Source organism: Aquirufa sp. TARAVU-A1A (assembly GCF_054558675.1).
In genome coordinates this window covers 488,613-546,283 of the sequence record NZ_JBPXKP010000001.1, presented here as the reverse complement: position 1 = coordinate 546,283, position 57,671 = coordinate 488,613, and the positions used below count along the sequence as shown (strand labels likewise).

58 protein-coding genes and 1 pseudogene (2 of these 59 cut by a window edge) are annotated in these 57,671 nt (G+C 42.6%); 28 read left to right on the top strand and 31 right to left on the bottom strand.

The window, feature by feature from the left end; genetic code table 11:
• Positions 1-1,071: the 3' portion of a TIGR03364 family FAD-dependent oxidoreductase gene (locus V7S75_RS02625; protein WP_459511134.1), read on the top strand. 87 nt of this gene lie to the left of the window's left edge; the window shows 1,071 of its 1,158 coding nt (coding positions 88-1,158); its start codon lies off the left edge, out of view; its stop codon occupies positions 1,069-1,071.
• A gap of 1 nt (position 1,072) precedes the next feature.
• Positions 1,073-2,128 (top strand): alkaline phosphatase, encoded by a 1,056-nt coding sequence (locus V7S75_RS02620; RefSeq protein ID WP_459511133.1) that lies wholly within the window; start codon positions 1,073-1,075, stop codon positions 2,126-2,128.
• Here V7S75_RS02620 and V7S75_RS02615 read toward each other — a convergent pair.
• Positions 2,119-2,559 (bottom strand): GNAT family N-acetyltransferase, encoded by a 441-nt coding sequence (locus V7S75_RS02615; protein ID WP_459511132.1) that lies wholly within the window; start codon positions 2,557-2,559, stop codon positions 2,119-2,121. The genes V7S75_RS02620 and V7S75_RS02615 overlap by 10 nt on opposite strands.
• A gap of 97 nt (positions 2,560-2,656) precedes the next feature.
• Here V7S75_RS02615 and V7S75_RS02610 point away from each other — a divergent pair, with 97 nt between their 5' ends.
• Together V7S75_RS02610 and V7S75_RS02605 are read left to right on the top strand one after the other, a co-directional pair.
• The gene (locus V7S75_RS02610) at positions 2,657-3,202 is read left to right on the top strand and encodes an HD domain-containing protein (RefSeq protein WP_459511131.1); all 546 of its coding nucleotides are present in this window, start codon (positions 2,657-2,659) and stop codon (positions 3,200-3,202) included.
• On the top strand, positions 3,199-4,470 hold the full coding sequence (locus tag V7S75_RS02605; RefSeq protein WP_459511130.1) for a DUF5690 family protein: 1,272 nt from the start codon (positions 3,199-3,201) through the stop codon (positions 4,468-4,470). The genes V7S75_RS02610 and V7S75_RS02605 overlap by 4 nt, the downstream gene beginning before the upstream one ends.
• Before the next feature lie 65 nt (positions 4,471-4,535).
• Here V7S75_RS02605 and V7S75_RS02600 read toward each other — a convergent pair whose 3' ends face one another.
• The 5 genes from V7S75_RS02600 to V7S75_RS02580 all read right to left on the bottom strand — a co-directional run bounded on the left by V7S75_RS02600 (position 4,536) and on the right by V7S75_RS02580 (position 11,295).
• On the bottom strand, positions 4,536-5,600 hold the full coding sequence (locus V7S75_RS02600; protein WP_459511129.1) for a phosphoglyceromutase: 1,065 nt from the start codon (positions 5,598-5,600) through the stop codon (positions 4,536-4,538).
• Positions 5,601-5,675: 75 nt separating this feature from the next.
• Positions 5,676-6,074: a hypothetical protein gene (locus V7S75_RS02595; RefSeq protein WP_459511128.1), complete on the bottom strand. Its 399-nt coding sequence runs from the start codon at positions 6,072-6,074 to the stop codon at positions 5,676-5,678.
• Positions 6,074-6,619, bottom strand: a complete 546-nt coding sequence (locus V7S75_RS02590; protein ID WP_459511127.1) for a hypothetical protein — start codon at positions 6,617-6,619, stop codon at positions 6,074-6,076. Before V7S75_RS02590 ends, V7S75_RS02595 begins: the two co-directional genes overlap by 1 nt.
• Positions 6,620-6,676: 57 nt before the next feature.
• Positions 6,677-8,452 carry an Ig-like domain repeat protein gene (locus tag V7S75_RS02585; protein WP_459511126.1) on the bottom strand — a complete coding sequence of 592 codons (1,776 nt, stop codon included), beginning with the start codon at positions 8,450-8,452 and terminating at the stop codon, positions 6,677-6,679.
• A gap of 35 nt (positions 8,453-8,487) precedes the next feature.
• Entirely contained in the window at positions 8,488-11,295 is a 2,808-nt protein-coding gene (locus V7S75_RS02580; protein ID WP_459511125.1) for a TonB-dependent receptor, read from the bottom strand.
• Between the two features lie 338 nt (positions 11,296-11,633).
• On the opposite strand from V7S75_RS02580, the gene V7S75_RS02575 reads away from it, so the two are divergent.
• Positions 11,634-11,987: a hypothetical protein gene (locus V7S75_RS02575; protein WP_377977427.1), complete on the top strand. Its 354-nt coding sequence runs from the start codon at positions 11,634-11,636 to the stop codon at positions 11,985-11,987.
• Between the two features lie 133 nt (positions 11,988-12,120).
• Positions 12,121-14,397, top strand: a complete 2,277-nt coding sequence (locus V7S75_RS02570; RefSeq protein ID WP_459511124.1) for an ATP-dependent helicase — start codon at positions 12,121-12,123, stop codon at positions 14,395-14,397.
• Here the strand turns inward: V7S75_RS02570 and V7S75_RS02565 are convergent.
• From V7S75_RS02565 to mutY, 5 genes are all read right to left on the bottom strand, one after another.
• Positions 14,387-15,328 carry a hypothetical protein gene (locus V7S75_RS02565; protein ID WP_459511123.1) on the bottom strand — a complete coding sequence of 314 codons (942 nt, stop codon included), beginning with the start codon at positions 15,326-15,328 and terminating at the stop codon, positions 14,387-14,389. The two genes, V7S75_RS02570 and V7S75_RS02565, sit on opposite strands and share 11 nt — an antisense overlap.
• A complete protein-coding gene (locus tag V7S75_RS02560; protein ID WP_459511122.1) occupies positions 15,325-16,200 on the bottom strand; it encodes a hypothetical protein in 876 nt (291 codons plus the stop codon). The genes V7S75_RS02565 and V7S75_RS02560 overlap by 4 nt, the downstream gene beginning before the upstream one ends.
• 61 nt (positions 16,201-16,261) lie before the next feature.
• Positions 16,262-17,614, bottom strand: coding sequence for a gliding motility-associated protein GldE (gene gldE, locus V7S75_RS02555; protein ID WP_459511121.1), 1,353 nt, complete (start codon positions 17,612-17,614; stop codon positions 16,262-16,264).
• A 79-nt stretch (positions 17,615-17,693) separates the two neighbouring features.
• Positions 17,694-18,149 (bottom strand): single-stranded DNA-binding protein, encoded by a 456-nt coding sequence (locus V7S75_RS02550; RefSeq protein WP_459511120.1) that lies wholly within the window; start codon positions 18,147-18,149, stop codon positions 17,694-17,696.
• Positions 18,150-18,198: 49 nt separating this feature from the next.
• Positions 18,199-19,272, bottom strand: coding sequence for an A/G-specific adenine glycosylase (mutY, locus tag V7S75_RS02545; RefSeq protein WP_459511119.1), 1,074 nt, complete (start codon positions 19,270-19,272; stop codon positions 18,199-18,201).
• A gap of 151 nt (positions 19,273-19,423) precedes the next feature.
• Between mutY and V7S75_RS02540 the strand changes: the two genes are divergently transcribed.
• The 7 genes from V7S75_RS02540 (at position 19,424) to V7S75_RS02510 (ending at position 26,056) form a co-directional block, all read left to right on the top strand.
• Positions 19,424-19,720 carry an HU family DNA-binding protein gene (locus V7S75_RS02540; RefSeq protein WP_315574277.1) on the top strand — a complete coding sequence of 99 codons (297 nt, stop codon included), beginning with the start codon at positions 19,424-19,426 and terminating at the stop codon, positions 19,718-19,720.
• Between the two features lie 31 nt (positions 19,721-19,751).
• The gene (locus tag V7S75_RS02535) at positions 19,752-20,594 is read left to right on the top strand and encodes a tetratricopeptide repeat protein (protein WP_459511118.1); all 843 of its coding nucleotides are present in this window, start codon (positions 19,752-19,754) and stop codon (positions 20,592-20,594) included.
• Positions 20,595-20,925: 331 nt separating this feature from the next.
• The gene (locus V7S75_RS02530) at positions 20,926-22,482 is read left to right on the top strand and encodes an Rne/Rng family ribonuclease (protein WP_459511117.1); all 1,557 of its coding nucleotides are present in this window, start codon (positions 20,926-20,928) and stop codon (positions 22,480-22,482) included.
• Positions 22,483-22,498: 16 nt separating this feature from the next.
• Positions 22,499-23,686, top strand: a complete 1,188-nt coding sequence (locus V7S75_RS02525; protein WP_459511116.1) for a tetratricopeptide repeat protein — start codon at positions 22,499-22,501, stop codon at positions 23,684-23,686.
• A 41-nt stretch (positions 23,687-23,727) separates the two neighbouring features.
• Positions 23,728-24,354 carry a 16S rRNA (guanine(527)-N(7))-methyltransferase RsmG gene (rsmG, locus tag V7S75_RS02520; RefSeq protein ID WP_459511115.1) on the top strand — a complete coding sequence of 209 codons (627 nt, stop codon included), beginning with the start codon at positions 23,728-23,730 and terminating at the stop codon, positions 24,352-24,354.
• Between the two features lie 11 nt (positions 24,355-24,365).
• Entirely contained in the window at positions 24,366-25,352 is a 987-nt protein-coding gene (locus tag V7S75_RS02515) for a glycosyltransferase family 2 protein (RefSeq protein WP_459511114.1), read from the top strand.
• Between the two features lie 2 nt (positions 25,353-25,354).
• Positions 25,355-26,056: a DUF5672 family protein gene (locus V7S75_RS02510; RefSeq protein WP_459511113.1), complete on the top strand. Its 702-nt coding sequence runs from the start codon at positions 25,355-25,357 to the stop codon at positions 26,054-26,056.
• 1 nt (position 26,057) lies between these two features.
• Here V7S75_RS02510 and V7S75_RS02505 read toward each other — a convergent pair whose 3' ends face one another.
• Positions 26,058-26,405, bottom strand: a complete 348-nt coding sequence (locus V7S75_RS02505) for a LytR/AlgR family response regulator transcription factor (protein WP_459511112.1) — start codon at positions 26,403-26,405, stop codon at positions 26,058-26,060.
• A 273-nt stretch (positions 26,406-26,678) separates the two neighbouring features.
• Between V7S75_RS02505 and V7S75_RS02500 the strand changes: the two genes are divergently transcribed.
• Positions 26,679-27,650 carry an aldo/keto reductase gene (locus tag V7S75_RS02500; protein ID WP_459511111.1) on the top strand — a complete coding sequence of 324 codons (972 nt, stop codon included), beginning with the start codon at positions 26,679-26,681 and terminating at the stop codon, positions 27,648-27,650.
• On the opposite strand, the gene V7S75_RS02495 is transcribed toward V7S75_RS02500, so the two are convergent.
• Positions 27,631-28,341, bottom strand: a complete 711-nt coding sequence (locus tag V7S75_RS02495) for a thioredoxin domain-containing protein (RefSeq protein WP_459511110.1) — start codon at positions 28,339-28,341, stop codon at positions 27,631-27,633. The genes V7S75_RS02500 and V7S75_RS02495 overlap by 20 nt on opposite strands.
• 132 nt (positions 28,342-28,473) lie before the next feature.
• Here V7S75_RS02495 and eno point away from each other — a divergent pair, with 132 nt between their 5' ends.
• On the top strand, positions 28,474-29,751 hold the full coding sequence (eno, locus tag V7S75_RS02490; protein ID WP_377977410.1) for a phosphopyruvate hydratase: 1,278 nt from the start codon (positions 28,474-28,476) through the stop codon (positions 29,749-29,751).
• Positions 29,752-29,757: 6 nt separating this feature from the next.
• Positions 29,758-30,075, top strand: coding sequence for an FtsB family cell division protein (locus V7S75_RS02485; RefSeq protein ID WP_459511109.1), 318 nt, complete (start codon positions 29,758-29,760; stop codon positions 30,073-30,075).
• Positions 30,076-30,105: 30 nt separating this feature from the next.
• Here the strand turns inward: V7S75_RS02485 and V7S75_RS02480 are convergent, their stop codons facing one another.
• The 3 genes from V7S75_RS02480 to V7S75_RS02470 all read right to left on the bottom strand — a co-directional run bounded on the left by V7S75_RS02480 (position 30,106) and on the right by V7S75_RS02470 (position 33,113).
• Complete coding sequence (locus V7S75_RS02480; protein ID WP_459511108.1) at positions 30,106-30,765, bottom strand: acetyltransferase; 660 nt, start codon at positions 30,763-30,765, stop codon at positions 30,106-30,108.
• Between the two features lie 101 nt (positions 30,766-30,866).
• Positions 30,867-32,387 carry a 2,3-bisphosphoglycerate-independent phosphoglycerate mutase gene (gene gpmI / locus V7S75_RS02475; protein WP_459511107.1) on the bottom strand — a complete coding sequence of 507 codons (1,521 nt, stop codon included), beginning with the start codon at positions 32,385-32,387 and terminating at the stop codon, positions 30,867-30,869.
• Between the two features lie 39 nt (positions 32,388-32,426).
• Entirely contained in the window at positions 32,427-33,113 is a 687-nt protein-coding gene (locus V7S75_RS02470; RefSeq protein WP_459511106.1) for a Rossmann-fold NAD(P)-binding domain-containing protein, read from the bottom strand.
• A 33-nt stretch (positions 33,114-33,146) separates the two neighbouring features.
• Here V7S75_RS02470 and V7S75_RS02465 point away from each other — a divergent pair, with 33 nt between their 5' ends.
• The 3 genes from V7S75_RS02465 to V7S75_RS02455 all read left to right on the top strand — a co-directional run bounded on the left by V7S75_RS02465 (position 33,147) and on the right by V7S75_RS02455 (position 34,187).
• Complete coding sequence (locus V7S75_RS02465; RefSeq protein ID WP_459511105.1) at positions 33,147-33,539, top strand: Dabb family protein; 393 nt, start codon at positions 33,147-33,149, stop codon at positions 33,537-33,539.
• A 52-nt stretch (positions 33,540-33,591) separates the two neighbouring features.
• Positions 33,592-33,840 carry a hypothetical protein gene (locus V7S75_RS02460; RefSeq protein ID WP_459511104.1) on the top strand — a complete coding sequence of 83 codons (249 nt, stop codon included), beginning with the start codon at positions 33,592-33,594 and terminating at the stop codon, positions 33,838-33,840.
• Between the two features lie 62 nt (positions 33,841-33,902).
• Positions 33,903-34,187, top strand: a complete 285-nt coding sequence (locus V7S75_RS02455; RefSeq protein ID WP_459511103.1) for a hypothetical protein — start codon at positions 33,903-33,905, stop codon at positions 34,185-34,187.
• Here V7S75_RS02455 and V7S75_RS02450 read toward each other — a convergent pair.
• Complete coding sequence (locus tag V7S75_RS02450; protein WP_459511102.1) at positions 34,184-34,849, bottom strand: TVP38/TMEM64 family protein; 666 nt, start codon at positions 34,847-34,849, stop codon at positions 34,184-34,186. The two genes, V7S75_RS02455 and V7S75_RS02450, sit on opposite strands and share 4 nt — an antisense overlap.
• Positions 34,850-34,934: 85 nt before the next feature.
• Here V7S75_RS02450 and hisH point away from each other — a divergent pair, with 85 nt between their 5' ends.
• The 5 genes from hisH to V7S75_RS02425 are packed head-to-tail and all read left to right on the top strand — an operon-like array spanning position 34,935 to position 37,959.
• Positions 34,935-35,522 carry an imidazole glycerol phosphate synthase subunit HisH gene (gene hisH / locus V7S75_RS02445; RefSeq protein WP_459511101.1) on the top strand — a complete coding sequence of 196 codons (588 nt, stop codon included), beginning with the start codon at positions 34,935-34,937 and terminating at the stop codon, positions 35,520-35,522.
• Positions 35,523-35,525: 3 nt separating this feature from the next.
• Positions 35,526-36,260, top strand: coding sequence for a 1-(5-phosphoribosyl)-5-[(5-phosphoribosylamino)methylideneamino]imidazole-4-carboxamide isomerase (gene hisA, locus V7S75_RS02440; protein ID WP_459511100.1), 735 nt, complete (start codon positions 35,526-35,528; stop codon positions 36,258-36,260).
• The gene (hisF, locus tag V7S75_RS02435; RefSeq protein ID WP_459511099.1) at positions 36,254-37,012 is read left to right on the top strand and encodes an imidazole glycerol phosphate synthase subunit HisF; all 759 of its coding nucleotides are present in this window, start codon (positions 36,254-36,256) and stop codon (positions 37,010-37,012) included. Before hisA ends, hisF begins: the two co-directional genes overlap by 7 nt.
• A gap of 10 nt (positions 37,013-37,022) precedes the next feature.
• Positions 37,023-37,619 (top strand): bifunctional phosphoribosyl-AMP cyclohydrolase/phosphoribosyl-ATP diphosphatase HisIE, encoded by a 597-nt coding sequence (gene hisIE, locus V7S75_RS02430; protein ID WP_459511098.1) that lies wholly within the window; start codon positions 37,023-37,025, stop codon positions 37,617-37,619.
• Between the two features lies 1 nt (position 37,620).
• Positions 37,621-37,959 carry a phage holin family protein gene (locus V7S75_RS02425; protein ID WP_459511097.1) on the top strand — a complete coding sequence of 113 codons (339 nt, stop codon included), beginning with the start codon at positions 37,621-37,623 and terminating at the stop codon, positions 37,957-37,959.
• Between the two features lie 79 nt (positions 37,960-38,038).
• Here the strand turns inward: V7S75_RS02425 and V7S75_RS02420 are convergent, their stop codons facing one another.
• From V7S75_RS02420 to V7S75_RS02405, 4 genes are read right to left on the bottom strand one after another with little or no spacing between them, the layout of a single operon-like run.
• Positions 38,039-38,419 (bottom strand): SpoIIAA family protein, encoded by a 381-nt coding sequence (locus V7S75_RS02420; RefSeq protein ID WP_459511096.1) that lies wholly within the window; start codon positions 38,417-38,419, stop codon positions 38,039-38,041.
• A 3-nt stretch (positions 38,420-38,422) separates the two neighbouring features.
• A complete protein-coding gene (locus V7S75_RS02415; protein WP_459511095.1) occupies positions 38,423-39,592 on the bottom strand; it encodes an MFS transporter in 1,170 nt (389 codons plus the stop codon).
• Positions 39,582-40,688 (bottom strand): alpha/beta hydrolase, encoded by a 1,107-nt coding sequence (locus V7S75_RS02410; protein WP_459511094.1) that lies wholly within the window; start codon positions 40,686-40,688, stop codon positions 39,582-39,584. The genes V7S75_RS02415 and V7S75_RS02410 overlap by 11 nt, the downstream gene beginning before the upstream one ends.
• Complete coding sequence (locus V7S75_RS02405; RefSeq protein WP_459511093.1) at positions 40,688-41,200, bottom strand: DUF3237 domain-containing protein; 513 nt, start codon at positions 41,198-41,200, stop codon at positions 40,688-40,690. The genes V7S75_RS02410 and V7S75_RS02405 overlap by 1 nt, the downstream gene beginning before the upstream one ends.
• Before the next feature lie 189 nt (positions 41,201-41,389).
• Here V7S75_RS02405 and V7S75_RS02400 point away from each other — a divergent pair, with 189 nt between their 5' ends.
• Positions 41,390-42,880 carry a DUF1593 domain-containing protein gene (locus V7S75_RS02400; protein ID WP_459511092.1) on the top strand — a complete coding sequence of 497 codons (1,491 nt, stop codon included), beginning with the start codon at positions 41,390-41,392 and terminating at the stop codon, positions 42,878-42,880.
• Here the strand turns inward: V7S75_RS02400 and V7S75_RS02395 are convergent.
• A complete protein-coding gene (locus V7S75_RS02395) occupies positions 42,877-43,359 on the bottom strand; it encodes an asparaginase domain-containing protein (protein ID WP_459511091.1) in 483 nt (160 codons plus the stop codon). The two genes, V7S75_RS02400 and V7S75_RS02395, sit on opposite strands and share 4 nt — an antisense overlap.
• 35 nt (positions 43,360-43,394) lie before the next feature.
• On the opposite strand from V7S75_RS02395, the gene V7S75_RS02390 reads away from it, so the two are divergent.
• Complete coding sequence (locus V7S75_RS02390) at positions 43,395-43,955, top strand: GNAT family N-acetyltransferase (protein WP_459511090.1); 561 nt, start codon at positions 43,395-43,397, stop codon at positions 43,953-43,955.
• A gap of 122 nt (positions 43,956-44,077) precedes the next feature.
• On the opposite strand, the gene V7S75_RS02385 is transcribed toward V7S75_RS02390, so the two are convergent.
• Positions 44,078-46,642 carry a TonB-dependent receptor gene (locus V7S75_RS02385; RefSeq protein ID WP_459511089.1) on the bottom strand — a complete coding sequence of 855 codons (2,565 nt, stop codon included), beginning with the start codon at positions 46,640-46,642 and terminating at the stop codon, positions 44,078-44,080.
• Positions 46,643-46,858: 216 nt separating this feature from the next.
• Here V7S75_RS02385 and V7S75_RS02380 point away from each other — a divergent pair, with 216 nt between their 5' ends.
• Positions 46,859-47,347 (top strand): hypothetical protein, encoded by a 489-nt coding sequence (locus tag V7S75_RS02380; RefSeq protein ID WP_459511088.1) that lies wholly within the window; start codon positions 46,859-46,861, stop codon positions 47,345-47,347.
• 34 nt (positions 47,348-47,381) lie between these two features.
• Here V7S75_RS02380 and V7S75_RS02375 read toward each other — a convergent pair whose 3' ends face one another.
• The 7 genes and pseudogenes from V7S75_RS02375 to hemN all read right to left on the bottom strand — a co-directional run bounded on the left by V7S75_RS02375 (position 47,382) and on the right by hemN (position 56,190).
• Positions 47,382-48,320 carry a 3-keto-disaccharide hydrolase gene (locus V7S75_RS02375; protein WP_459511087.1) on the bottom strand — a complete coding sequence of 313 codons (939 nt, stop codon included), beginning with the start codon at positions 48,318-48,320 and terminating at the stop codon, positions 47,382-47,384.
• 4 nt (positions 48,321-48,324) lie between these two features.
• Entirely contained in the window at positions 48,325-49,593 is a 1,269-nt protein-coding gene (locus V7S75_RS02370) for an MFS transporter (RefSeq protein WP_459511086.1), read from the bottom strand.
• Entirely contained in the window at positions 49,593-50,351 is a 759-nt protein-coding gene (locus V7S75_RS02365; protein ID WP_459511085.1) for an SDR family NAD(P)-dependent oxidoreductase, read from the bottom strand. The genes V7S75_RS02370 and V7S75_RS02365 overlap by 1 nt, the downstream gene beginning before the upstream one ends.
• Position 50,352: 1 nt before the next feature.
• Positions 50,353-52,428, bottom strand: coding sequence for an alpha-glucuronidase family glycosyl hydrolase (locus V7S75_RS02360; protein WP_459511149.1), 2,076 nt, complete (start codon positions 52,426-52,428; stop codon positions 50,353-50,355).
• A gap of 12 nt (positions 52,429-52,440) precedes the next feature.
• Positions 52,441-53,619, bottom strand: a pseudogene (gene uxuA / locus V7S75_RS02355) (mannonate dehydratase); the annotation flags it as partial.
• 57 nt (positions 53,620-53,676) lie between these two features.
• Positions 53,677-54,756: a Fic family protein gene (locus tag V7S75_RS02350; RefSeq protein WP_459511084.1), complete on the bottom strand. Its 1,080-nt coding sequence runs from the start codon at positions 54,754-54,756 to the stop codon at positions 53,677-53,679.
• A gap of 78 nt (positions 54,757-54,834) precedes the next feature.
• Positions 54,835-56,190, bottom strand: coding sequence for an oxygen-independent coproporphyrinogen III oxidase (gene hemN / locus V7S75_RS02345; protein ID WP_459511083.1), 1,356 nt, complete (start codon positions 56,188-56,190; stop codon positions 54,835-54,837).
• Between the two features lie 213 nt (positions 56,191-56,403).
• On the opposite strand from hemN, the gene V7S75_RS02340 reads away from it, so the two are divergent.
• Positions 56,404-57,366, top strand: a complete 963-nt coding sequence (locus tag V7S75_RS02340) for a zinc-binding alcohol dehydrogenase family protein (protein ID WP_459511082.1) — start codon at positions 56,404-56,406, stop codon at positions 57,364-57,366.
• A 27-nt stretch (positions 57,367-57,393) separates the two neighbouring features.
• Here V7S75_RS02340 and V7S75_RS02335 read toward each other — a convergent pair whose 3' ends face one another.
• On the bottom strand, positions 57,394-57,671 hold the end of the coding sequence (locus V7S75_RS02335; protein ID WP_459511081.1) for a carboxylesterase/lipase family protein. Its footprint extends 1,351 nt past the window's final position; 278 of the gene's 1,629 nt are visible here — the last part of the coding sequence; its start codon lies off the right edge, out of view; its stop codon occupies positions 57,394-57,396.

The following is a 57,671-nucleotide window of genomic DNA, read 5'->3' as shown; positions in this document are numbered from 1 at the left end:
AAAAGTGTTCTATTATTAGAGAAAGATGCTCAACCCTATGAGGCAAGCTTTCGAAACTTTGGACAAGCGGTTCCTTCTGGCCAACGGCTAGATACTTGGTTTGAACATGGAAGAAGGTCCCTGAAAATATACAAGGAACTACAAGAAGAACTCGATATTTCTTTGGTTCCAAACGGTTCTTGGTATGTTGCTTCGGATGATGAAGAACTAGGATTACTCGAGGAAATGAGTGAGCTCTTAAACGAACGTGATTATAAAAATCGCTTGTACTCCGCCTCAGAAACAAGCGAGATCAACCCGCACTTTAAAAAAGACTATGTCAAAGGGGGCCTATTCCTACCAGAGGAAGCATCACTAAACCCTTTGGTCATGGTTCACCGCGTTCGCGAATATTTAATTAAAAGCATGGGGCTGCATTACCAAAATTTATGCCCAGTTATCGGTGTAGAAAAAAAACGAGGTATCGCCATGTTGACTACTGCCAATAAAAAAACGTATTGGGCAGATGATGTTATTTTAGCGAATGGTCGGGATACGCAGTTCCTCTTTCCTGAACATTATCCGAGCGATGAATTAAAAGTGTGCAAATTGCAAATGATGCGATTGGCTCCACAGAAGAAAATTCTAAAATCTAATATATTAACTGGGCTTACGATTCGTCGGTATGAGAGTTTTCATTCATGCCCATCGTATCAAAAACTCAGCACGAAACCTGAACATGCTCCATTCAAAAAATATGGCATTCACATGCTTTTCAAGCAAGCAGATGATGGCTCCATTATTTTAGGGGATTCACACGAATATGCGCCAGTGCATAAAAGTGCTAATTTTGGATTTGAAATTTCCCGTGAAATCAATGAGCTAATGTTAGCCGAAGCTAAACGCATCACCTACTTAGAAAAATGGGATGTTGATCAATCCTGGGCGGGTTATTACTTACAAGGCACGGAGTCGGAAGTTTTTACCAAAACCATTGACGATGTGATTCACATCATTAACGGGATCGGCGGAAAAGGCATGACGACTAGCCCGGGTTTTACACAGAACTACATCAAAAATTTATACCTCTAAGATGAAAAAAATCATTCTATTCTGCTTGTGCAATATCAGTCTATTTGCTCAGAACAAACCTAAAAACATCTTGTTTTTAGTAGGTGATGGCATGGGCGTGAGTCAAATTTATGCTGGTTTAACTGCCAATAAAGGCCATTTGAATTTAGAACAATTCAAGGTGATTGGATTTCATCGCAACCAAGCGTCCGACAGTTATGTGACAGATTCCGCCGCAGGAGCGACTGCTTTTGCGATAGGAAAGCAAACGTATAATGGGGCGATCGGGTTGGATTCGTTGAAGCAACCAAGTGTTAGTCTTTTGGAGCTTGCTGAACAAAAAGGTTTATCCACGGGGCTAGTCAGCACGTGTGATATTACAGATGCCACGCCTGCTTCGTTTATCGCTCACCAATTCAAGCGTGCGATGCACGAAGAAATTGCGACGGATTTCTTGAAAACGGATGTTGATGTGGTAATCGGAGGGGGTCGCAAATACTTTGAGGCACGCCAAGACAAGCAAAATTTATTGGACACCTTGCGTAAAAAGAATTACGCAGTTTTGGGCGATATTGCTTCGATGGAATCCATACACCGCGGCAAATTAATTAACCTGTATGCGGCAGAAAATCCAGTAAAAATGTCGGAAGGTCGTGGAGATGCCTTGTTAAAATCCACCCAAAAAGCGATCGAACTTTTGTCCCAAAACAACAAAGGGTTTTTCGCTTTGATAGAAGGTTCTCAAATCGATTGGGGTGGACATGCGAACGATGCACCTTATGCTATTGCTGAAATGATTGACTTCGACAAAAGCATCGGATATGTATTGGAATTTGCCCGTAAAAATAAGGAGACTTTGGTGATTGTCACGGCCGACCACGAAACGGGAGGAATGGCACTAATGGGTGGCGATATGAAGACTGGCGAAGTTAAAGCTTCCTTTACAACCAAAGGACATACAGGGCAAATGATTCCCGTTTTCGCTTTTGGCCCAGGCGCGGAAAACTTCTCAGGGATTTATCACAACTACGATTTATTTACCAAAATGCGGGACGCTTTGCTTTTAGGTCAAAAATAGATTGTAAACTTTTCATGTGAATTTCGAAAGCCCACAGCCTGATAAAAGGCGTGGGCTTCTTTTCTTCGCTTATTCGATGTTACCTCAAGCGAGACAGCTCCCCATTTTTGTACTTGTTGGACAACATCTTGAATCAACTTCTTTCCATAAGCTTTGCCTTGCTGTGAACTTGTGACGATCATTTCTTGAATTTCACAGACTAAACCCTGGTGATGCAATAGGTATTGCCCCTTGCAAGAAACAAACCCGATGATTCCATCCGTCGAACTTTCTAATACCCGCAACAGGGTCATCGGATCGGCTAGGTAACTCGCTAGAATTTGATTAAAAATCGAGGGATCCGCTTGGTTATTTTCCAACTCATTTAACAGCATGATTAGTGCTTCGGAATCCGTCGCTTTCGCATCCCGGATTGATACATCATTTGGCATATTACGAAATCATTATCGCGGCGTAAAATGTGCTTAAAATAAGCATTAAGGCATTTTATTCCAACATTGAAGGTGCTAATTTAAATAAAAATTTACCATGAACACATTGATTGAAAAAATAGAAAATCTCTTTCTGAAAGCCGGAGATTCTGAATACGGAGGAGAAGCGGTTACTCAAGGTGAACATGCGCTTCAAGCTGCCTTTTTAGCCAAATCCGAAGGCTATGACGCACACCTCATTGTTGCTTGTTTATTGCATGATGTAGGGCACATGCTTCATGCTTTACCAGATGATGCACCCGAGCAGGGCATCGATGATTTACATGAGGAATTAGGCTTTCGATTCCTGGAAAAACATTTTATTGAAGCGGTTGCTGAACCCGTGCGACTGCACGTAGACGCTAAACGTTATTTGTGTGCAAAAGAACCCGAATATTTAGGCCAATTAAGCGAACCTTCTCTGATCAGTTTAGCCTTGCAGGGTGGCCCCATGTCGGCAATAGAATGCCTAGCATTTGAATCCAATCCGTTTTATCGGGAAGCGGTCCAACTCCGACGAATTGATGACTTAGCAAAAATTCCTAATCTGGAAGTTGATCCCATCAGTACATACGGGGAAATGTTGAAAATAAGTGCCAAATGATCGCCCACATTTCAACCGAGCATAAATCGTTTTCCTTCGCTCATTGGACAAAGCATCCGCTGTGGTCGATGGTGGCAGCATTTGGTTGTTATTTCTGTGTCTATGGATTTCGTAAGCCTTTTACTGCAGGCCAATATGTAGATCAATATTGGCTAGGAATCCATTGGAAATCTATCTTAATTTCTTCACAAATTGCGGGATATATGCTCTCCAAATGGTGTGGAATCTTCTTTGTATCCTCCATCACTTGGGAAAAACGAGCACGGGCCATTCTCGTTAGTATTTTGATTGCGGAATTGGCCTTACTCGGTTTTGGAATTATACCAAAGCCCTGGAATTTGGTTTTCCTTGTCATGAATGGACTTCCATTAGGAATGATTTTCGGCTATATTCAAGGCTTTTTGGAGGGCAAGAAGAATACGGAACTTTATATTGCTGCGCTCGGATCCAGTTTCATTTTGGCAGATGGAGTGTCCAAGTCTGTGGGTATAAACCTTTTAATTTGGGGCGTTTCTGAGACATGGATGCCCTTTTTTGCTGGATTATTATATGCCTTGCCATTATTGTTTTTTGTATGGATGTTGACACGCATTCCCAAACCAAGCGAACAAGAAGTAGCGGATCGAGCAGAAAGGACACCAATGAATCAAGCCGATCGAATTCATTTGGTGAAACAACTATGGCCAGGAATCCTCACGATCAGCATCCTGTATTTATTCGCATCATTATTACGAGGTATGCGATCTGATTTTGCCCCCGAAATTTGGAAATTTCTGGGCTTTAAAAGCTTGCCTGAAACGTATTCTCAGACGGAAATTTGGGTAACGGTAGGAATTCTTGCCATCAATGGAAGTTTGGTGCTGATACGAAGCAATTACAAGGCCTTTTTTACGAGCATATTGGCGATTGCAACAGGATTTCTGCTTTTAATCATAGCAGGATTTTGGGGGATCGACTCCATGGGGCCCTTTTGGCTGATCGTATTAACTGGATTTGGGATTTACCTTCCATACTTAACCATTACGACATCCGTTTTTGAGCGGATGATTGCGATTACGCGACATAAGGCCAACATCGGTTTTTTAATGTATATCGTAGACTCCGTGGGTTATTTAGGATACAACGTATTACTCCTGTCCATTGGATTTATTTTCCCAAACCTTGATATACCAGAATTATTTTTTGCTTGGGTAAAGCTACTAGGAATCGCAGGAATGGCACTATGCTTGATTTCAAGTGCCTATTTTATCAGAAAACTGAAGCAATAAAGACTTTAAATGGTCGTTAGACTGACGCTGGCAGGGTCATGACCCTGCCAGCGTCTACCCCTAACTTATTTCTTTATAGATTGAAAATTCAATCCCATAAGTGCTGAGACCTTATGGATCAATTCGCGCTGATAAACTTGCTCTGCAGACTTAACTTCCCCTAAAGCTGGTACCTCCGCCCCAATCATTGCATACCAAATCTCATGGCAATCTTTTACCTTTTCACCGTGCGATGTCCATTGTGCTTTAATCTTATCCCCACGTCCATGATCGGTCGTAATTATAATCGTCGTTTTGCCTTTATACAAGGGATCCGACTCCACAAAATTCCAAATTTCAGCTACCCAGGCATCGAATTGATGCGCAGCATTCAGATAGTGACCATAATGACCTTCGTGCGCAAATTCATCCGTCTCTCCGTAGGAAATAAACATCGCTTTGGGTTTCTTATTTTTCAAATAATCCATCGCTTGAAAATGCATAAATCCATCCAATACCTCCGCATCCCCAAAAGCATGAAAAGAATCTTTTGTCATGCGCGAAAGCAAGTCACTATTTTGCGTTTTCAAATAACTTTGATACGAATCAAACGCATTCACCACAGGGAAACCTGCACGCTTTTCATTTAAAATACGATCAAATGCATCCCATGCACCGAAAGCCGCTACAGAACCTTTATAAGGAGAAAGGCCATTCAAATACTCAAAGAAATTCGTATTTGGATTCGGTTTGTAATCATTCGAATTGACAGCCGTATCCACTTGACCCGTCAGCAACTCGCTATATCCCGGGTAGGAAAACCAATAAGGATTTGCAACATTGACCAAAGAACCCAAAGAACGATTCCCATGTAATTGACCCTTTTTAGCCACTGTATTCCAAAAAAAAGGCATCAATTTCGCTCTACGTGCTGCAAGTTCAGGAGCCCAATAATTCTTGATGATGGTGGCACTATCGCCATGGTGAAAACGCTTGACTTTTACGATAGATGAATCTACACCACCAAAAACTTCTTGCCAACGGAAACCATCCGTCATGATAACTATAACACGGTGATCGTCTGATTTTTGAGCTTGAATGGCAGAAAAACTACACAAACAAATAATGGATAATAGCAATTTCTTTAACATGTGATTTATTTTAGTTTGAAATCCAAAGTTAAAATAATCATTTTATGCATGGATTAAGCCTAAATAAACACGATGTTAATTGTTTTTTGCTCCTTGATCCACCCACGCCTTGATAAGCGCAATTTCACAATCCATTAGTCGGCCGCCCTTTGGCATATAGGCCTTTCCATTTGACGAAATCATGATGGAATTAAAGAGCTCACCAGACCGCCCCGATAAGGCGATTTGGTCATAATTTTCAATCACAATTCCTCCAAAATGATTCTTCGCATCATGGCAAGACAAACAATTATGCTTGATAATAGGATAAACATCTTTTTGAAAACTGATTGTTGCTGGTGGTGTTGCCGTACAACTAGGAACAGCCGCATCGTCCTTCTTGATGCACGAAAAAGCTAGCCAAACAAGAAATGCCGGCAGGAATCCTGCCGACATTTTCTTAATTACACCAATATAAATTCGTGATTCACACATTATTTGCCTTGATGATATACCCACCGATTCGTGTGAATATTATATGTTAACGTAGAATCGGGCCACTCGACATAATCGCGCATGACCATATACTCGCTGATATTTCCTTTTTTAGCTAACTCCCGGAACAAAAATGCACCGCGCTCGAGTACTACTTCCTCCGACAAATGCGGCGTATTAATAATTTCTTTAAAGTTCTTTGGCATTAGACTCGCACTGTCTAATGTAAAACTTCCTACCACGCCTCTGCGGTACATTTTCAAATTTCCCACAGGACGAACCAAAAAATAATAATAGATTCCCGAAGGATCCATTGTTAAATTGACCAAGGAATATTTGGGTAATTGCTTCGCATAATAAGAGCGAAATTCCGGCTTAAATCGCGTGGAATCACTCGCATACGTTGCATTTTCTGCGACATAAATAATGATATTCGTAACTAATGAATCTTGTTGAGCTTGATTGAAATAATAAGCAGGCTTATTCGTTTCCGGCTTGCATGCTAGCAGTAGCAAGCTAGCTAGTATAAAAAAGTACTTTTTCATCGTTTATATTGGTTATAAAAAAGGGCTAACGATAATCGTTAGCCCCTTAAAATCAAATTACTTCACGTAAACAATTGATTGTGGAGCAAATTCAGACCAACCAGCTGTCCAGTCAGTTGATTTAAATGCACCTACATAATCTGTTGCCTCAAAGAAAGCTGGCAAATCAGATTTCAATTTTGGACCGATCAATGACTCTGAGGTTCCGGTTGTCAACACGAATGTTGGGCGACCTGCAGACCATAAAGTAGATGATAAGCCCATGTTGGCGTTAGAACCTAAGATTTTATTTCCTGTCAATGACTTGAACCAATCTTCTGGAGATTTATCACCAATTAAGATAGCAGCACCATTTGTACCTGAAGCCATGTTTTCAAAACCTGGAACCGCAACACCCATTGGCTTCACGTTTACAGACCATCCTAAACCGAAACCACCTGGGCCCCATCCTTCAACACCAGCAAGAACAACGTTTTGCAAATCGATATCACCATTCGCAGCGTTAACTTTCGCTGAACCTTTTTGGCTATCAATGTAAACACCGTAAGGATATCCCGTGATAACGGTGTTATAGATTTTTTGCTTGTTGTTACGACGTAACTGTGCTCCGTTTTGGAACAATGGGTCAATTGCAATGTTTGTCGCACCTTTCGCTCCGATGATTGACATGTTAGCAAAGATTGCAGAAGTAAATGGTGTGTTTGCAGAACCATTTGCATCATTATCGCACTCAAAACCATTTGAACCTGATTGATCCGCAATCGCAGCACCACGAATTCCTACACCAAATTGTACATATCCTGAGAAACCATTATCTGTATCGAAATCATCATCCAATCCTTTGTAAGCGATTAAGTGCTTCGCGTTAACTGTTCCACCAAACCACTCAAATGAATCATCCAAACCGAAAGAAGCTTGAACATAATCAATTGTAGTTGCTGAACCTACTGAACCTAAAGTCAATGAGTTAACCTCTTGGTTCGGGTTGATTGGAATACCTGCATACTCTAAACGTACATACTTCAATGAACCTGAATTATCAGCCGGATCTGTTCCACCATGGAATGCACCGTAACCACCTTCTAGTTGACGGTTAGTTGCATCATTTGGCAAGTTATTAGGAGCTTGTCCACAAATAACTAAACCACCCCAGTCTCCTGCCTCACGCTCACCTGGAGCACGCTCAGATGTAAATACGATAGGAGCTGAAGCTGTACCGTTTGCAATGATTTGAGATCCACGTTGAACAATTAACGCACCTTTTGAAGCACGCTCTCCGATGATCACAGTACCTGGTTGGATTGTCAATACCCCTTTCTTGGTAATTACTCCGAAAGCATCTTCTTGACCAACACGCACAAAGCCTACCAATTTGTAGATTTTGTCAGCTGTCCAAGTTACGTTTCCTTCTAAATTACCTTTAACCTCAACTATCGCTTTAGGAGGTACTGCAGTAACGTTTACAGAAACTCCTGAGATTGTAGAAACTTGACCTTTCAAGTCAGTTGCTTGAATTGAGAACGTAACAACTGTTCCAGCTGCACCTTCAACTACGTAATCCTTCGAATACTCAGCTGTTTTTTCACCTGCTGAATAAGTCTTAGAATCAAATGCAATACCATTTTTCAATACTGTGATTGATTTTAATCCAGCTGGAGCACTGATTGTTGCCTTAACTGTAACCGTTGCACCCGTTACACCCGATAATGTCCCTGCCGAAGTTACGGTAGGTACTGGGAAAACTTCCTCATCCTTCTGGCAAGAAGAGAAAACCAAAGATACCACTGTTAATACAGCGAGTAACTTGAATAATTTGTTTGTTACTTGTTTCATTGTTTTATTAATTGTTTGTGTTTAAGCTATTTAAATTAAAATCCGAATGGGCTATAAATAACCCCTAATGAGAATACGCGACCTGGGCTGAATGACTGAATGGTTTGATCGGTATTCGCATCAAAACGACCATCTTGATTACCATCCTGTAATACAATGTTCTTATTGTTCAAAATGTCAGAAACGCCACCCTTGATTTGTATTTTCTCAGATAATTTCTTCGAGAACGTTAAGTCGACAATGTTACGCGGCATCTCATACCAATCTGGATAATTGTATCCATAGTTATTTCCTACTGCATAAATACGTTTACCGATGACGTTATAAGACAAGTTCACTTGTAGACCTTTTTTCGTGTCATTGTAATTATATGCCGCATTCATGATGTAAGGACTTTGACCTTGCAATGGACGATTGTCCGACTGGTTTGCGCCAGAATTTGCTCCTAAGGACACCTTGCTGATGATATAGGCACCATTAAATACAACGCTTGACTTTCCTAAGAAACTATTCGGATTTTCCGAGTTCAAATTCTTACGAATTTCAGCTTCCAAACCAGCACTGTAAGCACTTGCCGCATTTGCAAAGTTCAACTCAGGATTCGATCCGGATGCAAAAACCACCTCGATTGGATTGGTGAATTGCTTGTAGAAAGCTGCAATGCTGTAAACCTCCGATGGCGTAGGATATTGCTCATAACGGAAATCAAAGTTTTGAATCGACGCATTTTTCAATTGTGGATTACCCGAGATATTGCGGTTATTCACAAAATCGTAGAAGGCGAATGGAGCAACTTCTCTAAATTCAGGACGGTTGATCGTCTGGCCATACGCTAGACGTAATAAACTTTTTGAGCTGAAATTGTAGGTCAAATTGAACGATGGCAACACATTCAATACCGTATTATTGTAATTGATTGGCGTCTTACCCGTCATGTCAAACGAGTTCAATTTTTGACTGTTGTTCTCAGCACGAACACCTGCAATCAAATTAAACTTCGAACCAATCGCGTAGCCTCCTTGTACATAAGCAGCTAGCAATTCATTCGTCGCCGTGTAAGAATCACTTGGGTTTGTTTGCTCATCAATTTTGACACCATTCGTTGAGTTGATATTTCCCTCAGAGAAAATCTGATCAATGGGTAATGAACCAATATTAAATAACGAACTGTTGGCACGAACATAACCTAAGTTACGTGCATCAAATTGACGTTTTTTAGACTCCGCAAATACGCCTGATTTGAATTCCAGTTCTTTCCCTTCTGCTAACGTAAACTTGTGTGATAAATTAACACCACCTGTAAAAGAGCTTTCAGTCAAGATAATATTTGTCCGACCTAAATTAAATGTTTGTGCAGCTCCCGTAGGCACATATAAAACTTTGTTTGATCCGTCGATGATGTAACGGAAACGCTTGTAATCCGGTTGGTCACGGTAAGAATAATTGTAACCAAGAACCCAATCCAACTTTGTGTTTCCATCATTAAAATCATGCTTGCCCGACAATTGGCCCGTATAAATACCGCGGTAAATCTGATCAAAGGATTGAATATTCCAATTGGCTCCATTGTCAATTCCGATACGCTCTACAAATTGTGAATTGCTTAACTGGTTATACAAATTCTTAATTTCAATCGTATGGTGATCATTTAAGCGAAATGCCCAGTTATGTAATACCCCTACGCGAATCGCAGAAGAAAATTGCTGATCATTAAAATTGAAAATGTAGTCCGGCTTACCAGTCGATTGAATAGCAGAGTATCCAAAATCGTTACGCAACATGTTGTATGTTGTCTTGGTACTTGAATAGTTAAGCGCAGTAATATTACCTACACGTACATTTCCTAGGTTGAACTTCAAACCGCTCGACAATGAAAAACGCATATCGGGATTTGCTGTTGACTTATCTGCAACCCAGTTGTTTTTTAAGGAACGACCTACCTGCGCAAGAGCCTCGCCAGATGCTGGGAACTGAAACTTCGTCGCAGGAAAGCTTTTAGGTAAATCAAAATACCCACTGTTAAAGCCTGTCCAGTAATTGGAACCATGTTGGGGTGAATTAAAAGCCTGCCCCGTCGTTCCATCACGAAATGAATTGCTGTAATCAATTGTCAAAAAGTTATTTTCAGGAATTGACTTCGTGAAAATTTTCACCACACCACCGGCAAATTCGCCAGGCAATTCTGCAGCGGGTGATTTAAATACCAAAATACGGTCAATTTGACCCGCAGGAATAATATCAAATGAGAACGAACGCATGTCCGTTTCCATCGATGGCGCAAACGTGTTATTCAATTGAACTGTATTATAACGCTCATTCAAACCACGAATATTGATAAATCGATCTCCGAAAATCGTCACACCCGGCACACGCTTTACAACTTCAGCGGCAGTACGATCTAAGGTTTTAGTGATTTGCGCAGCAGAAATTCCACTAACAACTAATTGTGCGGCTTTAATTTCCGAAATAACCGAAACTTCTGTGTTGGTCAATTTCTGGGCCACCACTTTTACTTCAGCTAATGTTGCTGATTCCTCCGCTAACGACAAGTTCAATTCCGTCACTTGGTTTGATTCGACTTTTACTCCTTCATAGATTTTCGATTCATAACCAACGAATGAAACTTTTAAAGAATAAGAACCTGCTGGCAATTTGCCAAAAGAGAAAAAACCATTGATATCTGTTGCGGCTCCTTTATTAATCCCTTGAACGAGAATAGTCGCACCGATAATGTCTTCTTTTGATTTTGAATCTTTGATTGTACCCCGAATAGTTCCTCCTTCTTGTGCAAATGCGGCAACTGTAGATACGAGTAATAGAATAAATACGTAAATGGATTTCATGCGAATTTTAATACTGGTGAATTTTACGATGCAAAACTAGCCTGAAATACTAGCAGCCTTATTACGAGTCAATTAACGATGCTTTACCAAATCGTTAAAACAATAACACATTCCATAACAATTCCGTAATACAATGATTTATGCTGTACTTTTCCGACAATTTTCCAACAATCCTAAACTGTTTATTGTATTATTTTGTGAATTATAATTTTTTTAAGAAGAACTTTCTTGAAAAAATGAAATTTTACACGGATTTAATTTGGAGCTAAATGAGAAAGCCTAGTTTTGGGTCAACAAACGGAAATAATTCCGCCTAAGTATTTTTAAATCAAACGCTTATGAAAAAGCAAATCAAAAACGCATTGGCTATTGCCTTATTTGCAATCAGCATGTCCATGACTTCCAACGCAATGGCAACGGAAGTAAGCTTACCAGTTAGCATTAACCAAGTAGGAAAAATGAAATTCCTAGTAAGCGCAGAACCGAATTCGAAACTTGTTGTCATCATTTATGATGCAGACCAAAATATCATCCACCAAGAAGCCATCGCAAGCAAAAAGCTTTACAACTTCGCGAACCTTTTAGATGGGAAGTATAAAATGGAAATCATGAATGCCAACAAACAAATCATTCAATCCAAAACATTTAACATCCTAACGGAAGTAAAACGCGATTTAGTCGCTGTCCAATAGGTTCCATCAACATTGAAAGATTAAGGGTAAAAGGGCGCGGATTTTCTGCGCCTTTTTTTATCAATTTACGCAACGAATTACCCGGCAAAATTTCCTATTTTTGCTCCCCCTAATTCAAATAAAATCAAACCCTATGGATTACCTGGCAGGTCTCAATGAGCCCCAACGAAAAGCAGTCGAACACATCGATGGTCCCTTAATGATCATTGCCGGTGCCGGCTCGGGAAAAACCCGCGTACTGACCTACCGAACAGCCCATTTAATCGACAAGGGCGTTGATCCATTTAGCATTTTGCTATTGACCTTTACAAACAAAGCCGCTGGCGAAATGCGCCATCGGATCGAAACGGTCATCGGCTCCCAAGCCAAAAACATTTGGATGGGAACTTTCCACTCCGTTTTTGCCAAAATCCTACGTTTTGAAGGGGAACGCCTAGGATACACCTCCAATTTTTCCATCTACGATACAGACGATGCCAAATCACTCATCCGTACACTGATCAAAGAGCAAAATTTGGATGATAAAGTCTATAAAGTCAATCTCGTGTTGAACCGCATCTCCAATGCAAAGAACAGATTGATTGGCCCAGAACAATACTTAAATAGCCCCGTTTTAGAACAAGAAGATCGCTATGCCAAAATCCCCATGATGGGACAACTGTACAAATTATATTGTACACGCTGCTTTCAGGCAAATGCCATGGATTTTGATGATCTCCTTTTTCAAACCAATATCCTTTTCCGCGACCACTTAGACGTGTTGCATAAATACCAACACAAATTCAAACATGTGATGGTGGATGAGTTTCAAGATACCAACGTATCCCAATACCTCATCACGAAAAAACTGTCGGCCGTTCACCGCAACATCTGCGTAGTGGGTGACGATGCCCAAAGTATCTATGCCTTTCGTGGAGCCGATATTCAAAATATCTTGAACTTCGAGCGCGATTACGCGGATTTGACAACCATCAAACTCGAAGAGAATTACCGATCTACGAAAGCGATTGTGGCCGTGGCCAATTCGGTCATTGCACGCAATAAGAACCAACTCAAAAAAGACGTCTTTACGTCCAATGAAGATGGAGATCAAATTGAAATCATCCGAGCTGGAAGTGATAATGAAGAAGGCCGGATTATTGCATCAAGCATTTTTGAAACCTGCCAGAAAGAGGGTTTACATTTCTCCGACTTTGCCATTTTATATCGGACAAATGCACAATCTCGTTCATTTGAGGAATCCTTACGCCGATTAAACATCAAGTACAGGATTATCGGAGGGCTTTCTTTCTACCAACGTAAAGAAATCAAAGATGTTCTAGGCTATTTGCGATTTGTTGTAAACCAACAAGACGAAGAGGCATTCAAACGCATCATTAATCTACCTAAGCGTGGAATCGGTGACACAACAATTGCCAAAATATCCCTAACAGCAAATGAACAAAATTCGACGGTTTGGGATATCGTTGCGAATATCAATCAATTTCAAGGGGTACGTGGAACAGCACCGATTGAACAATTTGCCGACTTGATCAAGTCTTACAAATTGATGGTCGAGGTAGAACAAAAGGACGCCTACGAGGTCGCAAGTCACGTAGCCAAAACCTCAGGTCTCGTACGGGAACTCTACGAAGACAAAACAGTCGAAGGCTTGGCACGCTATCAAAACGTGCAAGAATTACTGAATGCGATCAAGCAATTCGTGGATTCAGAAGAGAATGAAGATAAATCCTTAGCGACCTTCTTGCAATCCGTTTCCTTATTAACGAATGCGGACACAACCGAAGATCCAAACGACAAGGATAAAGTTACCTTGATGACGGTCCACTCGGCCAAAGGCTTAGAGTTTAAACACGTGTTCCTCGTAGGACTTGAGGAAGATTTATTCCCAAGTCAAATGATGTTGCAAAGTCAAGCGGACTTGGAGGAAGAGCGTCGTTTGTTCTATGTAGCGATTACCCGTGCAGAGAAAAAATTGATGATTTCTTATGCGGAATCCCGCTACCAATTCGGCCGCTTAAAAAGTTGCGAACCGAGTCGCTTTATCGACGAATTAGATAGCACCTACCTGAAAATGGCCAAAACGCCAGGGAAAAAGGATACATCTAATTTCCGTCCCGTTCAAAAAACGGGATTTGTTGAGAAATCTACGAGTGCGAGTGCCGCTCAATTGATTCAAAAGCCGAAGCAAAATACCAATTACCAACACGTTCCCTCGGCAAATTTTGTACAGTCGGACCCCATGAGTTTAGCCGCAGGCCAGCGCGTGGAGCATCAAAAATTTGGCTTTGGGACGATTCAGAAATTAGAGGTGAATGGAGCAGAACGCAAGGCACAAATCTTATTTGAGCAAGGTGTGGGTGAAAAGACTTTGCTATTGAGTTTCGCGAAATTGATGATTATCGCTTAGCCGTAAAATATAAATGGGCAGGGCTGGAAAGGCTGGCAATTTCCGAAATGGTTGCATAGCCTTGATTTTTCCCATCAAAAGCTAGAGCCTCCCCTTGCGGTTCGAGGATACTTGGAACGATGCGTGGTTTTCTGCGAAGGGCGTCAGCAATGCTTTCGTGTTTTTGCTTTTTCCAATAGTAAATTTCCAAATAGTTACGAACGATGATTTCTTCATTCGAAGAAGCTACATTCCCGTCGGTAATAAAATACAATTGTTTCAATAGACTTACATTTGACGTAGGAACAGAAAAATTCAATTCATACATAAATTGAGCTTTCTGCACACCTTTAGATGCAAATGCTACTGCTGGCAAACGATAAAGCCGCTTTCGGTCTTCGCGCTTCGAGATAAAATAAAGATCCCCGCTAATCTGATCGATGAGCATGCATTCCATATCACGAGAACCGTCGGGCAACGTGAATTCCAACGATTGCGTATGTTTGATGACACGGCGCAAGGGATCGGTTAGCTTCAGCGAAGGCTCTAGGAAACGGTGCACTTGGTAAGTAGGATTTTGCGCTATATTATCGCCAATGTCAGCGACATATAAATAGGTTTGTCCAGTTCGATTTTGCCAGCGCCCCATCGCTTCCCAATCGCGATTATGTAATCCAAGTAAGCTATATTCCGCTTTACCTTGGCCAGTCTCGCTCACTAAAAACATCCGATTCAAATCCTTCGAATCATTGATTACCCAAAAATTTCCAGGATTTCGAAGCGAAGCGACCATGCCGGAAGCTTCATCAATTTCTATGTTGGCGAGTATACCTACATCCTTCGTGTTTGAAAAACGCGTTTTGGTTTGTTCTGAATCTCCGATATAAAAAGACTGGCATGCCCAAACGAGCAAACCCATCATGAATACCTGAATACGACTCCGATTTCTCACTTTTTCTTGTAATAATATAAGTGAGTTGGCGTCAAATCAGGGGATTCAGAAATTGTATAATAACCGGTACCATTGAGTGAAAAGGCAACTCCCTCTCCTTGCGGCTCCATTTGATATGGCACAGCTTTGGCAGGACGAAGCAAAGCTTCTGGGATACTTTCACCCGTTTTGCGTTTCCAATAATAGATTCCAATGTAATTACGAATCAAAATTTCGGTATTATCGGGTGAGACACTTCCTCCTGTTAAATAATAAGCTTGTTGGATTTTTAAATCGCTAGAAAATGGAGTCGAGAAGGTTAAATCTTGAATGTATTCAGCAGTTACTGTCGTACCATTCAAAACTTTAGCAGCAGGGATTTTATATAAACGCTTACTGTTTTCACGCTTACTGATGACAAAAATATCTTTCGATTTTTGGTCAATCAACAAGGTCTCCATGTCATGAAATCCATCTGGCAAATGAAATGTCAATTTATTTATGTCCGTCAAAACGGTGTAGGGATTCGTTGTTATGGCTAAATCCTTAAACCAATAAATGGCATAATTAGGATTGTCTTGAAAATTATCCCCGAAATCAGCAACATAAACCGTAGCGGATCCGTCTGATTCATTTACCACAGCCAAATCTTCCCAATCGCGTTGCACGGCGCCACTCAGTTTATATTCTTTTTTCCCTTTTCCTAAGGAATCAATCAAGTATAACATGGGCCCTTGTACATCCGAATCGTTCGTAACCCAAAAATAGCCCGGGTTTTTTCTGCTTGCAGCGATTCCAGAAGCTTCCATGATACTTGGATTATCAAGTGTGCCACGATCAACGGCATTTTCAAAGGATGACTCGCCTTGTGTTGGATCCGTAGGCTCAGGCATCAGTTTAACACATGAGGATAAGCTAAAGCCTACAACTAAAAAGTATAGGTATATTCTATTTTTATGCATCTTGTTCTAAAACGGGAACTTCATTCTTTTTATTGCTCACTTTCACTTTTTTGACACGTCGAGCATCCACCGATTGAATCTTAAATTCAAAATCTTCCCAAACCATTTCTTCTCCGGAATTCGGAATACGGCCAAATAATTCGATCATTAGGCCTCCCAGCGTTTCACTCTCGCCTTTGGCCTTTTCAAAATAAACAACATCCAAATCAAATACCCGACAAAAATCATTCAAGGATGTCTTTGCCTCAAATAAATAATTTTGTTCGTCAAGGCGCTTGTAATCCGCGGTTTCATCATCAAACTCATCGTTGATTTCTCCCACAATTTCCTCAATAATATCTTCCATCGTCACAAGGCCCTCTGTTTCCCCATATTCATTGACCACAACCGCCATGTGAACACGTTTTTCCTGAAAATCGTAGAGTAAATCGTCAATTTTCTTGTTTTCCGGAACGAAAAAAGGCTGATGCAACAAGGAAATCCAATCGAACTTCTCGTCTTCTTCTACATGGACCAATAAATCTTTGATGTACAAAATCCCTTCAATTTTATCGATAGTTTCTTTAAAAACAGGAACACGCGAATATCCGTTTTTATTGATCTTATCCATTAATTCATGGAAATCCATTTCCGTATCAAAAGCCACAATATCACGGCGAGCCTTCATGACTGATTTCACGGATGTATTCCCAAAATTCAAAATGCCACGCAAAATATCCTTTTCTTGTTCTGTGGTATTTTCGTCTGTTGTAATCTCCAAAGCATGGTTCAATTCATGCGCCGTCAAAGTATAGGATTTCTTTTCGATTCGCTTTTCGATCAAATTTGAAATAGCCAATAAGGATTTTGACAAAGGCGTGAAAATCAAGGTAAAAAATTTAATTAACGAAGCTGAGAACGTCGCAAATCGAATATTATTTTGTTGCGCCCACACTTTGGGAATCAGTTCGCCGAAAAAGGTGATGATGAAGGTTACGCCAAACAATAAAAATAAGGTAACTAATAAAGTGCCCACGGACTGCGGCCCTAATATCATTTCTGTCAGGTAGTTAGCCAGCGTAATGAAGATGATGTTGACAAAGTTGATGGATATCAACAAGGTAGCTAATAGCTGCTGCGGCTTATCCAAAAGAAGGCTCACAGCCTTTTCTGCCGGATTATCACTTTCGCGAAGTGCTGCGCGCTGCTCCGCATTTAAGGAAAAGAAAGCAACTTCAGAACCCGCTAAAAGGGCAGAAAGAAATAGTAAGGCAATCAAAATAAGCCCAATGAAAAACACCGAACTTAAGGGGAGATTGGGATCAATGAAACTAAGTAAATGACTCGGAAAGGGGTCAGCCTCCATAATTTAATGTGCACAGTACGCACAAATTTAAGAAAAAGGGAATAGAGTCGTCCTATTATTCCCTCTTCTTATTAAAAATTTAAAATGGCAAATCGTCGCCATCTTCCTGCATCACAGCGGGAAATGGGTTCACGTTTGCTGCAGGGGCATTTAAATTCACAGCTTCCGGCTTAGGACGTTCAGGAGCATCCGCACCCTTTTCATTACGCCCACCAATCAAATTCATGTTTGTCGCACGAATCCGGTAACCCCGCACCGTTGCTCCCGTTTTATCTTGCCATTCTTCGGAACGAATTTTCCCTTCGATATAAACTTGATTTCCTTTTCGCAAATATTGTTCGGCAATGTTTGCCAAGTTATCCCATAATTCCACGCGATGCCATTCTGTTTGCTCGACACGCTGGCCATCTTTGCCCGTATACGATTCGGAAGTCGCGATATTGATATTCGCCACTTTCACCCCATTGGGTAATGCACGCACTTCAGGATCTCCGCCTAAATTGCCTAATAAAATCACTTTGTTTACGCCTGCCATAATAGTATTGTTTAAAGGTTAGGTAATTGAACAGCCAAATGTACGTGTTCTAGCCTTCCAATATTTCCTTCAATGCAATATTATCAGTAATCAGATTTAATAACAAGACAGGTTTGCCTAATTGCTCAAATTCGGATGACAAAATCCACTGATAATCGACAGGTATTTTGAAGCTGAATTCCGCAGGCAATTGCAGCAAATATGCTGCTGAAATGATTTTCTGGTGACTTAATATATGGATAGCGGGGGCCTGCAATGCGACAGCATGTGCCATGAGCGGTGACAAAAATGGATGCAAATCTATTGCCTCTTTCAGGGAAGTTGATTCAACACAATAGAACTCCCACAATCCTTGCCAGATATCCTTGTCTTGACGTTGATGTACTAAAACCTTTCCCGCTTGCTCAATAATAAAATAATGAAAGTGACGGATGCGCTGAGGTTTTGCTTTGGATTTTACAGGTAATTGACTGACCCGATTTTCACGAAAAGCCACGCATGAAGTCTGCAAAGGGCAAGTGTCACAAGAGGGACTCGGGCTACATTGCAATGAGCCAAATTCCATAATCGCCTGATTAAAGCGAGCTGGATCAGATGACGGAATTAATTCTTGGGCTAATGCCGTAAATTCCTTGCGCGCAGATGAATGCAGAATATCCGTTTCGATTCCGAAATAGCGCGCCAGAATGCGATAGACATTCCCATCCACAACCGGACTAGCTTCTCCAAAAGCAAAGGAGGCAATGGCCGCAGCGGTATATGGACCTACACCAGGTAAATGAATTAATTCGGCATAATTATCTGGGAATTTTCCACCTAACGTATCAACCACAAATTTGGCTGTTTTGTGCAAATTTCGGGCCCGACTGTAATAGCCTAAACCTTGCCACAAGCGGAATAAGGACGTTTCGTCAGCTGCAGCTAAATCATATACCTTAGGAAAAGCTTCCGTTAATTTATAAAAGTAGGGCAAACCCTGCGCAATGCGGGTTTGCTGAAGAATAATCTCCGACAACCAAATTACATAGGGATCATTCGTTCTTCGCCAAGGCAAATCACGGGCATGACCTTTATACCAGGTAATCAATGTTTCAGCAAAGGGGTGTTGAGCAGCTTTCTTCATGAAAGCATCAAAGATAGTGGGCTCTCCAAAAGCAAAAAAATAAATATCACTTTTTCATTTGCCCCTTTTAAAGAAAAACCTTACTTTTGTGTCCCTTTTGAAAGCAAGGGGGAATGAAATAGAATCAACGAATAAATAAAGACTCATTACCGTGACTAAGGCAGATGTAATTGCTGAGATTTCCAGCAAAACAGGGATTGATAAAAAAGATGTATCTGAAACGTTAGAAAACTTCTTTGAAGTAGTAAAGGATAACTTAGCGAAACAAGAAAATATTTATGTTCGTGGATTCGGAAGTTTTATCAACAAGAAAAGAGCGAAGAAAATCGCGCGTAATATTTCGAAAAACACGTCAATTACGATTGATGAGCACTATGTGCCGAGCTTCAAGCCAGCAAAAGTGTTTATAGAACAAGTTAAAACAAGCACTGACCCTGCGAAAGCTTAATTCATTTGAAATAAGTTTATAGGTCAATAAAATGAATAAAACGCTTGCGATCATTTTATGTGTTGGCCTTGGCTTAACAGCCCTCATTTTCCAATTACCCAAGGGGAATGTGAGTAATAAAACAGAAAACTCCGTGGCAGGAGGGGCAAACCGAGATGCTGCAGCCAAAGAAACTGCGCAAACGGAGTCTGAAACAAGCCATGCGACTCCCTTAACACCTGAGCAGCAAAAACAAATTGCCGGTTTAAAAGTAAATCTGCAAAATGCCAAAACAGAAGCCCAGCAAGTATCCGCTTTGGAGAAATTGGCAACGGCTTTTATTGGCGCTGATAAATACGATAGCGCTGCATATTACGCAGCGGATTACGCGAATAAACATGCGTCTTTGACCCATATTTTACGCGCAGGTCAATTGTTTTTTGAGGCACAAACCTACGCAATCAACGCTAAAAAGGGTCAAATCCTTGGCGAGAAAGCGCGTAATTACTTTGAAAAAGCGTTATCGCTCGATCCGAATAACCTAATGGTTAAAACGAATATGGCGATGACTTATGTAGATACACCTACACCGATGAAAGGCATTAGTCTTTTGAGGGAAGTGATTGAACAGGAGCCGACTTTCGTGCCGGCGATATTCAATTTAGGTATATTAGCCATTAAATCGAATCAGTTTGGCAAAGGCCAAGAACGATTCACCCAGATATTGAAGCTGGAACCGAACAACTACAAAGCCGCCTTAAACCTCGGATTTTGTTTGGCCCAGTTAGATAAAAAAGAAGAGGCTAAAAAGATTCTGAAGCGCGTTCTGAACGAAAGTAAAGATGCTGAAGAGAAAAAAGCCGCAAACGAATTGCTTGCAGAAATGCAGCATTAAATACTGTAGAGATGCGATTTACGTGTCTTCACAACAATAGAAAGCTGAAAGTCAGCTTGGTAAATTATTAATAAATAAACGCTCAAAGCTATGCCTTGCGGAAAGAAAAGAAAACGTCACAAGATTTCAACTCACAAAAGAAAAAAACGTCTTCGTAAGAATCGTCACAAGAAGAAATAATATAAGGTTTACAGTTTCATTTTGGAATTGTTAGCAAAACCCAAGAACAGGCATTTTATCTAACAATAAATAGCCTGTTTTTGGCGTTTAATTTCCTGTATATTTTATATTCGGGTTTAGGCCCCAATAAAACTTTCTTCTTGTCAACATTGTGAGTAATGAATTAATCATTAATTCTACACCCAAGGGTGATAGAATAGCCCTTTTGCAAGACAAAAGGATCGTAGAATACCACATTGAACAATCGGAACCACAATTCTCTGTAGGAGATATTTACTTAGGTACGATTAAAAAATTGGTTTCTGGATTAAACGCCGCATTTATTGATATTGGTTATGAAAAAGATGCATTCTTGCATTACCATGACCTAGGTCCTAATTTACATACACTTCAAAAATTCACCCGGGATGTCTTAACCAAAAAAGGGAAGACAATTAAACTGGAGAACTACAAACTGGAGTCGGAAATTGACAAATTAGGCAAAATCGATAAAGTACTGACTCGAGGACAATTAGCCTTAGTGCAAGTTGTCAAAGAGCCTATCTCAACGAAGGGCCCTCGCCTTTCTTGCGATATTTCCATTGCTGGACGCTTTTTAGTATTGGTTCCGTTCTCAAACGGAGTTAATATTTCAAAGAAAATTACGTCAAAAGCAGAACGCAATCGCCTTCAAAAATTAATGACGTCGATCAAACCGAAGAACTACGGGGTGATTGTTCGTACCGTTGCTGAAGGAAAAGCCGTGGAAGAAATGGAGCGTGACTTGAAAGAGTCAATCGCGAAATGGGAAGAAGGCATCAAAAAATTAGTTGATGCGAAACCCACAGAACGAATCATCGGGGAAATGAGTCGGGCGACATCCATGTTGCGTGATTTATTAAACAATGATTTCGACAATGTTATTGTTGATAGCCAAGACCTTTATAACGAAGCGAAAGACTATGTGCATAACGTCGCTCCAGAGAAAGAGAAAATTGTAAAACTACACACGGGCAAAACAAAGTTGTTCGAACAAGTAGGCATCGAAAAGCAATTAAAAATGCTTTTTGGCCGCTCGGTATCTTTACCCGGTGGTGGCTATTTGATCGTGGAGCATACGGAAGCTTTGCACGTGATTGATGTCAATTCAGGCAATAAATCGAATTCGGAGGAAGATCAAGAAGCGACAGCTTTGAGTGTCAACCGCGAAGCAGCGAAAGAAATTGCACGCCAATTACGTTTACGTGATATGGGCGGAATCATTGTGATCGACTTCATCGATATGAAGAAGGCGGAAAATCGCAAATTGATTCAAGATATCATGCGCGATGAGATGCGTGGCGACCGTTCAAAATACACCATACTTCCATTAACGAAGTTTGGCTTGATGCAGATTACGCGCCAACGTGTACGTCCGGAGATGAACGTATCTACGCACGAAACATGTCCAAGTTGTGGGGGTACAGGAACGATTACGGCGAGTATCGCAGTTTCGGAGATTGTAGCCCAGCATGTAGAGCATTTGGTATTGAAGCAAAATGAAAAGAAATTGACATTATTGGTTCATCCATTCTTGCACGCATATTTCACGAAGGGATTCCCATCCATTCGTATGAATTGGTTTTTTAAATACAAAACCTGGATTTCCATCATGGAAGACTCCTCGTTTGGCATTACAGAATTTAAATTCTTAAACCAAAACGGAGATGCAATTGAAATCTCATCTTAGGATACTATTCTTATTTGTGTTAACACTACCATTGGCCTTTCAAGCGGAAGGCCAATGGTGGAAGTTGACCGAAGATGCTGAAAAAGAGCGCTCCAAAGGCATGCTCCTGCTCACCTCTGAAGTACAGATTGAAGCCACCACGGCCATCAATCAAATGTACAATTTCCACTTTCCCGAGGCGGAACGCGAATTCAATTACCTGAAAGTTAAATACCCGAACCATCCCTTGCCCGACTTCCTTTTGGGCCTCATGCAATGGTGGAAAATTGTCCCGAATACAGGCAATGAGGTATATGACGACCGCTTGATTGAGTACATGGATAGTAGCATCGACAAAGCGGAGAAAATTTGGGATGAAACGGAAAACCCAGAAGCGGCATTCTTTATGGCGGCGGCTTATGGATTTAAAGGCCGATTACATGCAGAACGCAAGAATTGGACGCGAGCAACATTGGCCGCGAAAAACGCCTTAAAATACCTCGAATACTCCCGTAATTTTGCGGATTTCAGTCCGGAGTTGATGTTTGGCGATGGCTTGTACAATTACTATTACCACTTCATCAAACAGAATTTTCCGCTTTTAAGACCTGTACTTTGGTTATTCCCCAAAGCAAACAAAATGCAAGGGGTGGCCCAACTCGAAAAAGTTAGCTACCAGGCATTTTATACGCGTACGGAGGCGCGTTATTTTCTCTTGCAGATTTATGCGATGGAAAACATGAGCGATAAATCCTATGACCTAGCAAAATACACACACGAGAACTATCCCGATAATCCTTTCTTCCATCGATACCATGCCCGTGCGGCATTTATCGTGGGCCGGATGGATGAAGCCATGGAGCAATCGAAAGAAATTTTGAATCGAATAGCTCAACATCAAGTGGGATATGAAGCTGTTTCCGGTCGGTATGCGAGTTATATTTTGGGCTATTACCAATTGTATGTTTACAAAAACAGACCGGAAGCCAAGCAATATTTCCAGCAATGCATGGATTTCAGCAAGCAAACAGATTCCTTTGAATCGGGTTATTACTGGGCCTCAGTGCTTGGTTTAGCGCGTATTTCGTTTCAAGAAAACGACTATGATCAGACCGTAGATTATTGCAAAGAAGTCTTGGATAAGGCTGAAAAGAAATCAGCCCAACACATCGAGGCCAAAAAATTATTAGCGGAAGCTAAGAAGGCACGTCGAAAAAGGAAATAAGGAGCTACCGAGGAAATTCGTACCTTTGTTATTACATGGAAATGAACGCAGCATTAATCAAAAAATACTTTCCGGAAATAACGGAACAGCAAGAAAAACAATTCGACCAACTTTTACCGCTGTATAAGGAGTGGAACGAAAAAATCAATGTGGTTTCACGCAAGGACATTGAGAATTTGATGCTGCATCATGTATTGCATTCCTTAGCAATCGCTAAATTTCTCCCTTTTCGACCTGGAACAGAAGTATTAGATGTAGGGACTGGAGGTGGTTTTCCGGGCATTCCATTGGCCATCTTATTTCCAGAGACTCAATTTTTACTTGTTGACAGCATTGGTAAGAAAATCAAAGTGGTAGAAGGCGTTGCAGATGCATTGGGATTAAGCAATGTTCAAGCCAGCCACATGCGGGCAGAGGATGTCGATCAGGATTTTGAGTTTATCGTAAGTAGAGCCGTGACACGCCTCACCCCTTTCTATTATTGGGTAAAAAATAAAATCAGCCCGAATCATTTTCATACACAACGGAATGGTTTGCTATTGTTAAAAGGGGGCGAATTAACGGAAGAGATTGCTGAATTAGGAAAAAAGGTGAAGGTAACTGACCTGACAACCTATTTCAAAGAAGATTTTTTTGATACCAAAAAACTGGTTTACGTTCCGATGTAATTTAGGAGTCTATGCAGAAAATATCCGTCGCATTGTGCACATTTAATGGTGCGGAGTTCCTATCGAAACAATTGGAATCCATCAAACAACAAAGCATGCCCATCCATGAATTGGTCGTGTGCGATGATGGTTCGTCGGATGAAACATTAGCCATTCTCGAACGGTTCAGTAAACAAGTTACCTTCTCGGTTCAAGTTCACAGCAATCCCCAAAACCTAGGAAGCAGCAAGAATTTTGAGAAATGCATGGCTTTATGCCAGGGCGATTTGATATTTCTATGTGATCAAGATGATGTGTGGATGCCTGAAAAAGTGGAACGAATTGTGGAGTATCTCACAGCTCATCCAGAAAAAGAAGCCGTATTTTCAAACGCGACGATGATTGATCAAGCCGGTTTTCCGACCGGAAAGACCTCTTTTGAACAGATTGAATTTACGCCGGAAGTCCAGGGCCTTTGGAATGCAGGAGGTTCCTTCCGCATACTCTTAAAAGGTTATGTGGTAACCGGTGCAGCTTTAGCCGTTAAAAAACGTGCCTTAGCCAAAATCGGCGCCGTACCGAATATTACCAAAGAACTCATACACGATGGCTGGATTGCACTCAATTTAAGCATGGCAAACCAAATTGGCTTTATCAACACTTGCTTAATTCAATACCGCGAACATTCTAACCAACAAGTAGGCTTCAAAAGTAAACCGGCGCGCGTTTCCCTATTGCAGCGATTTACGAGGTCACGAGAAGAGAAACTTTGTACGCTTCGTAAAAAAGCGGATATTGCACATGCGCTCTTAAAACACTTTGAGGCAGAAAATAATGTAAATGATGAAATCACCCTTGCATTAATTCGCCGTGAAGCATTTTACCGCATGCGTGCTAACCTTCCGGCCAATCGACTTTTTCGTTTCCTACCCGTATTCAAGCATGCACTGAAGGGCGCTTATCAGTTGGAAGAAGGAGGCAAATGGTGGAGACCTTTACTCGGAGACCTATTTGAATAAACATGGAAAAGGTTGCGGTCATCATTCCCATTTATCAAACGCAGTTGAACCCCCGGGAGGAGGTCTCACTCCGACAATGCATCAGCGTATTGGGAAAACATCCGATTATCTTTGTCGCCCCAGAATCACTTGATAGTAACTTTTTAAATTCATATGGTATTACTCCACAGACAATTCGATTTAAAGACGAATACTTTAAGAGTACCAAAACCTATAACAGACTACTGACGAGTCCCATCTTTTACGAGGCATTTACAAATTTTGAGTACATCTTAATTTACCAATTAGATGCCTATGTATTCAAAGATGATTTGCTTGCTTGGTGTCAAAAAGGCTACGATTACATTGGGGCACCTAAGTTGCGCAAACACCACCTGAATAATCAAACAAGTTGCCTACCTATATTATTGAATGGAGGACTTTCCTTACGCCGCGTGAAACCGGTCTTAAGGTATATTAAGATCTACCAACTGTTCTTTCGAGAATGGTTAGCGAATGAGGATGCGATGTTTTCGTTTGCACAAAAAAGAGCCTGGCCATTCCGATTTTTATTACGCTTACCCCCTTGGAAGGTCGCCTTGGCCTTTGCGATTGAACAGAATCCAGAAACTTCATTTAACATAGCAGGCGAACTTCCCTTTGGGTGCCATGCCTGGGAACGCTACAATCCATCATTTTGGGAAAAACACATCCCGCTACAATAAGTTAAGCTTCAGCTCCTTGAAATAACAAACGCATGGAACGCACCTTTCGACGTGAGATGGGAATAATTTCGTCGTTGATCAATCGAATTGATTTTTGAGATTTAAAGTCAATGTGCTGAATGGCGGCGGGATTGATTAGGGCCGACTTAGACGGTCGGATGAAGCCGCCAGTCTCAAGAACATCAGCAAAATATTTTAGTGTTCTACATGACAAAAACTTGCGACCATCTTTAAGAATTACATGGGAATAATTGCCTTCCCCACGGACGAGTAAAATGTCCGGTGGCATCACCTCGGTTCCATCCAGAACAAAAGCAGGCAATACATGTAACTTCTCTTCAAATAGCATAAAGACGCATTAAATTCAGCGATTGGCTTATTCGAAATTAGACTACTTAGCTCCGAAAATTGAATAGAATTGAGTTATTTGCGTTATTGCTATTTTGAAGGCTTAATTCGTTTATTAAAAGGTAATTATGAAAATGTGATATTTACGTTTAAACACATTTTATTGCCAATAAAGGTCAATTTAACATTCCGCGTAGGTAAATAAAACAACACAAAGCAGATAGTAAAGCAATCAAAAAACGATATTATTGTGACTGAAAAACTGAAAACAAAAATGAAAACAAGACGATTTGGTCGGACCGACTGGCAAGTGAGTGAACTAGGTTACGGCATGTGGGGACTGGCGGGATGGACCGGTTCAGATATCGAAGAAGTGAATGCCTCCTTAGAAAAAGCAGTTTCTTTAGGCGCTAATTTTTTTGATACAGCCTGGGGTTATGCGGAAGGAAAAAGTGAGCAGATTTTAGGTGCCTTAATCAAGCGTCATCCGGATAAAAAATTATACGCGGCAACTAAAATTCCACCGAAAAATTTTACTTGGCCATCCAAATCTCACTTCAAGATAGAAGACTGCTTCCCAGCAGCACATATTATTGAATACACCGAGAAAAGCTTAAAGAATTTAGGCGTTGAGCAAATTGATCTCCAACAATTTCACGTGTGGGAAGATGCTTGGGCAAATTCAGAGGAGTGGCAAAAGGCTGTTGAGCAATTAACAGCTGCTGGCAAAGTAGCCCATTGGGGGATTTCAGTAAACCGTTGGGAACCTAACAATTGCCTCAAAACACTTGAAACGGGCCTATTATCCTCGGTTCAGGTGATCTATAATATCTTCGACCAAAATCCCGAAGACCAATTATTTCCGTTGTGTAAGAAATTGGATGTAGGCATTATTGCGCGTGTCCCCTTTGACGAAGGAAGCCTAACGGGATTAATGAGTTATGATACAACTTTCCCAGCGGACGATTGGAGATCTACCTATTTTGTACCCGAAAATCTAATATCGAGTGTGGACCATGCTAATGCGTTAAAGCCATTAGTACCAGCAGGCATGACATTGCCCGACATGGCATTACGCTTTATTTTAGCGAATCCTGACGTAGGAACGATTATTCCCGGCATGCGCAAAATCAAGCACGTGGAAAGTAATATTGCTTGCTCGGATGGGGCAACGTTACCCGCATCCTTACTAACGGAATTAAGAAAGCACCGTTGGGAGCGCCAACCTACTGAATGGTCCCAATAGCTTGATCAAATAATTCTTTGAGCTTCGGCTCTTCTCGGAATCCCGATGTTTTTTGGAGTAATTTTCCTTTGCGAAAAACCAAAAAGCTCGGGATTTCGTCGATTCCGTTGGCCTGTAAAATCGCCTGATTCCCATCTGCCTCCACTTTAATCACAGTTACTTTACCGGCAAATTCACCCGCTAATTTATCTACCATTGGCATCATCTTCAGACAAGGAGCGCACCATTTGGCATAAAAGTCTACGACAACTGATTCATTTTCTTTGGCCATTTTTTCAAAATCCGCAAGACTCCAAGCCGCATCGTGTTTCACGGTAGGGACTCCTTCTAAAGGCATCAATTTTGTTGTCCATTTCAAATATCCTCCTTTTAGTTCTGACACATGAAACCCTTTAGCCCGCATAAGCTCGGCGGCTTGTGCTGACCGACCACCCGAAAGGCAGTAAATCAATACCGGTTTAGATTTATCTAATTTGTCGATTTCTTTGGCAAAGCCTTCCGATCGGAAGTCGATGTTTGTCGCTTTCGGTAAATGCCCGCCACCAAACTCGCCGGATGTACGCACATCCAACAATAAAGCCTGAGGTTGTTCGGCAATTTTGGCTGAAAACGATTCAACGTCAAGCACTTGCGAAAATAATTGCCCTGAACACAAGGTTAAAAACAGGACTAGAAGGGAATATTTTTTCATTTTGAGGGGATGTCAACTTATAAAATCAGGATTAAACACAAAACTCACGGAAATTATCCAAATTTTGCGTTATTTTGCAAGGCAATTTAAGCAATTACATCGTAATCATTTATTCACAATAACAATAAAAAGATGAGTGCAATACAGTACGTACACGCCAGACAAATTTTAGATTCACGCGGAAACCCAACAATCGAAGTTGATATCAAGACCGAAGACGGAGCTTTCGGTAGAGCAGCAGTTCCTTCAGGAGCTTCTACAGGTATCCATGAGGCTGTTGAGCTTCGTGATGAAGACAAATCAGTTTACGTAGGTAAAGGGGTTTTGAAGGCTGTTGAGAACGTAAACAGAGCTATTGCTGAAGAATTATGGGGCTTAGAAGTTTCTGAGCAAAACATGATCGACCGTTTAATGATTGAATTAGATGGTACTTCTAACAAAGGAAAATTAGGTGCAAACGCAATCTTAGGTGTTTCTATGGCGGTAGCGAAAGCTGCAGCACAAGAAGCAGGTTTGCCATTATATCGTTACATCGGTGGTGTTAATGCAAATACATTGCCAGTTCCCATGATGAACATCTTGAATGGTGGTTCTCACGCGGACAACTCAATCGATTTCCAAGAATTCATGGTGATGCCAGCGAAAGCGGAATCTTTCTCACACGCATTGCGTATGGGTACTGAAGTTTTCCACGCATTAAAAGGTGTGTTGAAATCAAAAGGATACTCAACAAACGTAGGTGATGAAGGTGGTTTTGCACCAAACATCAAGTCGAACGAAGAGGCAATCGAAATCGTATTGCAATCCATCGAGAAAGCAGGTTACAAACCAGGTGAAGAAATTTTCATCGCGATGGATGCGGCTGCATCTGAATTCTACGATGAGAAAACAGGTCTTTACACATTCAAAAAATCAGATGGCAAGCAATTGAACAACATGGAAATGGCTGCTTACTGGAAGACTTGGGCGGATAAATATCCAATCATTTCGATCGAAGATGGTATGGCTGAAGATGATTGGGCAGGTTGGGCTGAGCAAACAAAATTAATCGGTTCTAAATGCCAATTAGTAGGTGACGATTTATTCGTAACAAACGTGAAGCGTTTACAAGAAGGTATCGAAAAAGGTGTTGCAAATGCTGTATTAGTTAAAGTAAACCAAATTGGTTCATTAACTGAAACAATTGATACGGTTAACTTAGCGAAACGCAATTCATACAAAAACATCATGTCACACCGTTCAGGAGAGACAGAAGATGCAACAATCGCTGACTTAGCAGTTGCATTGAACACAGGACAAATTAAAACAGGTTCTGCGTCACGTTCTGACCGTATGGCTAAATACAACCAATTGCTTCGTATTGAGGAGGAATTGGGAGCGAATGCTTATTTCCCAGGTTTAAACTTCTAAGCACTCGTGAATCGCATCAAGCAGCAATTTCTTGGGCCGAACAAATTTTATTGGATTTCAGCGAGCATCCTCTTCGTGTGGATGTTCGTGCTGGATTCCAATGATGTCACTGTTCAGTTTCGCCTTTGGAATGAATTAAGGCAGCTTGAAAACGAGAAATCGTATTACCAACAAAAAACCAAAGAATTGGAAAAAGAGCGCCGCATGGTCATCGGAAATCCATCTTTGTTGGAAAAATATGCGAGGGAAAAATATCTGATGAAGAAACCGAAAGAGGATATTTTTGTGATTGTGGACGAAAACAATCAACCCATCGAGCACTAACAAAAAAGCCCTTCAAACGAAGGGCTTTTTTTATATCTTGATATCCTTACTTGAAATTGCGGCTTTCTCCGCAGGATTTCCTTTCCAAATACTCCAAGGATCTGTCTTCTGACGGGTCAAATTCGCCCCCATCGCAATCAAGGTACCTTCACCTAAAACACTTTGGTCTCTAATTGTCGCATTCACACCGATGAAACAATAATCGCCTACTTGGCAACCACCCGAAAGTACCACATGGGATGTAAAGAACACGTGATCACCAATCGTGCCATGATGGCCTATGTGATTTCCAGACCATAAGACTACATCATTTCCAATCGTCACATAAGGCTGAATCGTATTATCCTCCAAAATGAAACAATTGTCCCCAATTTTATCTGTTAAAACCGTCGCATGTGAACTAATATAGGAAATGTAGGAATACCCTTTCTCTAATCCTTGCTCATAAACACGCGCACGAACCCGATTCATGTTTTTCTCCGTTAAGGGAGCAAAGAACTTATATTCCGAAGGAGGATAAACCGATTCAACTGTCTCAAATGGGACTAAAGGTAAGCCGTGAAACGTTGGCTCCTGAATGTAATCTTGCTCAACGGTAAACGCAACAACCTCATGATCGGAATCGTTTTGCAAATAATAAAGTGCAAGTTCAGCGGTTCGTGTATTACCAAAAATAATGACTTTAGCCATAGTAAAATTTAATGGAACAAAGGTAACTAGAGTTTATCCAATTCCCCTTTAGTTAATACCGGTTATTTATCCAATGGTCAAAACTCGTTGTGAACAACGAATTAAAACAGGGGCACTCCCGTCATTTCTTTCGGCTGAGCCACGCCCATCAACTTTAAGATGGTAGGCGACACATCGCCTAATTTTCCATTTTGAAGCGTTGGATGAAAATCATTATCTACTAAAATACATGGAACTAAATTCGTCGAGTGGGCCGTATTAGGCGTTCCATCTTCGTTCATCATGACGTCAGCATTCCCGTGATCTGCAATGATAACGAAAGAGTAACCATGTGCTAAACCTGCTTTGACAACAGCCTCAGCACAAGCATCTACAGTTTCAACCGCCTTCACAACGGCTTCAAAAACACCTGTGTGACCAACCATGTCGGGATTAGCGAAGTTCAAACACACAAAATCAACCTCTTCCTTCTCTAATTCAGGAATCAAGGCGTCACGTAAATCGGCAGCCGACATCTCCGGTTGCAAGTCATAGGTCGCAACCTTCGGTGAATTCCGCAAGATATTTTGTTGGCCTTCAAACAATTGCTCACGACCTCCTGAAAAAAAGAAAGTCACGTGTGGATATTTCTCGGTTTCGGCGATACGAATTTGCTTTTTACCGGCTCCTTCTAACACCTCACCCATCGTCATGGGCAAATTGGAATCATTGAAAATCACTTTCACATTTTGGAATTCCTTATCGTATTCCGTCATCGTCAAGTAATACAGATCCAATTTGTGCATATTCTCCTCATGGAAATCACGTTGCGTAAGCGCTTGTGTAATTTCCCGTCCACGGTCAGTACGGAAGTTGAAACAGATGACAACATCTCCAGCCGCAATTTTTGCCAAAGGTTTCCCCGCAGCATCCGTCGCAATGATGGGCTTAATGAATTCGTCTGTTACGCCGGCATCATAACTTGCTTGGATAGAAGCCAACACATCTTGTGTAGGTGTTCCTTCGGCATCGACCATGGCATGATATGCTAAGGCAACACGTTCCCAACGGTTGTCGCGGTCCATCGCAAAATAACGACCTGTTACGGATGCAACGGCAGTACCTGTTTTCTTTGTATGGTTAACCAAATCCGTCATGAATTTCATCCCTGATTTAGGATCCGTATCACGGCCATCCGTAAATGCATGAACAAACACATTGGACAAACCTGCCTCAGAAGCAGATGTCAATAAAGATTTCAAGTGCTCGATGTGGGCATGAACACCACCATCTGAAACTAAGCCCATGAAATGGACCGATTTATTTTCTTTTTTCGCGTAGTCAAAAGCTTTCGCTAATTCAGGCTCTTGCCCTAAAGTATTTTCGCGAACCGCTTTATTAATACGTACTAGATTTTGATATACGACACGGCCAGCACCTAAATTCATGTGACCCACTTCGGAATTTCCCATTTGGCCTTCAGGAAGACCTACGGCCTCACCCGACGCCTCCAATTTTGAATGCGCATATTTCGTATATAACGAATCAATAAATGGAGTTTTTGCAGCGTCAATCGCTGAAACTTTTGGGTTGGTGGCAATTCCCCAACCGTCTAAAATCATGAGTACGACTTTCTTGTTCACGGGAGTATATTTAATTATCTAACAAAAATAGCCAAAAAGCTATAAACGCGCACGCATTTGTTTGGCGAATGCCAAAATATCCTTTCCCTCGACCGTCTTGACCGGGGAACCAAAAATACTTGCCTCCAACATGGCATGCCCTAATTCTTGTAGGGTACAAGCCGAATTAGGCACAAATAATTTGAGAATCGGGAAAAGCCAATTGATGTATTTGTAAAAGGCCAAGGCATTTTTCAAGCCGGGCGTCGGCTGAATCATGGCCGGACGGAAGGAATAATAATCACCAAAACCTAATTTAGCCAAATCATTTTCCGTTTTTCCTTTGACACGCGCCCAGGCTAAACGACCCAGCTCCGTAGAATCTGTCCCGGCTCCTGAAATGTAACTGAATGACATATTTGGATTCTCATCATGCAAGACTTTGGCAAAGCCTAGCGTCAAATCATAGGTCTTTTGCTTGTATTCATCCGGCTTCATCCCCACGGAAGAAACCCCAAGACAAAATAGGCATGCATCATAACCCTTGATCGCATCCCGCATTTCTTCCGGTTTAAAAAAATCAGAAAGTAGATATTCTTTGACCTTGGGATGAGTCACACCACAGGGCTTGCGGTTAATGACTAAAATTTGGCTCACGAAAGGCGACTGAATGGCTTCATGTAAGACACCTTCGCCTACCATGCCTGTGGCACCCGTAATGATTAATTGCTTTTGTAATATTTCCATCGTAGACTTGAATAATATTTAAATACCTATTTGATGACTTCTAGAAGAAACTTCCTCCAACAAGCCGGCTTGGCGACTGCAGCTAGCAGCCTTTTACCCAATGCAAAATCCGCTATGACCTTTGTTCACCATGTCTTATTTTGGGCCAAAAACCCAGGTAATGAAGCCGAAAAAGCCCAATTATTGGCGGCCTTGAAACAATTAGGTACCCTACCTATGATCCAACAATCGCACGTAGGCCGACCAATCATTACGGAATTCGACAAAGGTGCAACGGATGGAAGTTATACTTTTTCTGTCGTTTTAGTGTTCGATAACGCGACAAAAGAATCGGAATACTTATATCATCCTTTGCACAAAAAGTTCATCGATGAAAACAAGCACCTCTGGGGAAAAGTTCAAGTCATTGATTCTGAATTGATATAAATTAGTCGAAAAACGAATTGACTCGCTTGAAATAGGGCCCTACATTTAGGGCATGAAACCACATACCCGAAAATTATATCAGTTAGTCCGTGCCAAATTGCATTTGGGCGAGCAAGATGGCATGAAATTTATCCATGGACTACAGGCTGAGGTCAAGGAATCTACGCAGGAGTTTGTTTCAAAGGATTTTGTACATCAAACTGTTTCAGAAGCAAAAAGCGAACTGATAAAATGGATGTTTATTTTTTGGGTGGGGCAAGCAGCTGTGACGTATATGATTGTTTCCCTGATAAAAAACTGATAATTATTGGTCTATTCTTGTATCGAATTGACTCATTTAGCGTGTTTTTGTAGGTTTGAAACATGGAAGCGAAATCAATTCAATTGTATCAATTAGCGCATAAAAAACTCCACTTAGTGGAAAAAGATGCCATGGAATTTGTAGATGTCATTCAAGACACCATTGAGGACCGGACTAAGAACTTCGTCACGAAGGAATACTTAGATGTTCGACTCATGGAACTGGAGTTGAAATTATTAACGAAAATAGCCGATTCGGAAAAAAATATTCTACGATGGATGTTTACCTTTTGGATAGGTCAGCTCGTCGCGATGTTCGGTTTTATATACCTGTTTTTAAAACATTAGGCTTTTCTTTTTGCGAGCACAAACATCCCGATGACGGAAATGAATAACATTCCGAGGCTCGCGATATCCTGCCAACGAAGCATTTCGGGATGATTGAGTAAGTTTGCCCAGGAGGCCGCCTGTGTACCGGTCCACAAAGCAATCAGAGTTCGCGGAAGCATCCCCAAAGTTCCGCCTACAAAGAATTGACGCAAAGGAACACCCAAAAATGCCATTAATGCATTCGTGATAGCGAAAGGAAATATGGGAGATAAGCGGGCTAAAAACACCCAAGCAAAGGATTGAGCTTGAACGTTATCCAGAAAATCAGCCGCTTTAAACTTGACTCGAATCAGTTCAATCAGCGAATCTCCTTTCATTTTTCGAGCTAAGAAATAGCCCAACAAAGACGCGATGGCATAAGCGATAATCAATGGCCACAAGCCTGTCCATCCCCAAACAAAGCCCGTAAACATGGCAAAAAAGGTTGTTGGACACAATGCCAGCCCCATGATAAAAACAGCACCCATCCAAAATAACACATATTCCGTAGGTGAAAATTCTGTAAAAAATGTGGGATTCGCCAAGGCAAAATAACCCAACAGCATACTCGAAAGCACGGGTAAAGCTCCCATCCAGAGAAGGTAAAGCGTTTCAAGAATGATGCGACGATTTTTGGGCATAAGGCCAACAAATATACGCTTCTTTTCATAATCCAAGCCCTTTTGCCTACCTTTGCAGGGCATTTTGCCCCATTAAAATTCATCCATGGAAATCGCAATCATCAAATACAACGCCGGAAATGTGCAATCGGTCATGTACGCTTTGGACAGAATCGGGATGAAATACCAATGGACAGATGACGAGCATGTAATTCGTTCAGCAGATAAAGTCATCTTTCCTGGGGTTGGTGAGGCGAGTACGGCTATGGCCTATTTATGTGAAAAAGGCTTAGATCAACTTATTCCCTCTTTAAAACAACCTGTTTTAGCGACCTGCATCGGGATGCAATTATTATGCCGAGATTCTGAAGAAAATAACACAAGCTGCATGGGCGTATTTGATGTACCCGTGAAACGCTTTGTTAGCTCAGACCTGAAAATACCGCACGTTGGCTGGAATTCCATTCAAGCCAATGGTGAAAATGTACTGATGGAAGGACTCAAAAAAGAAGAATACGTTTATTTCGTCCACTCCTTTTATGCGCCCGTAAATCCGTATACGACAGCCACTTGTGACTATGCGCAACCCTTTTCTGCTATGTTGCAAAAAGACAATTTCTATGCGGCACAATTCCACGCAGAAATATCGGGCATGGCCGGTCAAAAAATCATTCAAAACTTCTTAGCGCTTTAATCTATGTTCCAACTCATTCCAGCCATCGATATTATTGGAGGACAATGCGTTCGATTAACGCAAGGGGATTACAAACAAAAGAAAGTCTACAGCTCAGACCCTTTGGAAATTGCCAAAGCGTTTGAAGGAGCGGGCATTCAACGTTTGCATTTGGTGGATTTAGATGGAGCCAAGGCGAAAGAAATTGTCAATGCTGCTGTCTTGGAGCGCATTGCTTCGAACACTTCTTTGCACATTGATTTTGGCGGTGGAGTTCAATCCGATGCCATGATCGACCGAGCGTTTTCTGCCGGTGCAGCACAAATCACCGCAGGAAGTATTGCCGTTCGCAATCCTGAACTCGTACACGGTTGGTTCAAAAAATACGGAACAGATAAAATCATTTTAGGTGCCGATGCACACAATGAGCAAATCGCCGTATCGGGCTGGCAAGAAAATTCCAACATCTCTATTTTTGATTTCCTGACAGACTACCAAGCGGCAGGTGCGCAATACGTTATCTCGACGGATGTGGCGAAAGATGGATTGTTGCAAGGACCGAGTTTTGATTTATATGAAAAAATTCAGGCCAATAATCCCGGAATGAACATCATTGCGAGTGGCGGAGTGGCCAATATGCAAGATTTGGAACAATTACGTGCCATGAATTTATTCGGAGTAATTGTGGGAAAAGCCTTTTACGAAGGTCGCATTACGCTTGAAGATTTAGCCACATTTGCCAAAGAATCCCTATGCTAACGAAACGAATTATTCCCTGTTTGGATATAAAAGAAGGTCGGACTGTGAAGGGGACCAACTTTGTGGACTTGCGCGATGCGGGTGATCCCGTTGAATTGGGTGCACTCTATGCGGAACAAGGAGCAGATGAATTGGTTTTTTTAGACATCACGGCGACCGTTGACAACCGAAAGACCTTAGTCAACTTGGTTCGTGAGGTGGCACGTCATGTCAACATACCTTTTACCGTCGGTGGTGGAATCAGTAGCATCGAAGATGTTTCAGCCTTATTGAATGCGGGTGCTGATAAGGTTTCGATTAATTCCTCAGCGGTTCGTCGGCCGGAATTAGTGGACGAATTAGCCTTGCAATTCGGGTCGCAATGCATCATCGTAGCGATTGATACGCGCTTTGTAGATGGCAATGATTGGGTACATACGCACGGAGGAAGAAAAATCACAGAAATTCAAACGATGGCTTGGGCGAAAGAAGTCGAGTCGCGTGGAGCGGGTGAAATATTATTAACATCCATGGATGCTGATGGAACCAAAGCGGGCTTCGCGAATGACTTGACGAGTCGGGTTTCATCGCAGTCATCCATCCCCATTATTGCTTCAGGTGGTGCGGGCAGTATGGATCATTTTTATGAGGTTTTTACGGAGGGAAAGGCGGATGCCGGTTTGGCAGCGAGCATTTTCCACTTCAAGGAAATTGAGATTATTGAATTGAAAAAATATTTATCAAGCAAAGGAATTCCGATGCGGATATACTAATTTAACCCCTATGAGTTTACAACCCGATTTTTCCAAAGGATTAGTACCTGCCATTATTCAAGATGCAAGCACCTTGAAAGTCTTGATGTTAGGGTACATGAATGAAGAGGCCTATGCCAAAACGATTGCAGAAAAACGGGTGACCTTTTTTTCCCGCTCAAAGAATCGCCTTTGGACCAAAGGAGAGACGTCCGAAAATTACTTGGATGTCGTGCAAGTCGCGATCGATTGCGATCAAGACACGATTTTAATTCAAGCAAAACCTGCTGGGCCTACTTGCCATACGGGAGCTGACACTTGTTTCAACGAATCTAATGCGGACAATGCGGCTTGGTTGGATCAATTAAAGCACGTGATTCGTTCACGTAAAAATGCGTCTGCGGATACTTCATATACCGCTTCATTATTCCAAAAAGGAACACACAAAGTAGCCCAAAAAGTGGGTGAAGAAGCTGTGGAATTGGTGATTGAGGCCCTGATGAAAAATGATGATTTATTCAAAGGCGAGGCGGCGGATTTGATCTTCCACTTATTGGTTTTATTAGAAGATCGTGGAATCGGTTTGGAAGAAATCGTAAAGACATTACAAGCTAGACATCAGAAATAATATGATTGGATTTATCATTCGTTACATCATCATTGCTTGCGTGGTTTTAGTCATTCCGCGCTATTTAAAAGGAATTACTGTCGATGGATTTACGACAGCTTTGTTGGTCGCCCTCGCCATGGGATTTTTAAATTCCTTCGTGAAACCCATCTTAAAAATTATCAGTTTCCCAATCACTTTCATGACCTTGGGATTGTTTTCTTTGGTGATTACGGTAGCAATGGTTTACATCGTGGAAGCCTATGTTGATGGATTTAAGGTAAGTGGATTCATTGCTCCCTTAATCTTCAGTTTTGTGGTAGGAATTACGAACTCTTTCGTAGGGCTTTTTACGAAATAACCCGCCTTACCTTTGGCAAACCTTGGAGGATTGCCAAAGGTAGTGTTTGCATACGACAATTCAGTTGTTCAAAAAGCGATTATCTATTACTCGATAAACTCAATAACCAGGCCTTCGCTGTTTCTTCATTCGTAAAAGATTTCATGGGAATGGGAGGTTTTTGGAAGGCAAAAAGAAGCTTCATAATCAAGGTAGACAGACCGGGCTTTGACACCATAGCCATCGCCGAATAGATCTCGGGAAGAATCGATTTGGAATAATCCCGAGTGGCCTTGTCGGGCATCGGAGAGTTTTTCAAAAAGATCAATAAAGGAACAGGCTTATCTCCAGCAATGCTTTTGACCAATTCCCTATTCCTTTCCATCAAGGGAACCGTACGCAAAACTGATTTGGAATAGGAATACAAAATTCCTGATTCGTCTAAACGGTAGTTGGCAATTTCCCCTTCTATAAGCTGCATAGATTAACTAATATCTTTGGAAGAAATACGAAAAGTCATTAGTCCTGCCAAAGCTGCTGGGATCGCAAATACCCAAAAGCTTTGCGTCATGTCTAAGCCCCAAGCGACCAAAAGTCCCCCTAAAATCGGACCGATAATTCCGCCCAATCGGCCCGCACCAATCGCCCAGCCAACGCCCGTCGTGCGAATATAGGTAGGATACATACTCGCGGCCACCGCATATAAACCCACGAATCCTCCTTGTACACCAAATCCCATCAAAAAGAATATGACTAAAACATAAGGCGAATGCACGAAGAAGCCAAAAGACAGCATGGTCACCGCCGTAAAAAGTAAAATCGTCCCAATCGTTTTCTTCAAGCCAAAACGCGATGAACAATAACCTTGCATCGGGATGCCCACAATGGCACCAAGATTAAAAACAGTTCCGGCGTAAATGGCTGCCGACATGGATAGCCCGGCATTCGTGGCTAATTTGTGAATCCAATTCAACATAAAATACAAGGTTGCGAAAGCTAAAAACAAGGCAGTCCACAACTGAAACGTAGAAATTCGGTAAGGCTCTTTGACCAAAATTTGTACACTCGGCTTTTCTTCAGCACTTTGAGAAGCGGCAAATGATTCTTTGATAAATAGCCCAACCAGGGGTAAGGACAAAAATGTCGCAAAGCCTGCTAGTTCAAAGAGATGCTCCCATCCAGATGTTTTGATAACCGTAGCAGCTATCAAACCTGACAATACTGCTCCGACGGGATAACCCGCAACCACCGTACTCACCCAAAAATTTCGGGTCGAAACAGCCGAATTTTCAGCAGTTAAAGCCGCCGTCGTTGCCATCATCGCCCCGATACCCAAACCACTGATGAAGCGAAAAATCATCAACAAATTCACATCCGTGGCATAAGATGTCGCATAAATACAAGTAGCCATTAATAAGCCTGCAATTAGCATTGTGGATTTCCGACCAATCCGGTCGGCAAACGGTGCTAAAAAGATCGCCCCTACGGTCATACCCACAAGACCCGAAGAGAATACGATCCCTAAATTAGCGGGACTAATACTCCAAGCTTTCGCAATAGCAGGAGCGGCATAGGAAATGATGAGCACGTCCATGCCATCCAACATATTCATTAAAAAACAAATGAAAATTGTGAGGTATTGCTTAGTTGACATATCCAAAAGAAGGCTTCACGCCCGTTTTAACCCAGTTACGCAAGGCATCAAAAGCCTCACCTGTTTGTTTATCAGTAAATTGGCAATGTGCCTGTCCATTCGTGTATTTGACCGTAAAATATTTCCCACGACCCTGTGCATGAATCATGTTTTCGAGATTCGTAACCGCATAAGAAACGGGGATCAATTGGTCATAAATCGTATGCATTAACACAATCGGCTTATCGATTTTTCCAGTCCGATCGTAGCGGGCGAAAAGTTTCTGCGGATCCTGGGTAGCGGCCAAACGTTCCGCCTTTTTGTTCACTTCTAAGTTATCCGGAAAGCCCGAATAGACCGTTTGCGTATTGTCAAATGGGTTACCATTGAATTTTAAGGCCAAATCTCGCAACACATTTTGATTGAAAAATAAAGAACCTGGTAAATCAGCTAATTTCAAATCAAAGCGTTTCGCAAAAGCGACAGCTAATACGGAATCTTTAGCTAAAATGGCTTGTTTGATGGCCGCCATGCGCGAACCTGCTTGGGCAAACGAAACAAATGCAATCGAACTCGCTGGATCAAAAATTTCCTTCAAACTAGGAACGATCCCTGGAAAAAGTCCATTAAACGTCGCATACATGTCATATTCCTTGCGGCATTGCAGATATGGTCTGGAAGCCAAGGGACAAAGGGGTAGGCCACCTTGGTAATGCTGCCCAAAATTTTCCAATGTCGCGATCGTAATCCCACCACCCATGGAATGCCCCACCATAAACGTGGAATCCGGTTGGCCCATCTTTTTAACAAACGCTTGGCGTAATTCTTCCGTGGCATCAACTCCTTCAGCCAGAGCGAACCCTTGAATGGGATAATCCGATGCCGCAATCGCAAATCCTCGATCCAAAAAGGGTTTTAGTCGTTGGGCCAACTGAGCATTTGCACTTGCTGGCGGGGTGCCCATGAACTGGTAACCATGCGCATACATGATTAGCTTTTTGTTCCAATTTGCGGGAATGTGTATTTGATAATCGCCTCCCTTGAGAACGCCCAGGTCTACCGCCTTTTGTCCGTGTAGCGAAAGGGCAAGCAGGCATAAAATTGCTATTTGCTTCATTAGAGTAATTTATAAATTCGGATTTTCACAGCATCGGGCATCCGTTCGCCGGTGCAAACAAAAATGGTATCATTGATCCAAGCATATTTGCTCGTTAAAGGAGCTTCTAATTTGGGAATCGCGCGGAAATAATATTGACTGGCATCCACTTTTTCACCTTTGGCAATACGCGCTGCGACTTCGGGAGTTGCAACACGAACACCGATGTTTTTCACATAAATGATGGATCCATCATCTGCCTTAAATTGATAATGCGCTTCCAATTCTGCAACGCCATCTTTCCGGACTACTTGCCAGTCGGCACCTCCATTAAAAATCTCTCCTTTAATTCCGGGACCATCCACTGTCCCACCGATGATAGGAATAATCCGACGCGTTCCATGGGCCGTTTCACCTACGGTTAGTGCGGGACTAAGTTTTACTTGCAATTCGCAGAAAAATTCGAGTTTGGGAGCTTCTTGAGCGAAGGCCGTTGACATGCTGAAAATCAGCAAAGCGATAATTTTTTTCATAGGTTTAGCTTTGTTCCCCTCGCTTAGCTTTGGCAAACCTTCGAGGATTGCCAAAGCTACGGGGAAATTAGGAATTTTCGATGCCTAAAAAGCATTTTATCAAGTAATTGAATCTTGATTTAACTCGAATTCCACTAACTTCGCGATACGCTGACGGGGTCGGTGACCACCGGCAGCGTATAACCTAATATGAAAAAACTGATTTTCGGAGCGCTGCTCCTGTGCCTATCGTTAACTGGATTTACGAAAGGTAATCTCCCGCGAACCATCGTAACAACCGACGGCGAAATTGACGACGTAGATACATTTATTCGGATGTTGATGTATTCCAACGAATACCAAGTCGAGGGACTCATCTATTCGAGTTCCATGTGGCATTACAAAGGGGACGGAAAGGGGACCAAATTCACCTCGGAAATGGAGATGACTCGGAAAATGTATGGTGCTAAAACGGATTTGCGTTGGCCGGGCGTTCAGTGGATTCAAGACCTCCTGAAAGCCTATGCTGAGGTTCACCCGAATTTAATCTTGCACGACAAAAACTACCCATCGCCCGCTTACCTCAACAGCATAGTTAAAGTAGGAAATATTGATTTCGAGGGCGAAATGGAACAAATCACTGAGGGTTCCGAATGGATTAAAGCGAAATTATTGGACAAAGACCCAGAACCGATCTATTTGCAAGCTTGGGGAGGAACGAACACCATTGCCCGCGCTTTAAAATCGATCGAAGAACAATTTGGTGCTGACAAAAATTGGCCCGCCATCAAAGCAAAAATTTCGAAAAAGGCCATCATTTATACGGTCATGGATCAGGACGCCACGTATAAAAACTACATCGGAGGGCACTGGCCAGAAATTCGGGTTTTCTACAATGCGCATCAATTTGCGAGTTTCGCATACCCTTGGAAACGCATCATGCCAAAAGCGACACAGCCCTATTTCGAAGGCGCTTACATGGCAAATAAGATTATTTTGGACCACGGACCTCTTTTAAAAATGTATTATTCCTACGGGGATGGCCAAAAACAGGCGGGCGATGATGAACACATACACGGGGACATCACTAAAATAAAAAATGCACAATGGGGTGATTTTAATCAATATGATTTCATTTCCGAAGGAGATTCCCCAGCCTTTTTACACCTCGTTGACGTAGGCTTAAACAACTTAAACAACCCTTCATTTGGCGGATGGGGCGGTCGATTTGTGCAAGCGAAAGACAATCCATTCCGATTTGAAGACAATGAACAAGCTGCTGATTTCAATCCGGAAACAGGAAAAATGGACATCAATTATTCGCAAACACGTTGGCTAATTGCGGCACAAGAGGATTTCGCAGCGCGTGCCGACTGGTGTGTAAAATCCTATGCGGATGCAAATCACGCGCCTCAAATCACAGTAAAAGAAGGCATGAATTTAACGGCTAAGGCAGGTCAAGAGCTCTTATTAACGATAGAAACACGTGACCCAGACCGGAATGGCATTCAATTGAAAGCTTGGGCCTATCCAGAAGCGGGATCCGGAAAAGCAGGGGTTAATATTGGGGGAAAACAAGCCATCGTTTCCATCCCAGATTCAGCGAAAAAAGGGGACACATTTCATGTGGTCATCGAGGGAACGGACAATGGAATGCCAGCCCTAACTCGCTATCGTCGGGTAGTCATTACTGTCCGCTAAATAGCTTCAAATTCTCCGCGTTCGAGGTTTTTACGAACTTCGCCGGCCTTAAAATATTTGCCATTCATGGAAATATATACTCCTGGGGAGAGCACTTGCACAAAAGCGAGGGCACTCCCTAGGTTAAACATCCCATCAGAAGAACCAAATTTATAGGGAATCATCGCACCCGTTAACACGATGGTTTTATCGGAAATTTTTCCTGCCAAATATTCAGCCGTTTGGGTCATCGTATCTGTTCCATGCGTAATCAAGATTCGATCAGCATCAGTTGAAAGGCAGGCATCACAAATCTGAATTCGGTCGGTATCCGTAAATTCGAGGCTATCTTTCATAAAGAGCGTATCCGTTTTGACATCCAGTCGGTTCCGCCCTTTCGTCAACATTTCCTGCAAATGCGTCTCTTTGAAATACAAGGAACCATTTAGTTCATTGTATTCCTTATCAAATGTTCCTCCGGTAACATAAATCTGAATCATATTTTTTTAATTTGTCGATGAATGATTAAAACTACATGGTCCAAATACAATTAGCAAAAACAAGTGAAGAATTAATTGAGGTATTGGCACTCCAACAAGCCAATCTGCGGAAAAACATCAGCGAAGAAGAGGCGACGACACAAGGATTTTTGATGGCGGAATACGACTTGGCCTTTTTGGAATTGCTACATAAAAACAGCCCTGGCATCCTAGCGAAAGTTGGCGAAAAGGTCGTTGGCTATAGTTTAGTCGCACTACCCGATACGGCACGCCATCATCCATTGTTGGCCGATTTAGTTGAAAACATTGAAAGATGCTTATACGACGGTAAGCCTGTTACTACTTATGCGATTGTGGCACAATTATGTGTTTCAAAGGATTACCGGGGACAGGATTTGGTCCAAAAACTCTATGGGGGATTTCAAGAGCACTATGCCTCTCGTTTCGACTTTTGCGTAACCGATGTCGCACAGGCAAATGCGCGATCACTTAAAGCACATCAAAAACGCGGATTTCAAGTCATCGACACCCTATCTTACGGCGGAATCGGATGGGATATCGTTTTATGGGATTGGAACAAAAAATCAGTTTCTTGATAGGCCAATCCGCGCTAGAATAGGCGCTAGACTGATTTTATCAAAAAACTGATTGAAAAAATGCGTAAATCGGTAGACGCTGCCGGGGTTAGAAACCCCGGCAGCGTCACCAAAAAAATCATTTAAAGTGCGTGGCGCAAAGTGATGCCATACGTTCTTGGATCGCCCAAAACAGCCGCATATTGCCCAGCACTCCCTGCTCCAGGTAATAATTGCTCAAAATAGTTTTGATTCAAGACATTACGTCCCCATACAGAGATACTCACACCTTTTACAGACCGGAAGCCGATTCGGGCATTCAATAATGAATATCCTTCCACATTTAAATATTTGGAAGGCGTAGGACTCGAAGAGAAACCCGAGCGAACATAATCATCAATAGCGATATAGAATTCCCCCGTTTGGCCTAATAATTTAGCTACAGAAGTAAATTCGCCACCAAATGAACCTGCCCATTTAGAAACCCCTGGCAAATCTTGTCCAGAGATGTCTTTAAAAAAAGCCGTTCCTCCTGTTTCCTCTAAAGGAACTGGGGCATTTTTGAATGTCGTGTAAATCGCCTCGGTATAAGCTAAGTTACCATAAAACGAGAAATGCTTTGTCAAACTTACCGTTCCATCTACTTCAAGACCACGTACTCGAACACCTTCCGCATTCGCTAAATAACCGCGGTTAACAGCCGGATCTGGCGTTTGAACTAAGGTTTGGTAATCGGTAATTTCCGTATTGTAGGCAGTTAAATTAAAGGTAGTATTTACACTAGGGCGCGTTTTAAAGCCAATTTCGAAATGCTTCGTAGCCTCTGGTTTGATGGTCGCTAAGTCTAACATCGGTTGACCATTCAAGGTAGGCAAGCCCCCTAAATTCAACCCTACCGGCTTGTATCCAGTCGAATAGGTCGCAAATGAATTAAAGTTTTTCGAAGCTTTGTAAGCTAAAGTCACTTGTCCAGAGAAGTTGCGATCAGATACATCAGCATTAAACGCCTGGTCTGAATACACTAATTTTTTCAAGGCGATCAACGCCGGATCAGTCGTTTGTAAACCACCATAAGTCGTCCGACTATAGGTCAAATCTTTCGCATCATAATTGTAGCGAATACCTGGCATCAAGCTGATTTTGTTTGTCAATGCAATATCCAATTGACCAAAAACGGCGGCAGAAAGGGTGTTCAAATTCGAACGTGTCTTAATTCCATAACCTTCGAAAAGACCCGGCGTTTTCCAAAGTGCACTTGTTGTGCTTTGGTTAAATCGCCACGTGGCAGAGCCGCCTTCCTCCGTTTGATCCGGAGAGGATTTCAAATTTTGGCCAAACAAAAAGGCCCCAAATACAGCACTCAATTTAGAAGAAAATGTCCCCGCCCAACGAAGCTCTTGAGACCATTGCTCGTGCTTCGAAGGCGCTTGAGATAATTTCAACGCTTGCAATCCTGTAAAATCACGGTCATTCGATGGATCCCAATTCCAATATCTCCAAGCAGTCGTCGATGTTAAGGTACCAGGTCCGACCTGAATATCTGCCGTTAAAGAAAGACCTCCTAAGTCTTGATTCGAGCGCCAAGGCGTATCATGATCAATCAATCGATCAAATGGATTACGACTTGGCAGCGTATAATTCAAGTCTTTGATGATGTTCTCAAATTGTCGGTATGATGCGCGTAAGGTAGGCGCAACTCCCGCAAAAACCTGTGCATAACCGTTCGGTCTTTGTTCCGTAAAATCCCCAATCAAGGTAAACTTCGCTTTCTCTGAAGGCACAAATAATAACTGTCCACGGACACCTAAATTATTTAAGTCATTCACTTTTTGTTGGGAAACAACATTGTACAATAACCCATCCCGCTGCGTTCCAGAGAAGGAAATTCGGGCAGCTAAAGTTTTGGAAAGCGGCCCCGTAATACTCGCCTTCGCCTGAATGAAACCGTAATTACCATAACTCATTTCGAAATTGGCACCCGGCGTAAAGCTTGCTTTTTTTGTCGTTACATTAAAGTTACCCGCCGTCGTATTTTTACCAAAAAGCGTTCCTTGTGGCCCACGCAAAACCTCCACTTGTTCGATATCCACAAAATCCATCGTTGTGGCTGCTGGTCTCGCATAATAAACCCCATCCACATAAAATCCTACGCCTGGGTCAATACCGTCATTTGTTAAACCAAATGTGGTTCCCAAGCCGCGAATACTTAAGGAAGTATTACGAGGATTCGAAGAATACAATTGAACCGATGGGATGAATTCTTTCAAACGGTTCACATTAAATGAACCTGTCTCTGCTACTTTCGCACCACCTATTACGGTAATTGGAATAGGAACATCTTGCACCGCTTCTTTTCTCCGACGTGAGGTCACCACGATTTCCTCTAATTCCTTCGCCTCCTCTTTCAAGTAAATCGTCACGGGAGTTCCTTCCGCGATGTAATCTTGTTTTTGATATCCCACGAAACTAACGATCAGGGTATAGGGAAATTTTTGTCCCGTTTGGAAATAAAAATGTCCTTCGGCATCCGTAATGACACCGTGCGTTGTGCCTTTGATAAATAATGAAACACCTGGTATGGGCTCTTTGGTTTTCTCATCCAAGACCTGTCCACTTAAGGTAGAATTGATGGTCGATTTAACTTGTTGGCCAAAGGTTGTAGCTGCCGATACGGACAGGATTAATAGGAGGGTAAAAAACTTATTCATACTCAGAGTATTATATTTTACTTTATACTATAAACTCTACCGATTTAGTAGATTGTTTGGCAAAAGTAAAAAGCATCCCGATTAAATACAAATAAAAAATTTAAAAAAAATTCTTGAGTGAAGAAAAAAGAAGAAAAAATTTGCATTTAAAGCAAATGAAGCTAGTTTTGCAAACTCTATAAAAATGATAGATTTTGTATTTTTATCAATTGACTTATGAAAAAATTACTATTATTCGTTTTGGCTTCTCCATACCTACTCCAGGCTCAAGAGGTATTTCCGAAAATCACCGGCCACGCCGGAATCGTTCACGCGCTCGTTACTTTAAGTGATGGTAACGCCACGTATAATTTCAATAACTCCTATACAGTCAGTTTCCCGGTAGCTATCAACATCTGGAAAACGAATAAAATCGGTTTTTCATTTGAGGCCTATCCAACCATCAAAAACGAAAATGGTTCGCACAAAATGACAAATTTCACCTTGCACCCCGGAATTTTATATCGTTTTACGCCTACATTTACCTTCGCAGGACGCGCAGCTTTCGAAACCAGCGGCCGCTATGGAATTACCCCCGTTTTCACGAAGGTCTTCAAGAAAAATAAGTTAAGTAATTATTATATCGCGATTCCACTGCCTGTGAGAACAGGAGCCGATAAGCCGATTTCAGCAGCTCTAGCCGTTCAATTAGGCGTTTCATTCTAATAAAAAAGGCCCTTCTTGCGGAGGGCCTTTTCATTTATTTCGCTGGTGTCAGCACGATATTTCGATACTCGACAGGTCCATGATCTCCTTGTATCATAATCGGCCCTGGTGCGGCCTCATCACTATCCATCGCACCTCCCGTTACTCCCGGAATGTTCTGATCTACAATCACTTTTTGGCCATTTAAGGTCACGGAAACCTTACGCCCTACCAGCGTGATGTCATACGACTGCCATTCTCCTGAAGGTTTCGCCGCCTGAATCAAAGGATCTATAAACCCATAAATACCACCTAAATAAATACTGTAAGGTGCTTTGCCAAAGCTATCTTCCACCTGTACCTCATAACGTCCACGGAGATAAACACCACTATTACTCCCTGGCGGCAAGCGAAACTCTACATGCAATTTGAAATCTGTAAACTTCTCATCTGTACAAATATTAGCCCCCGATGCTGGACTCTTCATCACCCCTTGCTCCATCACCCATTGATTGGGTTTAGTTCCCAGCGAATGCCAACCGGTTAAATCTTTGCCATTCAATAAATTAATGGGCTTATCCCAAACCGGTTCCGCCGATCTCCACAAGGAAGGTGCACGAACTCCCGTAAAGGCCATCGACTTGCCATTGGGTTTAACGATAGTCCCCGACAATTTTCCATCTTTCAAGTCTCCATCAAAACTCATGTACGACTCATCCTTTTCCCATTGTGGCGGAATCTTAAACGACACATGCCCATCTTTGAAAAACACTTCCGAAATCGGTCTTGCTGAACCGCCATCTCCCACAAAGCGACCCGTTAAGGTCTTTAAACCGGAATGACGAACCTCTAACCAAGAAGGAGCCGTCGAAACTCCCCCATTACGATTTTCCATAGAAACATGTAAATCCCAAGCTCCTTCCAATGGATGATGCGATTCCTGCGCGAATACACTCGAAGAAAGTGCCACTAATGCAATCAATAATTTTTTCATAGGTCTACGATTTAACCGCCTCCATTTTGGGCGAAATAACATGAATCAATAACCACGCAAATAAATAGGCGCAGCCACAAGCCACAAAGATAACATTATATCCGGCCGACAAAGCCTGGTCTGCCTTGTATGCATCCAAAACAACGCCGATAATGTAAGGAAAAATCACCCCGCCCAGCGAACCCGCCAAACCACCAATCCCCACAACGGAAGAAACCGCATGTTTCGGAAACATATCCGATACTGTCGTAAAAATATTCGCCGACCACGCCTGATGCGCCGATGCTGCAATGCTAATTAAAAATACGGCCTGCCAAATATCCGTCGCCCAACGAGCCCCGATAATCGGCACAGCGCATAGTGCAAAAAAGAACATCGAATACTTCCGCGCCTTGTACACGGGCCAACCTTTCTTAATGAAATACCCCGAAATATAGCCTCCGCCAATACTACCAATCGACGTGCAGGTAAACAAGATCGCCAAATGTAAACTCGGCTTTTTCAAGTCCAAAGCAAAGGTCGTTGAAAAATATGAGGGCAACCAGAACAAGAAAAACCACCAGATCGGATCCGTGAAAAACTTGCCTACGATGAAAACCCAGGTTTGGCGGTAGCCAAATAATTTTCCCCAAGCGATGGGTGCGACTTCTGTCACATCCTCCTCCACATTTTGAATATGCGCTAACTCTTCCGTTGTTACGGATTTGTGTTTCGAAGGAATCTCATAAAACACCCACCATAAAGCCAACCACACAAAGCCAATCGCACCGGTAATGATAAAGGCCTCTTGCCATCCATACGCTCCCAAAATCCAAGGAACCATAATAGGCGCCACCATGGCTCCGATATTTGCCCCGGAATTAAATATCCCAGTAGCTAAAGCTCTTTCTCTTTTCGGAAACCACTCGGCCACCGTCTTAATCGCCGCCGGAAAATTCCCCGCCTCGCCTGCTCCCAATGCCGCACGTGCCGCACCGAAACCAAACGAAGTTTTCGCCAAAGCATGCGCCATCGCCGCAAAAGACCAAATCACAATCGAAATGGCATAACCCATTTTGGAACCAATCTTATCGATTACCTTCCCAAAGGCCAACAAGCCAATCGCATAGGAAGCCGTGAAACACATGACGATGAAACTGTAATCGGTCTCCGACCAGTTCAATTCTTTTTCCAGCGTGGGCTTCAACAAGCCGATCACCTGGCGATCCAAATAATTAATCGTTGTTGCAAAAAACAAGAGGGCGACCACCACCCAGCGGTAATTTCCTTTCATTAGAATCCGATTGAATTCCCGCCGTCAACCGGGATTGAGACGCCTGTCACATAATTTGCTGCATCGGAAGCTAAATAAACCGCAGCCCAACCGATATCCTCGGGTTTTCCGAAATAGCCCATCGGCGTGCGATCCATCGCCTTGTGTTTACGATCCGGATCCGAATTCATCGCGGTTCTGCTCATCGCCGTTTCGATAAATCCAGGGGCAATCGCATTCACACGAACGCCTTTGCCCGACCACTCGGAAGCGAGCACGCGCACTAAACCATAGATACCGGTTTTAGAAGATGCATAAGCTGCCACACGATCGATTCCGTAGTATGCCGCCATCGAAGAAATCATGATGATAGATCCTTTACCTCGCTCCAACATATGTTTCCCTACTTCCCGTGTTAAGGAGAAAACCGCATTCAAATTCACATTAATAATATTCGCAAAATCATTATCCGAAACTTCCACCGCCGGGCGTTTCATGTTGATTCCCGCATTGTTGACAAGTATGTCTATTCCACCGTGTTTTGCCACTAGATCCGTTACCAGCTGTGATGTTTTGCTCAAATCTGAAACATCATTCACCGCATAATGCGCCCCTGAACCTAAGTTGGCAACCGCCTCTTTCAGCACATCTTCCCGCCGACCCGTGATCACGACCGTCGCTCCGGAGGCTAAAAAGCATTTGGCAATATCGAATCCGATTCCGGTTCCGCCGCCCGTGATGAGCGCCACGCGCCCTTGCAATGAAAATGGTTGTTGCATCTTATTTCAGTTGGTATATACGTACAATTTCTTTTATTTCTGCCAAAGTCCGCGCCGGCGTCCCGTAGCTAATCGGCAATTTTGAATAGGTTTGAAAGTACAATAAATGGGCATCGCGCCACAAGACCGACTCTCTTTGCTGCGCCGCCAATCTCCCACGAACATCCGCGAAAATCTCCGGATCGACCTTGCCTTGCAGCGAATCCCAATCCTTTTGCAAATCCTTCACTTCCTGTAAACCCGTGTTAGAACGGTAACAGAATTCATCCCAAAGCGTGCGGCCGGTAGACAATTTCTCCTGCCAGCCCACATGGTGGAACCACAATAAATAATTCAAATCCGTTTTCGCTGGATCCAACCACTGTTGAGCGACCGCTGGATGATACAAACTCAAGGCATTACTACCCGATGCTTTTCGGTCAAAACCCAAGCCCACCGAATCCGCTCGGTGATAATAAATTGATGTCCAGTCGGGACGTTGACTGCGTTCCAACCAAGGCTCCGGTCCCCAGTGAATGCTTTGGCCCATCACATGATGCAAACCTAATGGTGTCGTAAATTTCACATAGGTATCGCGGGATTTCATCAGAATATTGGTCGCCGTTTTCGCTGCTTTCTCATCGCGCGTTAAGGTCTGTTTCACCCACTCATCCGCAATCTGCTCAGAACTCAGGGTGTGATCCCATGCCAAACGCCCGAACGCATACCAGTTGGCCTGCGACAACAAATGCCCCGTCCAATTTCGATCCGAACCCGTATTTGCAACACCCGCCATCATGGTAATTTGCTCGTTTCCGAGGCTGCCGTCGATGACTTTGGCAACAGTAGAACCCTTTCCATTTTGGTAAGTATCTGAATCCAAACATTCCTTGAATAGGATCGATTGATAGAATACGTTGGTACTAAACCCTGTGTATTCTTGGGTGATTTGAAATTCTAGCGCCAAAGGTGTCTTGGGCATCGCACCGAAAAGCGGATGGAAAGGTTCCCGCGGTTGGAAGTCGATCGGGCCATTTTTCACCTGAACAATCACGTTATTCGCGAAGGTCCCGTCCAAAGGTTTGAAGTCATTATACGCTTCTTTGAAACGATCTCCATTCGGATTAGGGGCGTAAACAAAGGCCCGCCAAATGACGATGCCCTTGAAAGGTTTCACGGCCTCCGCCAACATGTTCGCGCCGTCGGCATGCGTCCTTCCGAATTCCTGTGGTCCCGGTTCTCCCTCTGAATTTGCCTTCACTAGGAATCCGCCAAAATCCGGAATCTGCGCATAGATCTCTTTTGTCTTCGCCTGCCACCAAGCGCGCACTTGAGGATCTAAAGGATCGGAAGTTTTCAATTTGCCTACCAGTTTTGGCGAGGCAAAATTCACGGATAAAAATAGCTTAATGCCATAGGGACGAAATACGTCGGCAAGCACTTTCACCTTCGCTAAATACTCCGGCGTCATAAACCTCGCTGAAGCATTTACATTGTTAATCGCCACGGAATTGATCCCGATGGACGCATTTGCCCGAGCATAATCCGTGTAGCGCGGGTCCACCGTTTCCGGCAATTCGTACCATTTCCACAGTGATGCGCCGGCATACCCGCGCTCGATCGTGCCCATCACGTTGTCCCAGTGGTTCAACATGCGGAATTTGACTTTGGGGGAGGATGTGATATCTGCCAATGGCTTCTCCTGCTGAATCATGCGCAATAATTCGAAAACCCCGTACAAAATGCCGCGGTCAGAACTGGCCTTGATTCGTATATATTTCCGACCCACTACACTTAGGCCTTCCACTTTTACCTGTACTTTTTTATCCACTTGAATCTCAAACCCTTCCTCCGGAATCGTAGCATCCTTCTCAAATTGTATGCTTCCATCAGTAGATTTCACAGCAGGCGCAATCCCTGTTAATCCTTTCAGACCTTGACTTAATTCCTTCCGCGCCGTTTCTATTATCGGTGAAGTTGGAAACTCCGATGAAACCGATTGCGCATATGATGCATAACGAGAAGCAGATGCTACTTTGTCAAATTTCAACCATAAACGATAGCCATCATCCGCCTTCAACGCAAAACTACAAACCACAAAAAACACCGCTAAAAAAGAGCGAATCGCTAATTCAAGTCCACGTATTTCAGCCAATCCACGGAGTCGGCCAATCGCCGAATAACCCGGATAGGTTTTCTTGTTTAAATCGTCCAACATTTGATGTCCGTGATCTGGGCGCATCGGAATCTCCGCTCCTCCGCGTCTTTTTTCTTCTTCGACAACCGCTTTGACCACTTCAAACATATCTACATCACCCGTTAAATGCGGCGCTTCGTGGAAAATCAAAGGATCATTTTGCTCCCGGAAAGTCGCGCGCAAATGCAAGAAATGAATTCGGTCAGCGAAACGACGAAGCATCTTGGGCAAATCATTATCCGCCCGAACGCCTAAAGAACCCGTGCAGAAAGTGATACCATTCGCACGTTCTGGGGAAGCGTCCATAAGCGCCGCCAAATCCGCTTCTGTGCTTACCACACGAGGTAGGCCCAACAATGGGAAAGGAGGATCATCGGGATGAATGCATAAATTAATCCCTAATTCCTGAGCCAAAGGAGCGATGGAACGAACGAAGTAATGCAAGTTTTCGCGCAATTGATCCGCTGAAATAGCCTTGTATTCATCTAAGAGACTTTGGAAATTCGCTAAATGGAAAGCCTCCTCGGAACCCGGAAGGCCTAATAATGCGGTGTTTTTTAATTCCTCTTTTTCTTCCGAAGACATTGTCACGAAACGCTGAGCAGCCGCTGCTTGAACAGTCGGCGTGTAATCTGAAGCAGCACCCGGACGCTGCAAAATATGTAAATCGAATACGGCAAAATCTGTCCAAACAAAACGTAAGGCACGCGCGCCGTCGGGCATCTCGAAGTTTAATTTGGTCCGCGACCAATCGAGCACGGGCATGAAATTATAGCATACGGTTTTGATGCCGCAAGCTGCTAGATTTCGTAAAGATGTCTTGTAATTTTCAATAAGCTGCGCGCGTGACGGCAAGGCTTTCTTAATTCCCTCATGAACTGGCAAAGATTCTACCACCGACCAATGAAGAGGCGTCCAATCTTGATTGCCTGCCTCGATGATGGAAATGCGTTCTTTGATGGCTTCTATCGGCCAAACCTCCCCCACGGGAATTTGGTGCAATGCGGTTACGACTCCTGTGCAACCGGCTTGACGGATATCCATCAAAGAAACCGGATCGTTTGGACCGAACCAACGCATCGTATGTATCATGTAAATTTGTTTAGAGGCTTACGCTATATAAAGTGCAAAATGCACAAAAAATACTGATTAAAAAACCAACTCATAGCGCGCTGACCTACCCGCACCTACTGGCATAAAAACTTGCAAAGTAACGAGCTCTTGAAGATCACGCGATGCCGTGGCTCTGGAGGTTCCTGTTATGCCCACATATTTTCGCACATTCATGCCCCCATGAAATGAATCTGGTCCATCGAGCAACATTCGATTAATAACCTTACTTTGGCGAATATTTAGTTTGTGTTCAAATACCGCAAAAAAATGCCATTTGGAAATAGTAAACTGAATCATTTTGTCGGCATAAGTTTGCGCCTCCAGCAACATCGTTATAAACCAAGTAACCCAATCCGTAATATTTAGACTCTTTTCTGCTTGTTGGAGTCTCTGATAATATGCCTTTTTATTGGCCTCTATAGCCTTGGAAACGCTAAATGGCAAAGGGCACTGCAAACCTTGAGAAAGCGCTTTCTCTACAATGGCCCGACCAATTCGTCCATTCCCATCTTCGAACGGATGAATTGCCTCAAAGTACAAATGGGCCACTGCGGCCTTAACGGGTGCAGCCGTTATATTGCATTCGTTAAACCAAGCTATAAATTGTTCCATTTCTTTAGGGACTCGAATGGAAGGAGGTGCCTCATAGTGAACCTTGGGCTGAGCAACTGATCCTGAAACAATTTGCATGGGCGCTTCATCCGTTCGCCATGCTCCCGCTTGGATCGCGGGAAAACTTCCCATCAATAAACGATGCCAATGTTTTAAATGAGCTTCTGTCAATGGTTCATAGTAGGTATTTCGCACATCCATCAACATGTCACTAAGCCCGATGCTATGTTTATTTTTGATCTTATGTTGGGTAGCTAAGCCCAAATTTCGGCGAACCGAAGACATGATATCCAACTGGCTGTAATATTCTCCCTCAATCTCAGCAGTCTTCATCGCCTCTGAAACCATCAGTTGTATCATCATTTCTGTCCGCTCAACCAGAGGTAAAGCGGCTAATTTACCGCTCAATTCCCCCGATTTCTGCATAAACGCGAAGATTTGCGACTCGATAGCAGTCGTGTCAAATTCAAAATGAGGCCAGGAATCTCGTTGCCAGTTGTACATCGTGAGGCGATTAATTTAGCTAATCGACTCAAATATAGTTAAATTTTGAGTCGATTATACTTATTAATCGCCTCATTTTTACACCGCCTGACTGAATGTCTTTTTCTGAACTTCCGCCGAGAGTAATTTGAGGTCAAAGGCCTTGCAGATATTTCGAATGAAATGTTTTCCTAATTCCGTAACGATCAAGCCATGCTCGCCCCAAGTCACGAGCTCATCCAAGGCCAATTCATCGAGTTCATGAAACGTATATTGGCGGAGTAATGCTAAATCCGCTTTAGCAAAATGAGTCTTTCCCCGACAAGCCACATCGAGAATATATTGCCGCATTTTTTGATCAACTTCATCCAAGAAATAGCCCTTAAATACCGCTAACTCGCCCTGATTAATCTGTTCATAATATTCCTGAATCGTCTTTTTATTTTGGGCAAATCCATAATAGATATCGCTGATACTCGAGACGCCTAAACCTAACAGCATGCCGGTTTGTTGGACCGTATAGCCCATGAAATTGCGATGCAAATTTCCTGCTTCATGTGCTTGAACCATCAAGTCGCCGGGCAAGGCAAAATGATCCATCCCGATATCCGTATAACCTGCTTCCATGAATCGTTTTTTTCCTAACTGATACAGGTGCATTTTTTCATCCGCCGACGGCAAATCATTTTCATCAAAGAGCCGCTGGGCCTTACTCGTCCAAGGCACATGTGCATAGGAATAGAAAGCAATACGATCAGGCTTGATTTCTAAGGCATCTTGAATCGTTTTTTCCAAACGCGGCAAGGTTTGCAAGGGCAAGCCATAGACCAAATCTAAATTCACGGATTCATAGCCAATCTCACGCGCCCATTGAACCACTTGGACAACATGCGCATGGGGTTGAATTCGATTAATTACTTTTTGGACTTCCGGATTACTGTCCTGCATACCAAAACTCACCCGATTAAATCCAAGATCAAATAAGGTTTGTAAATGCTCGCGGGTTGTGTTATTTGGATGGCCCTCAAATCCAAACTCATGATCCGACGGGACCACGGCATCCGCCAAAATAAATTCAATCAAATGCTTTAAATTCGCAGGCGAAAAGAAGGTAGGCGTACCACCACCTAAATGTAATTCACGAATCACAGGTTTATGAGGCATCATGCCTCGGTAAATTTCCCATTCCTTTAATAAGGCTAACATATACGTTTCCTCGACCGAATGGTTCGTCGTGATGCGCTTATTACATCCACAAAAAGTGCATAAACTTTCACAAAAAGGAAGATGCAGATATAGACTTATCTCGCCGCTTTCCTTAAAGCGTTGGGTAAATAAAGATTTCCAAGTGGCGACATCTATTGTCTCATCCCAATACGGAACCGTCGGGTAGGACGTATACCGCGGGATGGGGACATTGTATTTTTGAAGTAAGTCGAGTGATACCTGTTGCATAGCATGCAAAGGTAAAAGTACGCGAGGAGGGCAAAAATGATGTAAGTCAGTTATGCAAGTAGAGACGCGATACCTCGCGTCATGCAAAACTGTAGAGACGCGATACTTCGCGTCTATGTAAAAAAAAAGACGCGAGGTATCGCGTCTCTACTATTAAACATTAAAACTCCATTTTAATTACTAAATTCAAAAATCTAAACCTTTGGAAACCTGATGCAACAATGGACTTGTACCCAACCGGGAAGTTTTGAATTACAAGAAACAGAAATTCCCCACCGCCCTGTCGGGTTTTCTCTTTTACGCACGCAGGCGATAGGGATTTGCGGGACCGACATCCATGCGTTTGCTGGTAACCAACCCTTCTTTCAATATCCAAGAATTTTAGGTCATGAATTAGCCTTGGAGGTGGTGGAGTCGGAACGATTTCCAACGGGCGAGCTCGTGACAATCATCCCCTATTTTCATTGTGGAGAATGCGGAGCATGTCGACAAGAAAAGACAAATTGTTGTGAAAAAATGCAGGTTTTTGGCGTGCATGTTGATGGCGGTATGCGCGAATACATCGTCGTGGAAGACCGCTATATTTTAGCCGGGCAAGGGCTTTCTACGGAGGAACTTGCGCTGGTGGAACCTTTGTCCATTGCCGCTCATGGCTTGCGAAGAGGAAAAATTCAAGCTGGCGAAAAGGTGCTCGTCATGGGTGCTGGGCCTATTGGCTTATTTACCTGTTTACTTGCCAAAATTCAAGGGGCAGATGTAGAAGTTTCCGAACCGAACGCATCGCGTTTGGCATTTTGTGAAGAGCATCTAGGCGTCGGTTCGTCCACAAAAACACATTACCAAACAGTCATTGATGCAACAGGCAATAAAGCAGCCATCGAGTCGGGCTTTGCTAAAATTGCCCACGGTGGGCAATACATTTTGATTGGTTTACAGAAAGAGGTGATCTCATTCATTCACCCAGAATTTCACAAACGCGAAGCGACCCTAATGAGCAGTAGGAACGCCACGACCGAGGACTTTTCCTATGTCATGGACTTACTGCGGTCGAAGCAAATTGATATAAAACCCTTTATCACACATCATTTTGAATGGCAAAAGGTAAGTGAAGAGTTCACGAGCGTTCATGACCCGGCCAGAAAAATCGTTAAAGCCGTCATTCACGTAAAAAATTAGGGCGAACCTTTCGATTCGCCCCAAACCTTATTTCATGTATTCTTTATCCAAGAACAGGTATCGCGCATCGTTTTGTGCCTTTTCCGCTTTGGAATTCGTATCGATAATCATCACAGGAGGAGTTGCGTCTCCCGCTTTGGCAGCAGGCCACTCAGGTAATTTGTCTCCATTCGGATTATAGGTTTTAACGAAATTGGTGAAGTAATTTAACATGGTATCCGACACCTTGAAATCGTCGGCTGTCCAAGCATATTCTTTCACCAAATGCAAATTCCCCATCGCATATTCAATCTCACATGCGTGTG

Coding starts and splice junctions, on each gene's coding strand:
- V7S75_RS02620 (WP_459511133.1), top strand. CDS start 1,073: ATGAAAAAAATCATTCTATTCTGCTTGTGCAATATCAGTCTATTTGCT.
- V7S75_RS02615 (WP_459511132.1), bottom strand. CDS start 2,559: ATGCCAAATGATGTATCAATCCGGGATGCGAAAGCGACGGATTCCGAA.
- V7S75_RS02610 (WP_459511131.1), top strand. CDS start 2,657: ATGAACACATTGATTGAAAAAATAGAAAATCTCTTTCTGAAAGCCGGA.
- V7S75_RS02605 (WP_459511130.1), top strand. CDS start 3,199: ATGATCGCCCACATTTCAACCGAGCATAAATCGTTTTCCTTCGCTCAT.
- V7S75_RS02600 (WP_459511129.1), bottom strand. CDS start 5,600: ATGTTAAAGAAATTGCTATTATCCATTATTTGTTTGTGTAGTTTTTCT.
- V7S75_RS02595 (WP_459511128.1), bottom strand. CDS start 6,074: ATGTGTGAATCACGAATTTATATTGGTGTAATTAAGAAAATGTCGGCA.
- V7S75_RS02590 (WP_459511127.1), bottom strand. CDS start 6,619: ATGAAAAAGTACTTTTTTATACTAGCTAGCTTGCTACTGCTAGCATGC.
- V7S75_RS02585 (WP_459511126.1), bottom strand. CDS start 8,452: ATGAAACAAGTAACAAACAAATTATTCAAGTTACTCGCTGTATTAACA.
- V7S75_RS02580 (WP_459511125.1), bottom strand. CDS start 11,295: ATGAAATCCATTTACGTATTTATTCTATTACTCGTATCTACAGTTGCC.
- V7S75_RS02575 (WP_377977427.1), top strand. CDS start 11,634: ATGAAAAAGCAAATCAAAAACGCATTGGCTATTGCCTTATTTGCAATC.
- V7S75_RS02570 (WP_459511124.1), top strand. CDS start 12,121: ATGGATTACCTGGCAGGTCTCAATGAGCCCCAACGAAAAGCAGTCGAA.
- V7S75_RS02560 (WP_459511122.1), bottom strand. CDS start 16,200: ATGCCTGAGCCTACGGATCCAACACAAGGCGAGTCATCCTTTGAAAAT.
- gldE (WP_459511121.1), bottom strand. CDS start 17,614: ATGGAGGCTGACCCCTTTCCGAGTCATTTACTTAGTTTCATTGATCCC.
- V7S75_RS02550 (WP_459511120.1), bottom strand. CDS start 18,149: ATGGCAGGCGTAAACAAAGTGATTTTATTAGGCAATTTAGGCGGAGAT.
- mutY (WP_459511119.1), bottom strand. CDS start 19,272: ATGAAGAAAGCTGCTCAACACCCCTTTGCTGAAACATTGATTACCTGG.
- V7S75_RS02535 (WP_459511118.1), top strand. CDS start 19,752: ATGAATAAAACGCTTGCGATCATTTTATGTGTTGGCCTTGGCTTAACA.
- rsmG (WP_459511115.1), top strand. CDS start 23,728: ATGAACGCAGCATTAATCAAAAAATACTTTCCGGAAATAACGGAACAG.
- V7S75_RS02515 (WP_459511114.1), top strand. CDS start 24,366: ATGCAGAAAATATCCGTCGCATTGTGCACATTTAATGGTGCGGAGTTC.
- V7S75_RS02510 (WP_459511113.1), top strand. CDS start 25,355: ATGGAAAAGGTTGCGGTCATCATTCCCATTTATCAAACGCAGTTGAAC.
- V7S75_RS02505 (WP_459511112.1), bottom strand. CDS start 26,405: ATGCTATTTGAAGAGAAGTTACATGTATTGCCTGCTTTTGTTCTGGAT.
- V7S75_RS02500 (WP_459511111.1), top strand. CDS start 26,679: ATGAAAACAAGACGATTTGGTCGGACCGACTGGCAAGTGAGTGAACTA.
- V7S75_RS02495 (WP_459511110.1), bottom strand. CDS start 28,341: ATGAAAAAATATTCCCTTCTAGTCCTGTTTTTAACCTTGTGTTCAGGG.
- eno (WP_377977410.1), top strand. CDS start 28,474: ATGAGTGCAATACAGTACGTACACGCCAGACAAATTTTAGATTCACGC.
- V7S75_RS02480 (WP_459511108.1), bottom strand. CDS start 30,765: ATGGCTAAAGTCATTATTTTTGGTAATACACGAACCGCTGAACTTGCA.
- V7S75_RS02470 (WP_459511106.1), bottom strand. CDS start 33,113: ATGGAAATATTACAAAAGCAATTAATCATTACGGGTGCCACAGGCATG.
- V7S75_RS02465 (WP_459511105.1), top strand. CDS start 33,147: ATGACTTCTAGAAGAAACTTCCTCCAACAAGCCGGCTTGGCGACTGCA.
- V7S75_RS02460 (WP_459511104.1), top strand. CDS start 33,592: ATGAAACCACATACCCGAAAATTATATCAGTTAGTCCGTGCCAAATTG.
- V7S75_RS02455 (WP_459511103.1), top strand. CDS start 33,903: ATGGAAGCGAAATCAATTCAATTGTATCAATTAGCGCATAAAAAACTC.
- V7S75_RS02450 (WP_459511102.1), bottom strand. CDS start 34,849: ATGCCCAAAAATCGTCGCATCATTCTTGAAACGCTTTACCTTCTCTGG.
- hisH (WP_459511101.1), top strand. CDS start 34,935: ATGGAAATCGCAATCATCAAATACAACGCCGGAAATGTGCAATCGGTC.
- hisA (WP_459511100.1), top strand. CDS start 35,526: ATGTTCCAACTCATTCCAGCCATCGATATTATTGGAGGACAATGCGTT.
- hisF (WP_459511099.1), top strand. CDS start 36,254: ATGCTAACGAAACGAATTATTCCCTGTTTGGATATAAAAGAAGGTCGG.
- hisIE (WP_459511098.1), top strand. CDS start 37,023: ATGAGTTTACAACCCGATTTTTCCAAAGGATTAGTACCTGCCATTATT.
- V7S75_RS02425 (WP_459511097.1), top strand. CDS start 37,621: ATGATTGGATTTATCATTCGTTACATCATCATTGCTTGCGTGGTTTTA.
- V7S75_RS02420 (WP_459511096.1), bottom strand. CDS start 38,419: ATGCAGCTTATAGAAGGGGAAATTGCCAACTACCGTTTAGACGAATCA.
- V7S75_RS02415 (WP_459511095.1), bottom strand. CDS start 39,592: ATGTCAACTAAGCAATACCTCACAATTTTCATTTGTTTTTTAATGAAT.
- V7S75_RS02410 (WP_459511094.1), bottom strand. CDS start 40,688: ATGAAGCAAATAGCAATTTTATGCCTGCTTGCCCTTTCGCTACACGGA.
- V7S75_RS02405 (WP_459511093.1), bottom strand. CDS start 41,200: ATGAAAAAAATTATCGCTTTGCTGATTTTCAGCATGTCAACGGCCTTC.
- V7S75_RS02400 (WP_459511092.1), top strand. CDS start 41,390: ATGAAAAAACTGATTTTCGGAGCGCTGCTCCTGTGCCTATCGTTAACT.
- V7S75_RS02395 (WP_459511091.1), bottom strand. CDS start 43,359: ATGATTCAGATTTATGTTACCGGAGGAACATTTGATAAGGAATACAAT.
- V7S75_RS02390 (WP_459511090.1), top strand. CDS start 43,395: ATGGTCCAAATACAATTAGCAAAAACAAGTGAAGAATTAATTGAGGTA.
- V7S75_RS02385 (WP_459511089.1), bottom strand. CDS start 46,642: ATGAATAAGTTTTTTACCCTCCTATTAATCCTGTCCGTATCGGCAGCT.
- V7S75_RS02380 (WP_459511088.1), top strand. CDS start 46,859: ATGAAAAAATTACTATTATTCGTTTTGGCTTCTCCATACCTACTCCAG.
- V7S75_RS02375 (WP_459511087.1), bottom strand. CDS start 48,320: ATGAAAAAATTATTGATTGCATTAGTGGCACTTTCTTCGAGTGTATTC.
- V7S75_RS02370 (WP_459511086.1), bottom strand. CDS start 49,593: ATGAAAGGAAATTACCGCTGGGTGGTGGTCGCCCTCTTGTTTTTTGCA.
- V7S75_RS02365 (WP_459511085.1), bottom strand. CDS start 50,351: ATGCAACAACCATTTTCATTGCAAGGGCGCGTGGCGCTCATCACGGGC.
- V7S75_RS02350 (WP_459511084.1), bottom strand. CDS start 54,756: ATGTACAACTGGCAACGAGATTCCTGGCCTCATTTTGAATTTGACACG.
- hemN (WP_459511083.1), bottom strand. CDS start 56,190: ATGCAACAGGTATCACTCGACTTACTTCAAAAATACAATGTCCCCATC.
- V7S75_RS02340 (WP_459511082.1), top strand. CDS start 56,404: ATGCAACAATGGACTTGTACCCAACCGGGAAGTTTTGAATTACAAGAA.